Origin of the sequence: Anaerococcus sp., from assembly GCF_030825785.1 — a bacterium.
GTDB lineage: Bacteria > Bacillota > Clostridia > Tissierellales > Peptoniphilaceae > Anaerococcus.
The window spans coordinates 1-57,671 of sequence record NZ_JAPJPG010000003.1 but is presented as its reverse complement, the minus strand read 5'-3'; the positions used below and the strand labels follow the sequence as shown (position 1 = coordinate 57,671).

The window sequence follows — 57,671 nt, the reverse complement described above, 5'->3', positions numbered from 1 at the left end:
ACTTTGACTTTACCTTATTTAATGGCTTCGAGAATGAAGAGCTATTCGACCTTCTAGATAGCCTAAGAGAAAATAATGCAAGTGTTCAACATAAGGCAGGCATTACAGAAAATAACGTAAAATGGACCCTAAGGGAACTTCTCAAGGAAAACGACAGAGAAGCCAAGACCATGGGACTGATCTATAAGATCAACCAACTTATAGAAAAATCAGAAACCCTCGCCGACAAATACGGAGAAGATGAAAAAATCACTAAACTAATAGGAGAAATTAGCGACTACTTCAACGACTCTTCAATCTTTGAAATAGAAACAGCCAAAAAATACTACCTAACCCTCCTAGACGAAACTCTAAGAGTAGAGAAGGAAAATGAATAATAGATAAATTAAAAGGTAATCAGGAAAATTTCTGGATTACCTTTTTTGGTGAACAATTTCATTTATAATTTCTTTCCCGACTTTTGAAGAAGCTTATCGAATTCTTCCTTGCTTAGGCCGAACTTTCCTAGAAGGTGTTTTGCTGGGTCGTGGAAGTCAGATCCTCCTGAACCAATGAGATCATACTTTTCTGCTAGGTTTTTTGTTAGGTCAAAGTCCTCTTCTTTCATTAGTCTGTGGGATATTTCTATTCCTCTTAGGCCGAAGGATACGTATTTTCCTACTTCTGGGTAGTTTTCGTACTGGCATGGATGGGCAAGGATTGGGATTGCTCCATCGGCAAGGGCTGCCTTTATTCCATCTTCAACGTCTATATAGCCCATTTCTAGGTTCTTACTTTTATCTTTCATAGAGCCAAAAACTTCCTTGAAGGTGAAGTTTTCTTCTGGATATCTTTCATTAAGAGCCTGAAGGATATTGGACTTAAAGACTATAGAATATGGGGAGAATTTCTTGCAGGCCTTATAGTCTATATCGTAGCCCTTCTCCTGTAAGTCTTTTATTAATTTCCTGTGATTTTTATCCCTTTTTTCTAGAAATTCACCACAAAGTTTGTCTATATGAGGGGTCTTATCTGGAAGAAAGAGGGCTACTATGTGGACTTTTTTGTCTACTTGGTAATCATAAGAGCTTATCTCAACTCCTTTGACCGTCCTTATACCGATTTCTTTTGCTTTTTCCCTTATTATTTCGTATTGATCTGTCGTATCATGATCTGTTATGGCAAGGACTTTGATGTTAGCTTCTTGAGCAAGAACTAGAAGCTCTTCTATTTCCAATAGTCCATCAGAGTGATTGGTGTGGGAATGTAAGTCTGCATATATTTCTTTCATTTTTTCTCCTTTATAAATCACAAAAATAAGACCCTGTGCAATCATGCAACAAGGTCTTATATTTAATTTGCTACAAGTTTAACTGTTGATGTCAATATATCTGAATAAGTGTAAGACACTGTTCTTTCTACATCGAAATCATTGTTAACCCTAACTGTAAATACGCTTGGGAAGGCATTAACTATGACACCAGTCTTAGTCTTGATTCTTTTTCTTCCCATATCTGCTTTGAGAATAACTTCCTTACCCACATTACTTCTTACTTCATCTCTAATATCTTGAACTGATTTATGTGCCATTTAATCATCCTCTCATTCATTATGAGTACTATTATACTATGAATCATAAGTAATGTCAAATTTATAATTATACGCTCTTTAGTGACCTTGTCAAATATTTTCGTAGAAAGATTTGTAGGCCCTATAAGTCTCGTAAACATCGGCTTTGCTTACAAGTTCTAGTGGGGCGTGCATGGAGATTACTGGCGTTCCACAGTCTACTACCTGCATTCCGTATTCTGCGAGGATGTAGGCTATAGTTCCTCCACCACCTTGATCGATCTTTCCTAGCTCTCCTGTTTGCCAGATTGCTTCTCCCTTATCGAAGGCAAGTCTTACTTCTTGGAGGAACTCTGCATCTGCATCGTTTGAGCCACCCTTTCCTCTTGCTCCGGTGTATTTGGTTAGGCAGACTCCGTGGCCGAGCTTGGCAGTGTTATTTTCCTCTGTAGCTTCCAGGAAGTTTGGATCTTCTGCGAGTGTTACGTCTGCTGAGAGAACTTTGGAGTTTTTCATAGCTCTTTTAAAGCTTACTAGGTTTACTCCTCCAGCAAGGTTCATAAGTTCTACTACAGTGTTTTCGAAAAATTGAGAGCTCATTCCTGTAGCTCCTACTGATCCTATCTCTTCCTTGTCGACAAATAGTCCTACTAGGGTCTTTTTAGGATTTTCGCTTTTCAAAATGGCACGGAGGGAAGTGTAGGCACATACCTTATCGTCGTGTCCGTAGGCCATAATCATTGATGAGTCAAGACCGACAAGTCTCGCCTTATCTGCAGGGACTACTTCAAATTCTGCTGTGAGGAAGTCCTCTTCTTCTATATTATATTTATCATTTAAGATTTGTAGGATGTTTTTCTTAACTGGATTGTCTTTTTCATCTTCTAGTGGGATTGATCCAACTAAGATATTTAATTGTTCTCCTTCTATAACTTCAGCTGCCTTTTTTTGGTTTAAGTCTTTGGAAAGGTGAACTAGAAGCTCTGAGATGAAAAATACTGGCTCATCTGCTTCTTCTCCTATAGATACTTCGATTTTCTCGCCTTCCTTATTATAAACGACTCCATGAAGGGCTAGGGGAATATTGATCCAGTGGTATTTTTTGATTCCACCATAATAGTGAGTCTTAAGATACGCTATGTTTTTTGATTCGTAAAGAGGAACAGGCTTTAGGTCAAGTCTTGGGCTATCTAGGTGGCTTCCTACAATATTCATTCCAGCCTCGAAGTCTTCGCTTCCAATTACGAAAAGGGCTACGGCCTTTTGCCTATTTATAGCATAGACCTTATCACCTGCTTCAAGCTTTCCTTCTTCTATGACCTCATCTATGTTTCTAAAGCCAGCTTCTTCTGCCCTTTTTACGATTTCTTTTACTGCGAGCCTTTCTGTCTTGGACTTATTCATAAAGTCCATGTAGTCGGTAGATAGGCTTTCTAGCTCGTCTTTTTTGGCTTGGTCAATGTTTAGCCAAACATTTTTTCTTTTGTATTCCATTATTTCTCCTAAATTAATTTCCATATATTTTTGGTATAGGCTACTGGATCGTCTATTTCTAGGCCTTCCATTAGTCTTGCTTGATCTAATAAGAGATTTACAATCATCTTTGCCTTATCCTCATCCTTGTCCATATTTTCCTTTAGGATATCGAAGGCCTTGGTGGACTTGTTTATCTCAAGGACTTTATCTGCCTTGATGCCCATAGCTTGTGGTTGGTCCTTCAAGGTCTTTTCCATCTCGATTGAGACTTCTCCCCTTTGCTTGATCATTGATGGTAGGTCAGCAAGTTTGTCGGTAAATCTTACATCTACTACATCTTCTGGAGTGTTTTCCTTAACAAAGCCTGCTAGTTTAGTAAGGGCTTCGTCCTTTTCTTCGCCTTCTTTTTCTTCTTCCTGATTGATTGATTTAAAAGGAAGATCCTTGTAGTCTTTTAGCATCTTGATTAGGAATTCATCTAGCTTTTCATCTAGGAGAAGGACATCCCTATCTTCATCTACTAAAGCTAGGGCTGGAGAATTCTTGATTTTTTCTAGACTATCTCCCACTGCGTAGAGGATTTCTTCATCAGTGGACTTCATATTTTCCTTATACTCAGCTAGACTTATTAGCTTATCTTCTTTTCTTGAATTAAAGAGCAAGAGATCTTCAAGATCAGCCTTGTTTGCTCCATATGATTCATAGATTGATACCTTTAAGCTATTACCAAATTCCTTAAAGAAGGTCTCGTATTTTTCCCTATCATTTTTCATCAAATCAGCTAGGGCTTGTTTGATCTTCTTGTTGATTTGCTTAGCAATAAGTCTAACTTGTCTGTCTTGTTGGAGGGTTTCTCTTGAGATATTTAGGCTAATATCGTCACTGTCTACCACACCCTTTACAAAAGAGAAGCTATCATCTAAGAGGTCTTCTGACCTATCCATAATTTTAACTCCGTGGGAGTATAGCTCAAGGCCCTTCTTGTAATCCTTGGAGTAAAAGTCAAATGGAGCCTTCTTTGGTATATATAAGAGAGTCTTAAAGCTTACCAGACCTTCAACTGCGAAGTGTACCCAGGAAAGTGGCTCATCAAAACCATAGTGGCTTTCCCTGTAGAAGTTGATATAATCCTCATCCTTAAGGTCGCTCTTTTTCTTTTTCCAGATAGGCTCGTTGGAATTTAGGATATCATAGTCTTTGTAATCTTCATATTTAGGTTCATCTTCTGTAGAATCCTCGCTTTGTCTTGTCTTTGTTACAAGCATCTTGATAGGGTATCTGATATAGTTAGAATATTTCTCTACAAGAGACTGAATCCTATATTGGTCGAGGAAATCATCGTAGTTGTCATCTTCTGTATTTTCCTTAAAGAAAAGCTTGATGTCAGTTCCGTGACCTTCCTTATTCGCTTCCTTAATTTCGTAAGATTCTGCATTCACTGACTCCCACAAGTAAGCCTCATCCTCGCCGAACTTTTTCGTAAGGACTTCGATCTTATCTGCTACCATAAAGGCAGAGTAAAATCCTACACCGAATTGGCCTATTAGGTCCTTGATATCAGAGTCTTCAACTGATTTTCTGAAGGCTTCTGTACCAGATTTGGCAATTGTTCCGAGATTTTCTGTAAGGTCTGTCTCATTCATTCCAATTCCCGTATCTCTGATCGTTAGGCTTCTTTCGTCCTTGTTTGGGATTAGTTCTATATAATAGTCCGCCTTGTCGGTAGAATTATCGCTTTTTAAATCCTTGTAATATAATTTATCTAGTGCGTCTGAAGCATTGGATATCAACTCTCTTAGGAAGATTTCCTTGTTGGTATAGATGGAGTTGATCATAAGATCCATTACTTTTTTGGCTTCAGCTTTAAATTCTTTTTTCATTTATCCTCCTTAGCACTCTTTGTGTTTGACTGCTAATATTATACTAAGCTCTTGCGATTTTTCAATCGAAAAGCTTTGCCGACATCACTTATATAGCAAAAAGCTATTAAGAAATTATTTAGCTTAAATCTTTCCCATCCTCTCTTAATCTCTTAGTCTTTTCAAAGATCTCATGTTGGATATTTTTTCTTTTCTCAATCAAGATTTCCTTCTCTTGGCTAATTATCTTCTTAGATCTTCTCGTAAGAATAATCAAGGCTAGGGCAAATGTTATGATAAAAATCCCGATCTTTTGTCCATCACTTAATCCCATTTGTCCTCCTAGTAAAAAGACTATAAAAGAAATCACCAAAGGGAAAAGGAAAATTTTCCAAAAGGAAACTGCCTTATTTAGTCCTTCTATCTCTTCATTTATCCTAAAAAGATTCTTCCTATCTTCGCTTATATCTTCTAATAATTTTATCTTTTTGTCCATACTACCTCCTATATATATTATATAATAAATCAATCCCTAGTAAAACACTTTGAATCATTCTATTTTTGTAGTAAAATAATACTAGCAAGAAGGAGGTCTATATGGCTTTAGAAGAAAATAAAACAACTGATAAAACTAGCGAAAAGAAAATCACTCGTGATATGATAATAGGCGAGATAATTCAAATAAAACCTGAAGCTATCAACACACTTTTGATGGCAGGAATGGGATGTATCGCATGTCCATCTTCCCTCTATGAAAGCCTCGAAGAAGCTTGCATGGTACACGGAATGGATTGCGACTACCTACTTGAAGAATTGAATAAATAAAAACAAATCCACCCCGCAAGGTGGATTTGTTTTTTAAGTGCGGATTGTATCCGCTTTTTTATTTGGAAAGTTTCCCTTTTCTTCTAAGTCTTTCGGTATTTATTATAGAAGCAGTTGCATCTCCTGTGATATTTAGGGTAGTTCTTCCCATATCGAATATCCTATCGATTCCTGCTACTAGGGCGATTCCTTCTACAGGAAGACCTACTGATTGAAGGACCATGGCAAGCATTATCATTCCGCTTCCTGGAACTCCTGCTGTTCCTATAGATGCTAGAGTTGCTGTAAGGACTATATTTACCATTTGACCAATTGTTAAATCTATTCCATAACAAGAAGCAATAAATACTGCGCACACTCCCTGATAGATTGCTGTTCCGTCCATGTTTATGGTAGCTCCTAGGGGTAGGACGAAGCTTGTTACGTCATGATCTGCTCCAAGTTCTTCGCAGCATTTGATGTTGATTGGGATAGTTCCTACTGATGATGCTGATGAGAAGGCAAACATTATAGCTGGTGCCATGCCCTTGAAGAATTTTATAGGGCTCAGTTTAGCCAAGGTCTTTATGGTAAATGAGTAGACCACAAGGCCGTGTAGTAGATAGGCAAGGTAGGCTACAAGTAAGACTGATGCGAGAGATCCTATAATCATGGCACCATTTTCTGCTATTACTGGAACGAGCAAGCAAAATACACCTATTGGAGATAAGCTTAGGATTAACTCCATTGCCTTCATAAATATTTCATTTAAGACATCAACTGCCCCTATTGCCTTAGCTTGGCTTTCTTTTTTGATAAGTAGGATAGAAAATCCGACAATCATTGCTCCTACGATTATCTGGAGCATGTTGGCTTCTACCATTGGGCTTAGGAAGTTATTAGGAAAGATATTTACTAGGGTGTCCATAAAGGAGACTTTTTCCCCAACTTCATATTCCAAGTTTGTCGTAGCTATTACTGGAAATATTTTCTTAAATATATTGGCAAAGCCCAGGCCTATTACTATGGCACAGGTTGTGGTTAAGAAATAATAAATTATGGTAAAAATTCCGACTTCTCCGACCTTCTTAATATCTCTCATGGAGACAATTCCTCCAATGATTGAGAAAAATACTATCGGAGTTACTATAAACTTGATTAGATTTAGAAATATATCACCGAATGGTTTGATATACTCATTTAAAATCTCTGCCTTACTTTGTAGTAAAAGACCTAGGATAACCGCCGAAACTAAGGCGATTAGGATGTTTCTTGTAAGATTCGATTTCTTTTTCACTTTCTTTTCTGACATATATTCCTCCTTTTTCTTTCTATAAATATATCACAAAAATGCTTTTCTTTGCAATTTAAAAGAATTTTTTTGATTCCCTAGATTTCTACTACTCTTAGGTCATCATTTAGATCAAAGAGAAGCTTGATAAAGTTTTTCTTGTATCTTACAAATCTATCCCTGTCCATAAGATCCATTACTTTATCGAAGCTTGCCCACTTACAAGCCGCCACTTCTTCTTCCTGAAGAGATACTTCGCCTAGATTTATATTTTCCCTTACTAGATAGAAATCATCGAAGCCATATTTGAAGTTGGCTGTGATGATGGGTCTTGTATTTGTAAAATCTAACTTAATACCTAGCTCTTCTCTAAGCTCTCTAGCTATAGCTTCCTTGCTAGTCTCTCCAGCGCTTGCTGCTCCTCCACAAGTGATGTCCCACAAGTTTGCCATAGACTTTGTCTTTTGTCTTTTCTGGATAAGAAGATTGCCCCAATCATCAAATATCAATAGGTGAACTATGAGCCTGTAGGTATCTTCCGGCATCTTCTCCCCTCTTATGTAGGTCCCGCCTGTCTTTATCCTGTTTTCATCATATAAGTCTAATATTTCCATTTTTCCTCGCAAAAAACCTAGGCCGCTTCTCTTGTGAGAATAAGCCTAGGACGTATTTATCTATCAGCCATTACAGCTGCTGTTATTCTTGGTATTACTTGTTTCTTACGGCTTAAGACTTTTGGTGCATTGATGGTGCCCTTGTCTGTAATTTCGCCAAACTCCTCTTTTATAGAATCGAAATGCTCACCTACTACAAGAAGCTCGCTTCTCTCATTAAATATATCTGTAAGGACTAGGACGAAGGTAGATTCGTTTTTGGATTTGATTTTCTTATCCATCAAGTCTTTTAGCTCATCCATAATTGGAAGGAGCTCTTCTGGATTCATGGTCATAACTTGACCGACTCTAAAGTCTTCTCCGCCGATATTGAAGGTCTTTACATCTCCTTCTACCAAATCACTTGCAGACTTTCCCTTTAGGGAAGTCGCTGCCCTAAACATCTTATCAGCAAATTCTTCTGGGTTAAGGTCTGCAATCTTGCTCATCCTATCTAGAATTCTCCTGTCGGTATCAGTAGTTGTTGGAGATCTAAACAAAAGTGTGTCTGATATCATAGCAGCACAAAGAATCCCTGCAATTTCCTTGCTTGGTCTGATTCCACTTTCTAGATACATCTCAGAGATTATAGTTGCGGTAGATCCTACTGGCTCTGCCCTAAAGAATACTGGTCCTGTAGTTAGGATATTGGCTACCCTATGGTGGTCGATTATCTCTTGGATTTCTGCTTCTTCTATATCGTCGATTGATTGGTTTCTCTCGTTATGGTCTACCAGGATCAAATTTTTCTTATCAGATGAGATAAGATGGTATCTTGATACAGATCCTACGACTCTTTTTGTTGAGTCCACTACTGGATATGACCTAAATCTTGACTTAGCCATGGCATCTCTTACCGTATCTAGATTATCATCTTCAGTAAAATAAATTAGATTATCTGTAGTCATCACGTGGCTAACTGGAATAGTCATCGGAAGAAGCCTTGCTGTCATGAAGGAATTGTATTCTGTAGATAGGACTGTAACATCATTTTCCCTAGCAAGTTCAACCATTTGATCATTCATCTCTGCCCCATGGGTTAGGATTAGTAGGGCGATTTTCTTATTTAGGATATATTCATAATAGTCATCCCTGTTTCCTGAGATAATAATATCTCCTTCAAGGAAAACTTCATCCAAGGTCTCACCATCCTCATCATTCATGGCAAAGACAGTCATCTTTCCATCATAGGCCCTTGGATTTTCAGGAAGGTTGATTATTCTCGCAGCAAGAACATCTATGATATTATCAATTGGAGTCTTACTTCTGCCCAAAATCTTGTCATCCCAAACGTCCATATAGGCACGGGTGATGTTAGAAAGGGAGGCGATTCCTTCAATTTTCCCATTGGCGTCTACAACAGAAAGAGAGTTAGCATCTCCCTTTTGGAAGATTTCCCAAGCAGACCTTATGGCAATGGAAGGATCTATGATATTTCCCTTATCTATGTCAAGGTCTTTGACTTGAAGCTTGATCGATTCCTTAAGCTTTGGTGGCTTAAGGCCAAAATAGTCTAGGACGAACTTGCTTTCTGGATTAAGCTTGCCTAATCTAATTGGAATTGCCTTGACTTCACCGAGTCTGTTCTTAAGGTCAGCATAGGCTAGGGCACTCATTATAGAATCTGTATCAGGACTCTTGTGGCCTGTGATATAAACTACATCTCTCATAATAACTCCTTTATATAAAATTTACTTTGAGCATCTCGATTTTATATCTGTCGACTTGAAGGACTGTGATAGTCATGTTGTTAATTTTGATAGAATCTCCCTTGTTAGGAATCCTAGAAAGATTATCAATCACAAAACCTCCTATAGAGTCGTTTTTGATCTCCTCTAGATTCGTATCAAAATAGTCGTTGAAATCATTTAAGTGGATTGAAGGATTGACCAAATATTCCTTATCATTTATCTTATAAATTGTCTCATAGGCAGAATCATATTCGTCATCGATCTCTCCTACAAGCTCTTCTACTATATCTTCTATAGTTACTAGGCCGCTTGTTCCGCCGTATTCATCGATTACAATAGCAAGGGAAAGATTCTCCCCTCTCATGGTTGTAAATAGGTCAAAGATGTGCATATTATCATAGACATAATAGGCTGGCCTTATACAATCGATAAGCTTTAAGTCCTTTTCAGAAATCATGTGACTTACTAGGTCTTTCATATGAAGGATACCTAGGACATTGTCTATATTTTTGCCGTAAACTGGAATCCTAGAATGATTGGAGCCTTTAAGGAAGGCCTTAAGTTCATCAATAGGAATATCCACTGGAATAGCTTCCATATTGGTCCTTGCTGTCATGATATCTGATACGTCGGAGTTACCGAATTCGAAGACGTTATTTATCATTTCGCTTTCTTCGTTATTGATTACTCCCTGCTCTTCTGACACATCAACTATAGTCTTTAAGTCTTCTTCTGTTACCCTATCGTTATCCGTGCTATCGCTTATAAAAAGTTTTCCAATTGAATTTGTAATAAGTCCTAGGATAAAGGATAAGGGAGTAAGTATTATATTTAAAAACCTAATAGGTTTAGCAACCTTTAGGGACAATCTTTCTGAGTTTGCAGTAGCTATATTTTTGGGAGTTACTTCTCCAAAAATTAGAACAACTATTGTTAAAATTATAGGTGAAATTACAGCACCCTTAGGACCGAAAACATCTGTAAAAAATATGGTCGCTATGGTGGTCGTTACAATATTTACTATATTATTACCAATAAGGATGGTAGTCAGTACCTTGGTGATATTATCTACTAATTTTTTAAGTATATGGGAGTTTTTAACTCCGTTTTTTTCCATTTGTCTAATTTTAAATGTGTTAATACTTGTAAGGGCTGTTTCTGATGAGGAGAAAAATGCCGAAAACATCACTCCCAAAATTATAAGAATCAGCTGAATTATATTGATAGTCGTCAAAACGTCCTCCTTCTTATATTATAAGCTAGATTTTATTAAATTAAAAGGGGAAAATATGAATTTATGGGATTTAAGTATATAATAAATGTGTATCATAAATAAGGGAGGAAAAAATGGCAGAAAATTCATTTTTCGAAAAAGCTTTTAAATTAAAAAAGCATGGTACAGACACTAGAACAGAAATAATGGCAGGTATTACTACATTTATGACCATGTCATATATTCTAGCGGTAAATCCTCAGATTCTATCAGAATCCGGCATGGATTACGGGGCAGTTTTTACAGGCACTATCATCGCAAGCGTGATAGCAATGCTATTTATGGCTTTTTATGCAAATCTTCCATTTGGAATGTCAGCTGGTATGGGGCTTAATGCTTTCTTTACCTACACAGTTGTTATGCAAATGGGCAAAACTTGGCAATTCGCACTCACAGCAGTATTTTTAGAAGGCCTTATATTCTTACTTTTATCTTTCGTGGGTGTCAGAGAAGCTATCTTTAACTCAATTCCTATCAATCTCAAAAAGGCAGTTTCAGTAGGTATCGGTTTATTTATCGCAGAAATCGGTCTACTAAATGCAGGAATCCTAAAGGTCGGCGATATCTCACTATCTCTTGGAGAGTTAACTAATGCAAATGGATTTATCTTTTTCTTTGCACTTATCATAATGGTAGTACTTACTGCAAGAAATGTTAAGGGAGCCTTGTTATGGGGAATCTTAGTATCTACAATTTTATCCCTAGTCCTTGGAGTAACACATTTTCCTGACTCACACATTGTAAGCCTACCACCTTCAATTGCACCAGTATTTTTCAAGCTAGACTTTTCAAATGTCTTCTCACTTGAAATGTTCTCAGTACTCTTCTCCTTCCTCTTTGTCGATATCTTCGATACACTAGGAACACTTACAGGAGTTGCTACTAAGGCAGATATGCTCGATGAAGACGGAAACTTACCAGAAATCAAAAAGGCTCTTTTGTCAGATGCTATAGGAACTACAATAGGCTCTATGGTTGGAACAAGTACAGTAACAACTTTCGTTGAATCCTCATCAGGAGTTGCAGAAGGTGGAAGAACTGGTCTTACAGCCCTTGCTACTGCAATATGCTTTGTAATAGCAGCCTTCTTCTTTCCGGTATTTTCAATAATACCAGCTTCAGCTACGGCAGCAGCACTTGTTACAGTGGGATTATTCATGATTACTACAGTTGTGGACATTGACTTCTCAGATATATCAGAAGCCTTCCCAGCCTTCATGACAATCTTAATGATGCCACTAACATATTCTATAGCAGAAGGTATATCATTTGGAATGATCTCTTATGCGATAATAAAGCTTCTAACAGGAAAGGCTAAGGACGTTTCACCACTAATTTATGTCCTTGCACTTGTATTTATCCTAAGATATTTATTGCCACTTTTTTAGAATAGTTGACAAAAGTTTAAAATAGATTTATAATTATATCAATAATAATCGTAGATAGAAGTAGTAAGAAGATTAAAAGACCTACAGAAAGGAAATGGTTGATGAGAATTTCTGGATTTTAACTTGTGAATGGATCTATCAGATCAATGGTGAATCTAGTAGCCGGCGGGTCTTCCCACCTTACAGGGATAGGATATGTATGTATCTAAAGCGCCTTAGTAAGGCAAGAAGGATGGCACCGTGGGCCTATGCTCGCTCCTATATGGAGCGGGCTTTTTTTATTAGGAGGAAATTATGAAAACTAGAAACTTAACTATATCGGCAATATTTATGGCACTTGGACTTGTCATGCACTTTTTGGTTCCACCAATCTTTGGCGGAGTAAAACCTGACTTTCTCTTGTCCATGATGTTTATCTCCCTTATCATAGCAGGTGATATCAAGGAGGCTATCCTTATTGGAGTAGCGGGTGGGATAATGAGCGCTCTTACAACAAGCTTTCCTGGTGGACAAATTCCAAATTTTATAGAAAAAATCATAGTAGCTATTATAGTTTTTCTTCTTATCCAAAAATTTGGCAAAGGCTTAAACAAATACCAAACAGTCTTTATCTACGCCCTTGGAACCCTACTAAGCGGAGTATTATTTTTGCTTTTAGCCTTAGGGATTACTAAGCAAATGAATCTGTTTATCCCATCCCTTCCAGTAGTTCTCGTAGCTATGGTAGTTAATTCGATTTTTGGCTTGATGCTTATGAATGCTTACAAGAAAATAGAAAAAATGATTTGAAGAGAATAACGAGGTCCCAAGAAATAATCCTTAAGACCTCGTTTTACTTTGCTTACTTATCCTTAAATAGGCTATAATATTTAATTTATCTTAGTCTTATAAAATGACCTATACTTTTAAATTCTAATAGACTTAAAAAGCTCCTTGGTATAATCTGCCCTCTCTTCTTTTCCTATATCTTCTGTCTTGAAGAGATCAACCAATTTTCCATTGTAGAGGACCCCTATTCTATCTGATAGATAGGCTATTACATTAAGGTCGTGGGATATGAAAAATGTAGTAAATTGGTGAATTTCTTGAAGTTCTTTGATAAGATTTAGGATTTGGGCCTGGATACTTACATCAAGTGCGCTTACTCCCTCGTCTATTATAAGAAACTCAGGATCTATAAGAAGGGCTGCAGCTATAGCAATCCTCTGTTTCTGTCCTCCAGAAAGCTTACTAGGAAGATAGTCTAGGACGTCTACTTCCATCTCGATTTCTTCAAGTATTTCCCTAATCTTCTCCTCTCCTCCGTCCTCATAGAGGTCGTGGATTTTAAGGATTTCTCTTAGAGAAAATCCTATAGTCTTTTTGGGATTAAGGGCTTGGTAAGGATTCTGAAAAACCACTTGGACATTTTTCCTATATTCTTTGAGCTCTTCCTTGGTGAATTTGCTAATATCCTTATCCTTAAAGTAAATCGAACCACTAGTTTCTTTGACTAGCCTTAGGATAATATTTGATAGGGTTGTCTTACCAGATCCGCTTTCTCCTACAAGGCCAAAGATCTCGCCCTTCTTTACAGCAAATGTTACATCATCTAGGGCGATTTTATCTTTTTTCCTAAAAAACAGGGAGGAATCCTTGAATATTTTTGTAATATGTTCAATTTTTAAAATCTCATCCATTATTTCCTCCATAGAGATGGCAGTTTACCTCGCGGTCTTCCTTTCTCGTAGTTTCTGGGAAGCTTTCCCTACAAATATCCATAACATAATCACATCTGTCGGCGAAAGGACAGCCTGTGTTAGGCCTATTTTTAAGATCTGGAACATGGCCATTGATATTGTATAGCTTCTCTCCTCTTTTCCTAAAGTTTGGCACAGCCTTTAGGAGGGCTTTCGTATAAGGATGGAGGGGATTTGCTATTACGTCAGAGGTCTTCCCCCTTTCGACAATCCTTCCTGCATACATTATCATTACAGTCTTTGATATTCTCTCTATTAAATTAAGATCGTGGCTTATAAAAACTATAGCTCCCTTATAGATCATTGAAATTTCTTTAAAGAGATCTATGATCTGGGCTTGGACCTTGGCATCGAGGGCTGTAGTTGGCTCATCTGCAATAAGAACATTGGGATTTGCTATAAGGCTCATAGCTATTATTATCCTTTGTTGCATTCCTCCAGAAAGCTCGTGGGGATACTTATTATAGAGGCTTTCTACATCTTTTAGCCCACATTTTTCCATAGTTTCTAGGACAAGTTTTCTTCTTTTATCCTTATCAAAGTCATAGTGGATTTTTAGGACTTCTTCGATTTGCCCTCCGACCTTCATCAAGGGATTTAGGGCAGAGCCTGGCTCTTGGAAGACTGTGGCTATATTACGTGACCTGTATTTCTTCCACTCCTTATCGCTTAAGCCCAAAACCTCTATATCCCTTAGCTTAACCTCACCTGACTTAACTATAGCCGCTTGAGGTTCTATTCCTAAAATAGTTTGGGTAGCAACGGTCTTTCCGCAGCCACTTTCTCCTACAAGACCTACAAAGTCATTTTCATAAAGATCAAAGGATAGGTGATTTACTGCGTTCTTATCCCCATTTTCTGTGGGAAAGGCCACCGTAAGGTCTTTTACTTCTAATAATTTCATCTTTCTGCCTTCTCCTTTAATCTTTCATTTCTAAACTTCTCTCCATAGAGGGTAAAGCCTAAAACCAAGAGGCTTAGACAAATTCCTGTCGCTATAAAATAATAAGGGGCCTGGTTAAAGTAAATTTGGCTCTCCTTTAGCATCCTTCCCCAAGAAGGATCTGGTGGCCTAACTCCAAGACCTAGGTAGGATAAGCCACTTTCTGCAAGGATGGCTTGGGAGATGGAAAGGACTATGGCAACCATGACTTGGTTTTTGATATTAGGCATGATGTGATTTATCGCTATATAGACAGGTCCTGCTCCCTTTACTACAGCTGATTTTACGAACTGGGCGTTTTTAACTTGAAGGAATCCACTTCTTACAACTCTTGCAAAATAAGGAATAGACATGATTCCTATAGCAAAAATTGTATTGATTAGGCCTGAACCAAAGACAGATACCAGCATCATGGCAAAAAGTATTCCAGGAAAGGCCATTAGGGAATCTATAAGACGCATGAGGATCTCGTCAACCCTTCCTCCAAAATAACCTGCACAAGCTCCTATTATAGAGCCTAGGATAAGGGCAAGACCTACCGTCCCAAAGGAAAGGACTATGGCGTACTTACTTCCTTCCATAAGTCTTGATAGGATGTCTCTTCCCATATTATCAGTCCCAAAAGGATGGAGGAGGCTTGGAACCATAAGTTTTTGGCTAGTCTCTATGGCATTTGGATCATAGGGAGTCCAAAATATCGATACAAGAAAAACTAGAAAATAGAAGCCTATGATAAATTTTCCTATACTAATTGCTATTTTGTTATTCTTTATCATTTTCCACCTCTTATTCTTGGGTCAATTAGGCCGTAGGCTATGTCTATGATGAAGTTTATAAAAATTACCAAGAAGGCCACAGCTATTACGACTGACTGGATCAAAGGAAAGTCTCTCGATGAGATAGATGCTACAATCAAAGAGCCAATCCCCGGTAGGGCGAAAACATTTTCTATGATTAAAGATCCTCCAACACTTGATGTAAGACTCATTCCTATTACTGTAATTACAGGAATTAGGGCGTTCTTTAATACATGTTTGTATAAGATTTCCTTAAGGGTCATCCCCTTCATCCTCGCTGTCCTTACATAGTCCTTGTTGATTTCATCTAAGATTGCCGCCTGCATATATCTAATAATGGTTGCTATATTAGGTATGGCTATGGCAAGGGACGGCAAAAAGAAGCTCTTAAGTCTCTCAAAGAAGCCTCCCGCCATGGCATTGTAGGAGAGGGTATCAAAGATATCAAGCTTAACTGCAAATACATAAATTAGCAAAAAGGCCAACCAAAATGAAGGTATGGAAATACCAAGCTGGGTTATGGCCGTTATGATTGATGAATACCACTTATCAGACTTCAAGGTGATTTGAATTGAAAGCGGGATTGCTATTATTATCGATAGGATTAGGGAGTAAAGGGTTAAGGTTAGGGTTACTGGAAGCTTTCTTAGAAAAAGTGTGCTTACAGGCATCCTGTATTTAAGGCTTTCTCCCATATCTAATCTCAAAAGCCCTCCTATCCAGGATATATATCTTTGAAACATTGACTTATCAAGCCCAAGCTCCATTTCGAGAGCCTTTATCTGGGCTGGATCTGCCTCTGTTCCTAGTATTATTTCGGCAGGGTTACCTGGAATTATTTGAAATACTAGAAATATTAGGACAGATACAAAAAACAAAGTCAATATTATAGACAAGAGCTTTTTTACAATTGCTTTAGTCATTTTTCTTTTCTATATCCTCTAAATTTATCTTTTGTACTGGGTAGGACTTAAGTCCTGTAAGGTCCTTGTTTAGGGCTTGGTTGTTGTCAGGGTCTGTTAAGAAAACTGATCCTGCATCTTCTGCCATAAACTCTTGGGCATCTTTTACATTCTGGATTATATCTTCTTCAGCATCTGCACTTTGGGCTGCCTTTATAGCCTCGTCATAGGCTTCTGACTTGTAGTTGATGAAGTTTTTATCATTAGTTGATACATATCTATCGATTACTCTGATTGGATCAACATAGCCTATAAAACCTGAAACTGTAGCCTCATAGTCCTTATCCTTGTATACCTTGCTTAACCAAGTAGAAAACTCGATTGGATCAAGTGTTACATCGATTCCTACCTTGCCTAGTTGGGCTTGGATTAATTCTGCTGTGTCCATATGATATTTATAGTCACTTGGCACAGTTAGTTTCACAGAAAAACCGTCCTCAAGACCTGCTTCTTTTAGAAGTTCCTTGGCCTTTTCTGGATTGTAAGGATATTTTTCTTCCATATCATTGTAGTATTCCTTAAGGGCTGGGGAGAAGTTTGATACAAGCTTACTTGCCCTGCCACCTGCTGCTGTATTTATAATCTCATCCTTATCGACTGCGTAGGCTACAGCTTGTCTTACCCTCATATCATCGAAAGGTTTAACATTGTTATTAAGACCTAGGACTTGAACTAAGTTTTGTGGGAAGGAATGGATATCGCAAGTTTCTTCTATTTGGCTTAGCTCATCATTAGTAAGTCCTGTAGCAAGGTCAACGTCCTTGTTGTTTAGGGCCATGATTAGGGTTTGTCTGTCAGCGATCCTTAGAATTTCTACATCAGCAAACTTTGCAACATGGTCTTTTCTGTGATAATCGTCAAATCTTTTTAGCTTCATTCCCTCACCTGGTGTGTAGGAAACAAACTCAAAAGGACCTGTACCAACTGGTTTTGTTTGGTTGTCAGCATAGTCTTTTTGGACTATTGGTTGAGTATTTAAGAAAATAAAGGAATTGGATTTTTCCTTTAGTTTGATTTTAATTTCTGTAGGTGATACTACTTCCATTGATTCTATTTGGGCAAACTTAGAAGATTTTGGCTCTCCACTTGTGAGTCCTGCTAGGATATCATAAGTGTAGTAGACATCATCTGCAGTAAAGTCCTTATCATTGTGGAATTTGACCCCTTCTTTTAATTTGAAATCATAGGTAAGGCCATCTTCACTTATCTCGTAAGATTCACAAAGGTCAGGAACTAGATTTCCATCTTCATCCACATCGAAGAGTCCATCAAATACTTGATCCATTATTGTCTTGGTATCTCCTGCCGTAGCATTGAAAGGATCGAGCGAATCGATTTCTGTATACATGGCTACTTTAAGTGGCGCATCGCTTGTTTCGATATTTTCCTTCTTATCCTGATTGCCGCAAGAAGTTAGCAGTAAACCTGCTAGGGCAAGGCTTACGAATATGTTTCTCTTTTTCATAATTCCTCCTAGAATTCTACTGTGTTGGCAGACTCCTCTTTATAATCATATGAGCTAATCTAAGTAATAATTCATTTCTAAAGCTATAATTTCACCTAGACTTATGCATTTAATTAGAAAAATTTTACCAGCACTATCCAACATCATTTACTACTATTGTAACAAATAGTTAAATTTCTAACAAGATTTTTTCAAAAAAAGAATGGACCGCTATAGGCCCATTTCCTTACAATTTATCCTCTACTGATTTGATTTTTTGTTCCATAGATGATTTTTTATCTCTCCTATCGTCCATCTTGATTACAGAATACACCCTATCTGCCCCCTTATCAAAAACAGATTCTTGCATTTTTCTTATAACTTCAAGTGCCTTGTCGGCATCTGCCTCTATTACTGTTCCCATAGGGTTTAGTTTATATTTTACCCCTTCTGCCATTAGGATTTTCTCAGCTTCTGCTACGTATTTGCTTACTGATGTTTCCTTAGTTCCTATTGGTATTAGGCATACTTCTACTACTGCCATTTAATCCTCCTCGTAAAATCTCTTGTAAATCTTATAAGCGTCCATATGATCCTCTATTCCTCCAAGCTCTCTTATAGAATGCATGGCAAGAATTGGTTCACCGACGTCTATACTTCTTATACCCAAATTTGCTGAAGCTATTGGTCCTATGGTAGAACCACCTTGTTTGTCGTTTCTATTGTGGAAAGTTTGAAGCTTTAAGCCTAGGTCTCTTGCAATTTTAACTATCCTTGCCTTGCTAGAAATATTTGTACTATAGGCACCATTTGCAGCAATTTTTATAACAAGTCCCTCATTCATCCTAACTTCGTTAGTTGGATCAGAAAAGCCTTTGAAGTTTGGATGGATTGCGTGGGCTTGGTCGGCACTTATCAAAAATGAGTTTTCAATTGCTATCTGATAATCTTCCTCATTCCCTCCACTTAAAAGGGTAAATCTTTTTAGGCAATCTCCTAAAAATGGTGAGAAAGCACCTGTTCTTGTCCTTGAACCAATCTCCTCGTTATCATTTAAGATTAAGGCATTTGTCTTTGTAGAATCGGAATTTACAAAGGCCATAAGAGAGGCGTGGACAGATCCTAGGTTGTCAATTCTACCTATTTGATACATGTCATTTATGACCACCCCTTTTTGTCTATCGTACAAGGACAAATCATAATCTATTATGGCTTTTGGGTCAATCCCTAGATCTTCTCCTATTAGCTTTTGGATGTAGCCGTCCTTTTGGGACCTGTCTTTGATAGTAGTGATGATAGGATACAAATTGTCTTGTGGATTGTAGGAAAAGTCCTTGTTTACAGTCCTATTCATATGAATTGCAGCATTTGGTATTGTTAGAAGGTCTTTATCTATATTTATCAGACTAGATACTAGCTTGCCTTCTTTTTCATAAACTACTTTTCCAGCAAGTGATAAAGTCCTATCAAGCCATGTCGAATAAATCATCCCTCCATATACTTCAACATTTAGCTTGAGATATCCATTCTCTGCCATTTCTGGATTGGATTTTACTTTAAAAGTTGGACTTTCTGTGTGTGATCCAATTATATCAAAACCATCTCTTAAATCTTTTCCGAGATTTATGGCAAAAAGAGCAGTTCCATCACGAACTACAAAATATTTGCCCTTTTCTTTGATATCCCACTTTTCATTTTCAAAAAGTTCTTTATAGCCATTTTCCCTTAAAATCTTACGAGCATTTTCTACTGCATAATAGGAAACTGGACTATCATCAATAAATTTTATTAAATCTTTACTAAATTCTAAACTATTCATACTTATATCATACCCAAAATTATCCTTCCTTCATTTTGAAATAAGATAAGCTTGGTGATTGTGATGATTTTAATATTTAGCTAGGAAAGTTCCTATAAGATTCTTAAAGCCTTCGGGATCAGTCTTTGAAAACTCACAGTGGCCGAAGTCTTCTCCTGTATAGATTTCTTTCTTGCTTGAGTTTATAGACTCATAGACCTCCCTACCCATATGATAAGGGGTCATAATATCTATCTTTGAATTTATTACAAGGACAGGGATTGAGATATCTGCCTGTCTTGCCCACTTAGTAGAGTCTATATCTTCTAGGCCAAAGCCTAATTTCATCTTTAGGAAGGAGTTTCCCAAAAATCTCATGAAACTTTGAGGAATCTTCTCCTCCTCTTCGACTTTAGCTAAGACCTCATCTACCATTTCCCTACTATCTCCTAGAGGGCAGTCTAAGATTAGGTAGTCAATATTTGAACTATCCCTACTAGCAGCAATAAGACTAGTCGCTCCTCCATAGGATTCGCCATAAAGGATAATCTTCTCATCTGGATACTCCTTTTTTATGTAATCAATCGCATCCAAACAATCAAGAGACTCAAGGACCCCATAGGTATTGTAAGGCGCAAGATTATCCCCAGAATTTCTCTGATCGTAGATTAAAAGAGAAAAGCCCAAATCATAGAAAATCTGACCTTGGGTTGAAAGAGAATACTTAGTCCCTCCCATACCATGAACCATGAGGAAAATCCCCTTAGCTTGTGGATTTTCGATAAATACGGCAGGAATTTCATGTCCATCTTCGCTTGATTTTATCTTGATTTCTTTGATATCTTTTCCTTGAGCAAACTCATTGTAAGCTTCATTATAAGAAGCTAGGTTTTTATTGGTCTCTTCCCTACTTACATTTTCAGTCATCCCATCGAAGGTAGCCTTGCCGATAAAGATAGAAAAACCGATAAAAAGAATTATGATTATAGTTAAAGTTACACCAAGTCCAATCTTAAATTTTCTCCTCATAAAAGCCTCCAAAATACTTCTTATATATATTATAAGATATTTTGACCTAGATTAGAATATATAGGAAAACATTTTACATATTCTTTACATTGTTTAATTGATTTAGGGGCTAATTAGATTTATATATGGAAATTTAGGGTAAGAAAACATCAAACGATATTTTAAAATTTAAGGAGGGCTTAATGGTTAAAAAAATGTTAAAAGCAGCCTTGTGGCAATCTGTTGAAAAACCTGAGAAAACCGGTGATTATATATTTACAGTTATAGGTTGGTTTGTCGTAATAGTTATAGTTGCTGCAATCAATGTATTTTTAGGAACTACTAGTTTAAATAAGTATTTAGTCCTATTTCTACGAATACTTTTTATTGTAGTAATCCCTTATATATTTCCAGCCCTCCATATTTCTACAGATAAAGGTAATAAGGCGGGAAGTTGGCTATTATTTAGATTTCACAGTGTAATAGGAGCTTTGATTGCTCCTATATATGTTTACAAATATCTTTCTAGCCTTAATTAGAAATCTTATTATAGAGAAGATTTGATGATTTTCATTTCTTCTCTATTTTTTATTTTGTTTGCAAATATGGCTTAAAATTATTTAATAATAACAAGAAAAAAGAAGCTCTCATAGGATATAAAACTTCTTTTCTCACTTATTAGTCATTTTTCTTCATAAATCCTTAGCTTAGTCCAACCATATCGATAGCCATAATATCTTATATGAATATTTCAAGTATTAGAAGAGCTTGGTATTTTTTTCTAATACTATAAAAGAATTTTCTAAAAGACTTCCCTCTTCATACCTATTTGAAGTAAGGATGTTAAAATCTCCTAGGTCTATTTGTCTTGCCTCATTTAGATTAATTACAAGCTTTATTTTAGAAGATCCATAAAATCTTTCTATAATTAAAAGTCCCTCATCGCTTTTAACTCTTATCCCACCTTCTCTAATTGCATCCTTTCTTTTAAGGGCGAAGATCTCCTTGATTTTTCTTATAAGATTCTCCTTCTCGCCTATCCTATCCCAAAGGAAACTCCTCCTACAATCTGGATCGTAAGCTCCTTCAAGGCCTATTTCTGTCCCGTAATACATAGAGGTAGTTCCAATAAAGACTGTCATCAAAGCGATTCCAGAAAGAAGCTTATCTTCTGACCCGTCCACTTCTGTAAGAAATCTCAAAGTATCGTGAGTATCGAGGAAGTTTAAGTTCATCCTATTAACTTGGTCCTTATTTCTAACTAGAACCCTATTTAGCCTGAAGGCCATAGCTCTGGCCTCAATTTCTCCCTTAAAATAATCAAGACTAGCCTTGGTGAAGGAGTAATTCATAATTGAGTCAAACTGGTCTCCCATAAGAAAGCTTGACCCATCGTGCCAATTTTCTCCAATAATTACTGCATCCTTCTTTAGACCCTTAATTTCTTTCCTAAAGGCCCTCCAGAAATCATGACTAATCTCATCAGATACATCTAGTCTCCATCCATCAATATCGAACTTTTCTATCCAATATTTTCCAACATCGATCAAATATTTTTGGACCTTTTTGTTGGAAGTATTAATCTTTGGCATAGCTGTGACTTTCGCAAAAGTTTCATAAGTCTTATCCTCATTTATATAAAACCAGTCGAAGTAGTCTGAGTCCTTTTGCTTGGCCAAAACATCTTGAAAAATTGGATTGTCCTTACTCATATGGTTGAAAACACCATCAAGAACTAGCTTCATATCCCTAGTATGAAGATTTTCTACAAGCTTTCTAAAGTCATCCTCATCACCAAAATGAGGATCAATTTTAAAATAATCTATTATATCATACTTATGGTTTGAATTTGACCTGAAAATCGGGGTCAGATATATAGCACTTACCCCCAGGTCCTTGAGATAGTCAAGTTTATCAACTATGCCCAAAAGGTCGCCTCCAGCAAAGCTTACTGGACTTGGCTTATCCTCCCAGACCATGTTGATATAGGAATCATCCTTGCTAAAGTTAGCCCTAGCGAACCTATCGACAAATATCTGATAGAAAACAGCCTCCTTCATCCAAGCCACTGTCGGAAAGAGGTCAGCTTCATTAATGTAAGGCATCTGGAAAAAATTATAATAGGCATCAGCTAAGTCATAATTTTCGCTAAGTCCATCTTCACTAAAATAATAATCGTTATGGCCATCATTAATCTTAAACACATAGCAAAGCCTTCTATCATCGAGCCTTATTCTTGTTTCATAGTAATAAAAAAGCTCATCTTCATAGGCCACTTCCATCTTAATCTCATTCCAAACGATTGGAAGATCAAACTGCCATCCATAAACTAGGTAGACCTCAAGCTTTTCCTTGGCTGTCCTTAATCTAATAATAATTTCATCAACATCAATAGGATTTGCCCATTGGCTCTCCATCATATGAAAAACTGCTTCTTTATTCACCTTAACTCCTTATTTTAGCTAATCGGCAAAGGATAATTGTAAGAGACAAGTATGCTTATATGTCTTAATAAAAGATAAGTCTTTGCCGAGTTTCAATTTTTTTCATTATATCAAGTGGATAGACTTTAGTCAAAATATCTATTTTTCCAAACAAAAAGACTCAAATACGCTTAAACATACTTGAGTCATAAAATTATTTTTACTAAGCTTTTTTCTTCATAAATCCGTAGATTAATCCACCTACTATAGATCCAACTAGGACTGCTCCTAGGAAGAACCCTGCTTGACTTAGGCTTGACATAGCTGGCAATACAAAGACTCCTCCGTGTGGGGCTGGGGCTGATATGTTAAAGCCTCCTACGATTGCTCCTGCTATGGCTGATCCAATAACACTTGCTGGGATTACCTTAGTTGGTTCCGCAGCTGCGAAAGGAATTGCTCCTTCTGTGATAAAGCTTAGTCCTAGGATGTAGTTGGTAATTGTAGTCTTCTTTTGATCTTCTGTAAATTTATCTTTGAAAAATGTTGTTGCTATTGCTATTGCAATTGGTGGAACCATTCCTCCAACCATTACAGCTGCCATAAAGGTTCCTATTCCTGTATCTGTGAAGGCTCCGATTGCAAAGGCGTAAGCTGCCTTGTTGATAGGACCACCCATATCTATTGCCATCATGCCTGCAAGGATTGCTCCAAGTAACAGCATATTAGCTCCTGATAGGCTCATTAGCCAATTGTTAATGAAGGTATTGATTCCGGTAAATATTGGGTCTATGATAAAGAACATCAAGGCTCCAACGATTAGAAGACCAAATACTGGATAGATTAGCATTGGCTTTAGGCCTTCGACTGATTTTGGAAGATTTCTGAAGGCTTTCTTTAGTAAATTAACTACATAACCTGCAAGAAAACCTCCGATTAGTCCACCGATAAAGCCTGCTCCACGACTTGCCATAAGACCTGCAACCATACCAGGCATTAGGGCTGGTCTATCACCAATTGACATGGCAATAAAGCCTGCAAGGATTGGTATTAAAAAGCTAAAGGCATCCCCTCCAAGACCATTTAGGAAAGTGAAGGCAAGAGATTCATCTCCTGCGAATCTTTCTACTAGGAAGGAGATTGCCATAAGGATTCCACCACCGATTACAAATGGTAGCATGTGGCTAATTCCGTTCATTAGGTCTCCGTAAATCTTTTGCCAGAAGCTTTGACCTTCGCCTTCGCCTTCGCCATCGTCATCACTTCCCTTACTTGCTCCTTCTTCTGCAGTAAAGATTCTTCCTTCTCCCTTGATGGCTTTTTCGATTAATTCATCGCTTTTTCTGATTCCATCAGATACTGGTCTTTGGATAAGTCTTTTGCCATCGAACCTGTTTGTTTCGACTTTCTTGTCAGCTGTAATTATTATTGCATCAGCTTCTTCGATTTCCTTAGCGCTAAGTCTATTTTTTATTCCATCAGACCCATTTGTCTCGACCTTGATTGAAACTCCTGCCTTTTTAGCTGCCTTTTCTAGGGATTCTTGGGCCATGTAGGTGTGGGCTATACCGTTTGGGCAAGCTGTTACTGCTAGTAGTTTGATATCGCTATTTGTTGCTTCTTCTTCAACTACTGGGGCCTTCTTTTTCTCAGTGTTTTTGTCGATTACTCCGTAGACTTCTTCTTCACTAGAGCATTTTTTAAGATCATCGATGAATCCTTCTTTCATTATCATTTTTGAAAGCTCGGCTAGGGTTTCTACATGGAGGTTGTTTTCTCCAGCAGGTGCCCCTATAGCGAAAAATATTTCTGTCGCCTCTCCGTCAAGTGCCTCGTAGTCAAGTCCTCCTACTTTTCTTGCAAATAAAACTGCAGGTTCTTTGACAGTTTCGTTTTTGGTGTGAGGGATAGCTACTGACTCACCTAGGGCAGTTGATCCTTCTTCTTCTCTTGCTATTAGGCCATTTTTGAAGTCTTCTTTGTCTTTTACATAGCCTTTTTCGAAAAACTTTGAGGCTATTTCATCGATTGCACTTTTTTTATCATTTGCCTGAAGGTCAAAAATCATCAGTTCAGGCTTGAGTAAGTCTCTAATTTCCACTTTCCTTTACCTCCACTTTTTCTAAAATCTCATCAATTTTTTCCTTACTTCCTATATCAGGGCTAAAGGCTGTCGCTGTTCCTGAAGCAACCGCAAGCTTATAGGCGTCCTCCTTAGATAAGTCATGGCTTAGGCCGTAGACAAAGCCTGCCACCATGGAGTCCCCTGCTCCTACAGAATTTACAAGCTTGCCTTCGATTGGGCCCGCCTTAAGGACCCTGCCCTTATCTACAAAGATTGAACCTTCGCCTCCTAGAGATACGATTACATTTTCTGCTCCAAGCTCATTTAACTTTCTGGCATAGGCGATTATGTCCTCATCTGTCTCTATCTTAGTTTCAAAAATCTTTCCAAGCTCTTCTTTGTTTGGTTTTACAAGAACTGGCTTATATTTTAGATAGTCTAGGACTTCCTTGTTTGCTATGTCTATAGTAAACTTACAAGGAATTTTTCCTATTACTTCCTTATAGAAGTCCTTATCGAGACTTTTGGGTAGAGATCCTGAGATTACTAAAAGATCATCTTCCTTGAGTGCCTTAAGACTAGCAAAAAACTTCTCTACTTCTTTCTCTTCTATATGAGGTCCTTCTGCATTGATTTCTGTCTCGTCTTGGTATTTTAGCTTTACATTAATCCTAGAAGCTCCCTTAATTTCTGTAAAGTTTTCCTTGATCCCTAGCTTTACGATTTCTTCTCTTATGAAATCTCCCGTAAAGCCACCGAGAAAGCCAATATTTACCGGATCATCTCCCAGATTTTTAAGTAGCTTTGAGACCATGATTCCCTTACCGCCTGGATACATAACGCTCGCCTTGCTACGAAGGGTCGCCCCATGGTTAAATTCATCTATCCTCATTACATAATCTATTGATGGATTCGTTGTTAATGTATAAATCATCTGTTCTCCTCAATTAGTTCTACGTCTCTTCTTTTTATAATCTTCGCATGATATATCTCTTGCTCTTTGGAAGAATCTGCTAGGATGTAGGCCTTATTGGAAAGCTCAATAGCCTTTCTCTTTATGAGAGCCTCGTTGATATCAGCAGTATAAAAATACTCATCATCAAAGCCATTTGCTCCAATAAAGGCTATGTCGAAATTAAAATTACAAAGCTCATTCATGGCAATCACTCCAGTAGTTACCCTAGTTCTTGCCTTAAGCCTTCCTCCGATAATTATCGTATCAAATCCTTTCTCTATTAGTTTTGTAACATGCATTAGACCATTTGTCACGATCCTTATATCCTTGGCCTCTATGAAATCGATCATAACATTTGTTGTAGATCCCGCATCTAGGAAAATTAGACTATTGTCGGTAATTTCTCTTGCAGCTTTCTTTCCTATAGACTTCTTCTCTTCTAACATGCTTTGCTCATTATCAGTGAAACTTCTCTCGTCTGTCTTTATATTTAATACAGCTCCCCCGTGGACCCTCCTTATCTTTCCAGCTTCCTCCAAAATATCGAGGTCGCGTCTTAGGGTTGACTCACTGACATGTAGCTTCTTAGTCAAATATCTGTTGGATATCTTCTTTTCCTTAAAAAGCACATCCAATATCATATCGAGTCTTTCTTCTACTATCATGATGATATTATATCATCATTTTCATTCAAAATCAATCATATTCTTTCAAAATCCTTCTATCTTATCTGAATTTGACTAATTTCTTAAAAACACTATAATTATTAAAAGCATATTAATTCTACATAAGGAGTGAACATGAAAGAACTTGAAGAAAAAATATTAGAAGAAGGAATCGTTATTGGACCAAATATCCTAAAGGTAGACTCCTTCCTCAACCAACAAATAGACTGTAAGCTTATCCAACAAATGGGCAAGGAATTTGCTGAGCATTTCAAAGATCAAAAGATAGATAAGGTTCTAACAGTAGAATCATCAGGTATCGCCCCAGCCCTTGCCACAGCCCTAGAGCTTGGAGTAAAATGTGTATTCGCAAGAAAACAACAATCCCTTACAACAGGAGATGATGTTTATCATTCAAGCGTCTACTCCTTCACCAAACAAGTTACAAATGAGCTTATAGTTTCCAAAAACTTCATCAAAGAAGACGAAAACGTCCTAATGATAGATGACTTCTTGGCAAATGGCCAAGCAGCCAAGGGCATGGTTGCTCTAGTAAGACAAGCAGGCGCCAACCCAATAGGCTTTGGTATAGTAATAGAAAAATCCTTCTCTGAAGGTCGTAGCGTAATCGAGGACGAAATGGGACTAGAAGTATACTCCTTAGCAAGAATTGCAAAACTAGAAGACGGCAAGATTACTTTTGTTGAAGAATAGAACAAACTAAAAGGAGCCATGAGCTCCTTTTTAATTTAAACTGTTTTATCTTTAAATCCTCTTTACATCTTCTAATTTTAAGATAATTTCTCAATTGTTTCTTTAGCCTTTTCTATAAGCTTCCTATCACTAAAGCTTATATCTTGATAGAGCGCCTCTCCTTTAAGATAGACCATATCTGTCTTTCTTTTGTTTCTAGCCGACATATGGAAGTTTTCGATTCCACTTTTCCTATAGATTTCTTCTATATTTGAATAGTTTACTCCAGATCCTGCCATAATTTCGATCCTGTCCTTGTATTTGTGATTAATCCTTGATAAAATCTCAATTCCTTCTATGGCTGTGGGGCTTTTCCCTGAAGTAAGGATTCTCTTGATCCCAATTTCTATCAAATCATCTATCACTTCTTCCCCATCCTTGGAGTAATCAAAGGCCCTATGAAAGCAAACTTTCTTTGGTCTAGAAAGCTCGACTAGCTTTCTTGTCCTATCTAGATCAATTTTCCCATCCTTTTTAAGAAGACCAAAGACAAATCCATCTATATCGAAGTCTTTGTAGATTCTTATCTCTTCTTTCATAATCTCAAATTCCTCATCATTATAGAAAAAATCGTAGGGTCTTGGTCTAATCATAACAAACTTCTCTATATTTTTTTCCTTGGAAATTTTACTAACGAGCCCTACAGACGGACTTATCCCATCAAGATCTAGGGCAGAGCATATTTCTACTCGATTAGCACAAGCTTTTTTCGCATTTATAAAAGATTCATAGGAATCTATACATATTTCAAGCTTCACATCTTTTCCTTTCTTTATCTTGATTTTTGAAAATGTCTATTACGCTTTTTCATCTTAATCTATACCCGAGAAATAAAAAAGAAGCCAGATTTCTCTGACCCCTTAATTTTTATATTATTTTCCAGCGTGTTTAGCTGCATTTTCTCCTGCTATTCTTCCGTAAACTGTGATGTCAGCCATAGCTACAGAACCAAGTCTGTTTTTGCCGTGGATTCCACCGGTTACTTCTCCTGCTGCGTAAAGTCCATCGATTGTTTTTCCATCTTTTGTTTGAACTTCTGCGTTAGTGTTGATTACTAATCCACCCATTGTGTGGTGAACTGCTGGAGCTGCCTTTAGCATGTAGTAAGGACCTTCATCGATTGTCCAACCTAGCATTCTAAGGTTGAATTCTGGATCTTCTCCATTTTTAGAGTTTTCGTTAAAGGTATTTACTGTTTCTACTAATTGATCTTTATCAATTTCGAAGTGGTCTGCAAGCTCTTCTATTGTGTCAGCCTTGTATAGAAGGCCTCTATCAAATAGGCTCTTAGCTTCTTCTGGGTTAGATTTCATTGTACCAGTTTTTTCGTTTGATTTTTCATCCCAAATTAGATAACCAACATAGTCTGTTTGATCTTTGATAGCCATTGAGATAGCACGTCTTGTATCAAGCTCTTCTACGAATCTCTTACCTTCTTTGTTTACTAGAAGCGCTCCACCTACTAGTCTTGTATCTCCAACATATAGAAGCTTACCTGTTTCTACATCACAGATTGGGTAAAGTTGGATCTTGTCCATATCTACAGTATCAGCACCAAGAGCTTGTGCCATTACGATACCATCTCCTGTCGCTCCTGGAGAGTTAGTTGATAGGACGTGTTCGTCGATTTCATGGTCGTTCTCATAAGTCATCTCATCATTTGCACCAAATCCACCTGTAGCAAGAACTACTGACTTAGCGTTGATTTCGTAGTTTTTATCGCTTCCTTCTGCCCTAACTCCACTAACAACTCCGTCTTTTGTAAGGACTTCCTTAACGTCTGTGTTTGTCATTAGGTCAATTCCTAGCTCTTCTGCTTTTGCCTTATATTTAGAAATTAATTCATTTCCTGTGTGGTTTTTAGGAATGTAAGATCTCTTAACTGAGTGTCCACCGAAGAACATCAAGCTATCTAGCCATTCTACTCCGATGTCATCTCTTAGCCAGTGGGCACCATCTGTTGCCTTGTCAGCTAATACTTCGATTAATTCTTTCTTTCCGCCTGCTTCTTCAACATCTTTTGCGAATAGTTCTTTACTATCTTCGATTCCTTCTTTTTCTTGAAGTTCGTTAGCTGGAGCTGCGTATTCTCCACCAGAAATTAGGGTATTACCACCAACTTGACCAAGTTTTTCAAGAAGTAGTACATCGGCACCTGATTCTTTGGCACTTACTGCAGCAGCAAATCCTGCTCCACCACCACCTACAACTACTACATCGTAATCCTTAGTTTCTGTTTCCTTATTATTAGCTTCGTCACTTTCCTTTTCATAAAGCTTAAGGTCACGACCACTTTCTTCAATGGCAGCCTTAACTGCTTCGATTAGGACAGTTGATGTAACTGTAGCTCCTGAAACAGTATCTACATTTATAGATTGTTTATCTACTATTTCTTTTACGATTTTATCAGCTGCTTGATCTCCTAGACCTTCTGTTTCCTTATGTACTAGATCAATTGAAGCTATCTTATCTCCCTCAAAATTAACAGTAGCTTCTATGTCTCCGTTGTGTCCTGCTTCTGTTACCTTAACGCTTTCTGCCTTAGCTCCATCCTTATTATCAGCTGTATTGTTACCACATGCTGTAAAAAGCATAGCTGCTGATAAAAGAATTGGCAAAATTTTATTCTTCTTCATATTTCCTCCCTTTTTTCTACTGCTTATAAATGATAACAAATTATGGAAATGTTTGCAAGTTCTTAGGATATCAGGTTAAAGTACTTTTTATAAATATTTATCAAACATGTATATTACAGGGATTAGTCCAATTTTTATTATAAATTTTACATATTATTACAATAAAATTTCCTCCTATTTTCCTATAGTTATAATACTAAAAATCAAAATCAGAAATAAATTTTTCCAAAGAAAATCCCCTCCACCTATTTCTAGATTTTGGGGTTGACTTTAATAATTAATTATCACATCGACTTGTTCTTCTAGGACATCCTTGTTGTGTTTGGTCTCTGAAGAGTAGGCAAAGATTAAGCCTTCGTCGTCGATTTCTAGCTTTTTCATGATTTGTTTGATATGTTTTTGGATCTGGCTTTTCTTGATTTTATCAAACTTAGTTGCAATTACAAAGCCTGTAAAGCCAGTTTCTCTTATCCAATCATACATCTGCTTGTCTAGGCTAGTTGGCTCATGTCTAATATCAACTAGGAGGAAGACTTCTTTTAGGGCTTCTCTTTGGTGGAGATATTCATTAATTAGCTTATCCCACTTGGCCTTCTCCTTCTTGCTGACCTTGGCATAGCCGTAGCCTGGAAGGTCTACGAGTCTAAACTTATCATTTATCCTATAGAAGTTGATGGTCCTAGTCTTGCCTGGGACTGAGGAAGTCTTGGCAAGCTTTTTTCTACCTAGGAAGGAATTGATAAATGAGCTCTTGCCTACGTTACTTCTGCCTACAAAGGCAAGCTCAGGAAGATCCTCACTTGGCCATTGTTCCCTAAATCCTGCAACTTGTTCGAGTTCAATACTTTTTATCTTCATATTAAGGCCTTTTCTATGACTTCAGCTACCTTGGAGACTGTGATGAAGTTAATCTTATCTCTAATCTCTTTTGGAATATCTTCAGTATCTCTTTCATTTTCTTTTGGAATTATGACGTTTTTGATTCCGTAAGAGTAGGCTGCTAGGGCCTTTTCCTTAAGGCCTCCTATAGGGAGGACATTACCACGAATTGTAACTTCTCCAGTCATAGCTATATCACTTCTTACTTTTTTACCTGTTAGGGCTGATACCATGGCACAGGTCATAGTAATTCCTGCAGAAGGACCGTCTTTTGGTGTTGCTCCTTCTGGGAAGTGGACATGAATGTCCTTATTTTCGTAGAACTTCCCACGGATTCCTAATTCACTTTGCTTTGATCTAATATAGGCCATGGCTACTTGGCCGGATTCTTTCATTACATCTCCTAAGGACCCTGTCATTTCTACATTGCCCTTACCTTCCATGACATTTGCCTCAACAGACAGCATGGTTCCACCAACAGAGGTCCAAGCGAGTCCATTTACAAGGCCTACTTGGTCCTCTTTTTCGATAGCATCGTCGAGGAATCTCTCCCTACCTAGGTATTTTGTGTAATTTTGCATAGAAACACGAACCTTATCCTTGCCAGCAAGTATTTCTTTGACAGCCCTTCTACAAATCTTGGCAATTAGTCTTTCAAGTTCTCTAACACCTGCTTCTCTAGTGTAGTTTTTGATGATTTTTTCAATTACTGCATCTGATATAGTAATTTCATCTTCCTTAAGACCATTGTTTTCCATCTCTTTAGCTACTAGGTATTTCCTCGCGATAGATTCCTTCTCGTTTATTGTATATCCTGATAGCTCTATTACTTCTAGCCTATCGTAGAGGGCATCAGGGATTTCATTCATGTCATTTGCTGTTGTGATGAAGAAGACATCTGATAGGTCGAAAGGAATATCTAGGTATCTATCGATAAACTTATCGTTTTGTTCTGGGTCAAGGACTTCTAGGAGGGCACTTGATGGATCTCCCCTAAAATCTGACCCTAATTTGTCGATCTCATCTAGGAGAAAGACTGGGTTTTTGACATTGATCCTGTCGATATTGGCAAGAACCCTTCCTGCCATAGCTCCGACATAGGTTCTCCTATGACCTCTGATTTCTGATTCATCGGTTACTCCACCGAGCCTCATAGAGACAAATTTCCTATCAAGAGCTCGGGCTATGGATTTAGCTATAGAAGTCTTTCCTACACCAGGAGGTCCTACTAGGCAAATCACGCTTCCCTTTGAGTTCTTGTTTTTTTGTCGAACTGCGATAGATTCTAGGATTCTTTCCTTTACATCTCTTAGGCCGTAGTGGTCTTCGTCTAGGATTTTCTCTGCCCTAGCTATATCTATTACATCCTTACTTAATTTATTCCAAGGAAGAGATACTACAAAGTCCAAATAAGCAGACAAAACTCCATAGTCAGGGCTCATCTCTGGTAGGGAGTCGATTCTTTCGATATCTTTTTCTAGAGACTTCTTGCTTTCCTTATCAAGCTTTATAGACTTTATTTTCTTCCTATAATAGTCAGCCTCGCTCTTGGCCTCTCCGTTATTTTCATTGATTTCTTTCTTTAAGACTTCCATCTTCTCTCTAAGATAGTAGTCCTTTTGGCTCTTGTTGATATTATCTTGAACCTGTTTTTCTATCTGTTTGGATAGCTTCTTAAGGCTTATTTCCTTACTTAGTATCTCGTGGAGAGCGAGCATCCTCTTTTCTGTATCTATGGTCTCGAGTATTTGGTAATACTCTTTTGGAGCAAGCTCTAGGTGGAAGGTTATCACATCAACTAGCCTGTGGAAGTTATCTATCTCTATCAGACTGTAGGCTATTTCATCAAGGGCATTGTTATCAAGACTAATATATTCCTTGAAGTCATCTATCAAGATTTTCTTTAGGGATAGGAGATTTTCCTTATCTTTTTCCTCTTCTTCCCTGTAGTGATATTCTGTTACAGCAGCTTTTAGAAAGCCTTCGGATACTGTTAGATCATCAAGTCTTGCCACTCCTATTGGATCTACAAAAACTCTAGTAACACCATTTGGAAGCTCGAAGGTATCTTTTATGCTTGCTACTATACCAAATTCGTATAGGCCTTCCTTTTTTGGATTGTCATCAAAGACATCCCTCTGGTTTACCAAAAACAGATTAGTATTTCTAAGCCTTGCATCTTCAACTGCATTTACCGAAATACTTCTTTTGGCATCGAAACTTAGGAAGGTAGTTGGCATTGGCCAGTAGCCCCTTAGGGCTACAAGAGGATATTTATTTTCAACTTTTTCATAAACATCTGTCATCTTTTACCTCGCTATAAAATGGGGCTGTTGCAAATTTATGAATACTATCGTCATTCATTAAGCATAATCTTTCATTAATAGAGATTAGTTAATGATATCAGAACGATTGTTCATTCGGCAACAACCCCATCTTTCTATCTTTTCTTATAAACTAATTTTTCCTTATCATCTATAGACTCTTTTGTGACAATTACTTCTTCTAGATCATCTATTGAAGGTATTTCAAACATGAGATCTAGGAGGAGATTTTCCATTATAGTCCTTAGTCCTCTGGCACCAGTTTTTTGATTGTAGGCTTTTTCTGCAATCTTTTCTAGAGCCTCATCTTCAAATGTAAGCTTTACACCATCTAGCTCAAAGAGCTTTTGGTATTGTCTTACGAAGGAGTTTTTTGGCTCCTTTAAGATTTTAACTAGAGAGTCAACTTCAAGGGAATCAAGGCTTACAACTATAGGTACCCTTCCTATAAATTCTGGGATGAGTCCGTACTTAAGGAGGTCTTCAGTGTTTACTTCCTTAAGGCTTGCACTAGCATTTTTTGTAACACTTGCCCCAAAACCTATGCTCTTTTCAGAAAGTCTCCTATTTATTATATCTTCAATTCCATCGAAGGCTCCTCCTAGGATAAAGAGGATATTTGTAGTATCTACTTGAATATACTCTTGGCTAGGATGCTTCCTTCCTCCTTGAGGAGGGACATTTGCTTCTGTTCCCTCAATTAGTTTAAGGAGGGCTTGTTGGACACCTTCACCTGATACATCACGGGTTATAGATGGATTTTCGCTTTTTCTTGTGATCTTATCTATCTCATCCACATAGATAATTCCACGCTCTGCTATGTCGATATCGTAATCTGCGGCTTGGACGAGTTTTAGGATAATATTTTCCACATCCTCACCTACATAACCTGCCTCTGTAAGGCTTGTCGCATCTGCTATAGCAAAAGGTACATTTAGCTTGCGAGCAAGGGTTTGGGCAAGGAGTGTCTTTCCTGAACCAGTTGGACCTAGCATTAATATATTTGATTTTTGTAGCTCTATGTCGCTATCTTCTTCATTGCTATTAATTCTTTTGTAGTGGTTATATACTGCAACAGAAAGGGTCTTTTTGGCATCATCTTGACCTACAACATAAGAGTCTAGGAAGTCCTTGATCTCCTTTGGTGTTGATAGGTCGATATCAGCCGAAAACTCACTTGATGTGTTAGTCTCTTGGGCTATAATCTCGTGACATAAGTCGACACATTCGTTGCAAATATAAGCATTAGGACCAGCTATAATTCTTTTAACTTGTGAGCTATCCTTGCCACAAAAAGAACATCTTATTTCTTTTTGTTCGTAATCAGACATTTATTCCTACTTACTTTCAATTACTTTATCGATTAGACCATACTCTTTCGCTTCAGCTGCTGTCATAGCAAAGTCCCTATCGGTATCTTTTTCTATCTTCTTTAGACTTTGTCCTGTATTATCAGAAAGGATATTGTTTAGTCTTTCTTTAATCTTAATTATTTGTTCAGCTTGTATCACAATATCGCTAGCTTGACCTTGGGCTCCACCAGAAGGTTGATGGATCATGATATTTGAGCTAGGTAGGGAGTATCTTTTCCCCTTAGCCCCTGATGATAGAAGGACTGCCGCCATTGATGCAGCTTGACCTATACAGATTGTGGATACATCTGGTTTGATGTAGTTCATTGTATCGTATATAGCAAGTCCGCTTGTTACAACTCCGCCAGGAGAGTTGATGTAAAATTGGATGTCCTTATCAGGATCTTCGCTTTCTAGAAATAGTAGTTGGGCTATGATTATATCTGATATTTCATCACGAACTTCACCTGATAGGAAGATTATCCTGTCTTTTAGAAGTCTTGAATATATATCATAGGCTCTCTCGCCTCTATTTGTTTGTTCTACAACTGTTGGTACTAAATAATTTTTAGGAATCATTTTATCTCCTTATCTAAATGGAGCTTATTTGTCTTCGCCTTCCTCGTGGTCGTGGTCTTCTTCGCCAACTGCCTTGTGGTATTCTTCGTGAGGAAGAGCTTTAGCGTTTTCTGTAAGAAGTTCAACTGCTTTTCTTCTCATGATGTTCTCTTCTAGAGTCTTATCAGAGATGTTTTTAGCGAAAAGTTCTTTGAATTTCTCAAGATCATCTACTCCATAACTTTCTGCTGCTTCTTTGATTTCGTTTTCTTTTTCTTCTTCTGTAACTTCTATGCCTTCTTTAAGAGCAACTTCGTCTATAACGAGATTTGCCTTAACTCTAGCTTCTGCTTGAGCTCTGTATTGGTCACGGATTTGGTTGATATCCATCTTTGTCATCTCGATATATTGAGCTAGGGTGATACCCATTTGTTGAAGTCTTTGGTCTAGGTTTTGTAGTTCGTAGTCGATTTCAGCATCAACCATTGGTCTTGGTGCGCTTACTTCAGACTTATTAACTAGAGCTTCAATTGCTTGGTTTTGGATTAGGTTTTTAGCGTAATCCTTCTTTTCTTCAGCAAGTTTTTCTCTTAGGTTGTTCTTTAACTCATCAAGTGTGTCGAATTCAGAGATGTCTTTTGCGAACTCATCATCTAGTTCTGGAAGTTCTTTTCTTGTAATTAAGTTGATTTCAACTTCGAACTTAGCATCTTTTCCTTGGAATTCTTTCGCTTGGTAATCTTCTGGGAAGGTTACGTTAACGTCAAACTTATCTCCAACCTTGTGGCCTTCTACTTGTCCTTCAAAGCCTTCGATAAAGGTGTTTGATCCAAGAACTAGGTCGTAATCTTCTGCCTTACCACCTTCGAATCTTTCTCCATCAAGGAAACCATCAAAGTCGATATTTACTGTATCGCCTTCTTTAGCTTCGCCATCTTCAACTGGAACTAGTCTTGCGTTTTCGTCTTGTTGTTTCTTAAGTTCTGCGTCAACATCTCCGTCTGTTACTTCGCTAGATACTTCTTCAACGATTAGTTCTGAATAGTCCCCTAGTTCTGGGTGTGGTTTTGTTTCAACTTCAACCTTAAATGTGATATCTTTTCCTTTTTCGATATCGTCTAGGTCTACTGATGGTTGGTCGATTACTTCAAGGCCAAGTTCTTCTACAGCTTTTTCGTATGGTGTAGGGAAAACTATCTTGATTGCTTCATCGTAGAAGATTTCTGGTCCGTACATTTTCTCAAGTACTTTTCTAGAAACGTGACCTGGTCTAAAGCCATCTACCCTATATCTAGATTTGTTTCTTTTATATACAGTATCAGTTGCCTTTTTGAACTCATCATAAGGCACGTCGAATTCGAATTTTGCTATATTATTTTCGTGTGATTTTAATTCTGTCATTTTTTCCTCCTGGTGTTCTTACTCATTGAAATAATATACTACTTCTTTGTCAAGCTATCAAGATTTTTACCCATTCTCGTCAAAAAGTCCTCGATTGCTTTTTTATTATTTTCTAAATTTTCTTCTAGTATTTCTTCTTCAATTATTCTTAAAAGATCTCCAATAATCTTTCCTTGAGGATAGCCCATCCTTATTAGGTCATTTCCATCAACGGCAAGGTCTGATCTTTTCTTAGGTATATCATCCGCCAAGACTTCAGCAAGGATCTCTTCTCCAAGGTCTATATTACTGGGATCAGGGTGGTTGGTTGAAAGGATGTCCGCTCTTTGTAGGTCGAATAAGCGCCTAAGATTTTCTTCGCCTAGTCGTCTAAGAAGCTTTCTGATAGACTTTTTTGTGTAAATATTGGAACAGTCCATATGCCTTTTGACAAGGATTGTAGCATCACTTATGAATTTATTTGAAAACTTTAGCTCCTTAAGCCTTTTCCTTAACATCTCTTCCGAAAGATTTTGATGGCCGAAGAATCTCCCCTCTCCTCTCTCATCTAGGAAAAATGTATCGACCTTGCCAACATCGTGGTAGAGAGCAGCAAATCTTACGGTAAGGTCTGCTGAGCTTTTATCAAGCACCTTTTGGCTATGATTGTAGACATCATCTGCATGATAGGTCGAATGTTGGTCAAAGCCTACCGTTCTTTTTACTTCAGGGAAAATTTCAGCTAAGAGCCCTACTTCATCCATAAGCCTTATCCCCCTGGAAGGAGTAGCTGAAGTGAGGATTTCACTTAATTCACTGGCTATCCTCTCCTGGGATATGGAATTAATCTTATTGGCATTTTCCCTAATAGCTTCCTTGAGGGATTCTTCTATGGTAAAGCCCAAGCGGTTTGCAAAGCGCACCGCCCTAAGACTTCTTAGGAGATCTTCGTCTATTCTTTCTCTAGGATCTCCCACAGCCCTTATAACTTTTCTAGAAAGATCCGCACCTCCTTCAAAGGGGTCAATTATCTTACCCCTATCAAAGGCCATAGCGTTTATGGTAAAGTCTCTTCTTTCTAGGTCATCTATCAGATTATCAGAAAAGCTAACTTCTGTAGGATGTCTCCCGTCCCTATAGGCGCTTTCTTTTCTGAAAGTCGTAATTTCAAAGGCTTCTCCTTCTATTATGACTTTGATTGTCCCAAATCTCTTTCCAATATCTATAAGCTTAAAGTCTCTGAAGACTTCCTCGATCTCTTCTGGCCTTGCATCAGTTGTGATATCTATATCAGAAACTTCTCTAGAAAGAAGGCTGTCTCTAACAGCTCCTCCCACAGGAAAAGACTTAAAGCCAGCCTCTTTTAATCTATCTATTATATTTTCATAATTAATCTTTGTATTAAGTCTCATTACTTTTCTTTTCTTCCTACTTCTATCTTGTAGGATACTGGATCTTTTCCATCATAAAGGCTTACTCCGTCAGGAATATTAAGCTTGATCTCGCCATTCTTATCAGATTTAAGCTCAGCAACATTTACAGGATAAGTTTCGATTTGATCTACCGACTTTAGAGACCCGCTATCGCCCTTTATGACGCATTCCTTCTGAGATAGACTTATATTTTTAATCTCGTAGCCATAAGCTGGCTCACCATAATAACTTATTTTTATGGGAACTCTCTTAGTTTCCTCTGCCCTAAAGGAAATATTTATATCATCATTTGACTTCTCGATGCCAGTAACTTCCTTGCCGTCCTTATCCAAAATATGGATATCTAGATTATGGATTTTGCCATCTAGATAGCTTTCCTCGTCAATATTTACTTCAACTCTATCGATCTTATTTATTTGAGATACAGGTCCCTTGACTGTGACTTCCTTGATAGACTGCTCGTTAATTTCAACAGACCTTCCATCTTTTAGGCTATCCTTGATTATGATATTGATCGGGAGGGACTTTTCTACCTTCTTTTGAACATTGATATTGATTGAAGGAGGATCTACCATGGAAATCCCAACCCCGCTTGGTGTATCTACCTTAACCCCAACAGATTGGATTCCTTCCTTTACATCCTTAACGTCAATACTTGCTTGGATGTCGTTTTGCTTGATTCCGACAATCTTATCCCTAGTGCCCTCAACTCTGATATTGACATTACTTGCCTCATCGAGACCTATAATTGTATAGCCCCTTTCTTCTAAGGCGTCCTTGTTTTGGACAAGGATTGGAACATTTCTGAAAGTCCTATTTACAGAAGGGTTAGTCGAAGTAACTACAAAAGCCCACATGACAATAGCAAGAATAATCGATAGGACTATCAATTGCACATCATTTTTCTTTTTCATTTACCTCTCCCTTCTTTTCTTTCTTCAAGACCTCACTTACATTATCAGTATTTACAAGCTCGTTTTTAAGTCTAATCTTCAGGCTTTCCTCATCAAAATATCTATTAATCTTGCCATTTTCTGCAACAGAAATATTTCCTGTCTCTTCTGATACAATAACCACAAGACAATCGCTCTTTTCAGAAATCCCAATAGCTGCTCTATGCCTTGTCCCAAGCTCCTTGGCTATAGTATTTGAAGAAGACAAAGGCAAGTAGCAAGCTGCTGCAGCGATAGTATTTTTCCTAATAATCACAGCCCCATCGTGAAGAGGAGTGTTGGGAATAAAGATATTTATAAGAAGCTCTGAAGAGATATCACTATCAAGCTTGGTCCCACTTTCTATAATATCAGAAAGACCAACTTCCCTTTCCAAAACCACAAGAGCTCCAATCTTTTGCCTAGAAAGAGAGCTCATAGCAGAAACTAGCTCATCTATACTTCTCTCATCCCTCTGGATCTTTTCACTAGAAAACAAACTCCTACCCCTACCAAGCCTTTCAAGAGCGCTCCTAAGCTCTGGTTGAAAGACAACTATGATAAAGACTAGGGCAACTGTCAAGAATTGATTCATCACCCAAGAGACTGTATTAAGATTTAGAATATCCGCAATAGATGCGAAAAACAAAACAAAAATCAGTCCCTTAAGTACCTGTTCGGCCCTGGTGTTTCTTAGAAGTGAGAAAAGTTTATAAATAACAAAGGCAATAATTGCAATATCAATAATATCTGTCACCCTAATCAACATCAAAGACGTAATAATATTTTCCAAAAAATTCATACTTCCTCCTTCTATTAATGTACTATTTAACAAGCTTATTGGTAGGAAGAAGATAAATTATTTTCCCCCTTTGCTATTAGATAAGCCCAACAAAATTCCAAAAACAGACCCCAGGCAAATTCCTAGAGCAAGTTTATCAAAAAGTCCTCCAAAAATCATCCCAAACAAGGCTCCTAAAGAAAGCCAGTAAGAAAGTTTCTTAGTATTATTTCCCATGTCTACCTCCTTCGCATTTAACTTTATTCTACATCAATGATTTACTTAGTAAATACATTCATCTTCTCATAAAACAAGCCCTCCTAAAATTTCCCTCCCTTAAAAACCAAGATAGTCTTATCTTATTCTTTCTCCTCTTTGAAAGAGTTGGGATGTTTTTTATTGCTTTGATAATCAGATCTTCTCCATAATCATCCAATAACTTTGAAATAGCTTCGCAATAGCTGGGGTTAGATATAATATCTTCATCAGAAAAAGTCCCTCGTTGAGATTTCCAAAGCCTATCTAACTTTGAAAGGAGGCTTTTGTCTACTAAGTTATTTGTATTATAAGTTTTTGTTATATTAGTATTTAGTAGCCTTTTATTTTCTACTTCTTGATTTTCTACAAGTAAATCTCCTATACCTTGATTTTCTCCTAATATTATTTCATCTTTCTTATCCAGATTAGCTATTTCCTCCTCTTTACTAGGATTATGCTTCTGATCGCTATTTTCATCATCTTTATCAAGGTATTGATCTTCTACTTCTAGATTTTCTCCAAGTGGACTATTTAAATTGATTTCAATACTTTCATTAATCTCAGTCTCCCAGCGGATTATCACTCCATCTTCCTTTATAGGATATCTTTTAAGATAGCCCTTATCTATCAGCTCAGAAAGTCCTGTCCTAAAAGAAGATATCCCATCTTTTGACTTTGTAACAATATGCTCTATATGAACAACCCAATCATCAGGTAGGCTCAAAAGATAAGTAAGAATCCCATTGGCCTTAAAGGAAATGTCTTCATCATTTAAGTAGCCATTATCTATTGTAGTAAAATTTCCTATCTTTTCCACACGATTTACAATCATAATCTCTCCTTTATATAAATACTTCTACTTATATATAGAAATTAAAGGAAATTCTTCCCGAAAAAAGCTAGAAAAGAATTCTCTCTCCTAGCTTTACTAAATTAATATATATTTAATTCTCCTTTATATTTTTCTTTATAGAAGTTCAAGAAGAATCGGATTAATAAACATCCGCAAGTTTTTTCTAAACCTTCAGCAGGCTGACTCCTACAAGATAAATAAGCAAATCCTAACCATAAGCCTAAAGCATCTCAATAAAGGCGGCCATTCTTGTGTTTAGTTGGCCTATGTCTGCTTGGCCGAAGTCGGTTTCTAAGTAGGTGTATGGGATTTTTTTCTCTTCTTGGACGAATCTTTTGATTTTTTCTCTTTCTACATTGTAGGTATGGCAGGCTACAAGATCCATTTCTACTACTCCGTCTGCCTGGTATTCGTCTATTAGTCTTCCTAAAAGCTCAAATCTATTGGTATCTGGACTCATTACAGAGCAACCTATGTCTATATATCTATCGGCTAGGGCCTTTACTATGTCCTCTTGATCGAGATCTACATTTCTATCGAAGTTTTTCTCCCCCGAACAGTTTTCAAAACTTACTATAACGCCTCCGTTATCTTCTATAGCCTTGATTACCTTTTCTGTAGCCCCTCCCATCGGGCAGCCTGTTACTACTATCCTTGGCTTTTTCTCTCTCGAATCAGGATCGTATTCGTCGATTATTCTTTTGGCAAGGGCGTTGATCTCTCCTGGTATCTTTTCCTTGTCCATATTAAATTGGCTACCATAAGTTACATGAAAGAGGTCGAGTCCTGACATTGGAGTTGGGTCAAGTTTCATAGTTTTGGCTATGTTTTTTTGGGCATCTCTTATGTCATTTCCAAGCTTTACTGCTTTTCTTAACTTCTCTTCTGTAATTTCTGTTTCAAATTTTTCTTCCATGTATTCCTTGAATTCATAAACTTCCTCCGCCCAGTATCTTTTGGCCTTTTCGTCTTGCCTATTTGGTAGGTTCATCATGTAAACAGGCTTTATTTCATCCATCAATTCGTACATTTTCTTCTTCCCATCACAGGTTGTCTCTCCTACTATGACATCTGAAAAATAGAAAAATGGGCATTTGTCGGTTTTGGCAAAGCCGTAGGATGACTTGATAAGTGGGCAGAGATTGGCCGGGAGGTCCTTTTCTGCTTCTGCCATGGTTTCATCACTTGTTGAGCATAGACCAACCGTGCTTGCTCCCGCAGCCCAGGCTACTTCTTCAGGAAAATATGTACAATAGGCTCCTACTAGGGGAATATTTTTATCCTTTAGGTCCTTCACACCTAGGAAGGCATTTTTTCTTGCGTCGGCGAACTCTTCAAATATTTCTGGTAAGTCTTTAATTAGGTCTGTCATCTTTTTTTCTTCTCCTTAGATAGATAGGCTCCTCCGATTGAGCCTGCAAATTGTCCGTTCTTTAGATTTATAACTTGGCATCCTATTGTTTCGGATAAGATTTCGGCAAAGTAAGATACATTGCTTAAACCACCCGTAAGGATTACTTTCTCACTATCTCCTATTTTGTTATACATCTGGCTTACTTTCTGAGCGACTGAGTTTACGATTCCTGCCGCTATATCCTCTTTCTTTCTTCCTTCTCCCACATAGGAGGTGATCTCTGTTTCTGCAAAGACCGTACACATTGACGATATGGAGATGGCCTCTCCTTTCTTGGCTAGGTCAAAGAGTTCAGTAATCGTTAGTCCGAGCTTGTTGGCCATGACTTCGATAAATTTTCCCGTGCCCGCTGAGCACTTATCATTCATTTGAAATTCAGATACTAGTTTATCTTCTATAAGGATAGCCTTGGTATCCTGACCTCCTACATCTATGACTGAAAGATCATCAAGGCCAGATAGGGCCCTCGCTCCTCGTGCGTGGCAGGTGATTTCTGTTATGACAAAGTCAGCGAAATCGACGCTTATTCTACCGTAACCTGTCGCTGTGACCCTGGTATTATCGCTATCTACGTCGACTCCTTTTTCGAGGAGCTTGTTTTTGATATCATTTGCGACTTCCTTAGACGACCAGCCAGTAGGAGTTACGAAGTTTATCTTCCTATCTCCAATTACAGATACCTTGCTTGCAGTTGATCCTATATCGATTCCTACATAGTTCATTTGTCTACTCCAAGCTTATGGATTTTCTCATAGGATATTGAGTTTTCCTCTAGTGTCTTTGTAATTTTTTCTAAATCTTTCCCCTCTAGCTTAAAGGCAAGGCCACAGCCTGCGGATATTTCATTTGGTAGGGGGATAATCTTTCCAGCAAGTTTATTTTCCTTAGCGAATGCCTCCATCATCATGGCATCTGTAGTCGTATCAAATGTTATTACTATCATAATTATCTCCTAGTATTTCCTTTAGGGCATATATTGTTTTATCGATCTCTTCCTTTTTTGTGAAGTAGGAGAGGGAGAAGCGTACGAGTCCATCTTCTTCTGTCCTTAAAGCTCTGTGGCAAAGAGGGGCGCAATGGGCTCCAGCCCTGGTGGCTATGTCGTATTTTTCGGCAAGGATTTGGGCTAGGTTATTAGAGGGGACTTTGGTGGAATTAATCGCAAGTATTCCAACCCTCTTATCTAAATCCTTGGATCCATAAATTGTAAGAGTAGGTATTTGCCTTAGCCTGTCCTCAAAATATATAAGTAGGTCTTTTTCCTTTTTTCTAATATTAGCTAGGCCAATTTGATTTATAAAATCAAGGCTTGCATTTAAGGAAAGAATACCGTAAGCATTGATAGTCCCTGCCTCTAGGGCTTCTGGCATGGTATAAGGATGGTCTTTGTCAAATGAATTGATCCCACTTCCTCCGACCTTTAGGGCATGCGGATTTAGCCCATCTCTTATGTAAATTCCACCAGTACCCGTTAGGCCATATAGGGCCTTGTGACCTGTAAAGCAAAGGACGTCTATCCCGTATTTTTCGACATCTATATCGATAAGTCCAGCACTTTGGGCAGCATCTACTATAAGTAAGAGCCTATGCTTTTTGCAAAAGTCAGAAACTTTCGAAAGATCGGTAATATTTCCCGTAACATTTGAAGCATGGCTTATAACCAAAGCCTTAGTGTTTTCTCTTACAAGCCCTTCCATCATTTCATAATCGAGTATCCCTTCCTTTTCATCCTTAAGCCCTACAAAGGAAAGCTCAGCTCCTTCCTTTTCCTTAAGATAGAGAGGACGGAGGACGGAATTGTGCTCGATAAGAGACGTTATTACATGATCGTCTCTTCCTATAAATGAAGAAATAGCGATGTTTAAAGCCTCCGTGGCATTTGTGCAAAATGCAAGTCTTCTTGGATCTTTGGTATTAAAAAGCCTCGCAAGCTTGATTCTAGTAGCAAGGACCATCCTTCCTGTATCTAGGGAGATTTCATTGAAGCCTCTCGAAGGATTTCCTATCTTATCAAAATTTTCTATCAATCTTTCCTTGACCAGGTCAGGCTTGACCAAAGTCGTTGCAGCATTGTCTAAATAAATCATAGCGAACCTCTTTTAAAAATATATCGACCTCGCCCCTATTATCTAATATATTACTTTCCTTGTCAAAACTTTTTCATACTTCTAAGCCTCTTAATGATTTGGAGAAGGGATAGTATTAAGTAACTTCTTTAGCAATAACTCTAGGTCTTTTTAATTAATCTGTGAAGGTATACTAAAATTTACGAAAACCTTTCTTGATGTATTTTTGAAAAATATTCGGTAGAATATTAGAAGGAGGTCCTATGAAGAACTTAGAAGTATGCGGCGGTTGCAATGCCAAGATTGCCGCAGGTAATTTGGATAAATTATTAAAGGATATTATCCCCTACAGAAGGCACGATGTCCTAGTAGGATTTGACAAGAAGGACGATGCTTCAATTATCGACATCGATGGCGAAACTTGCGTGATCCAGACCCTAGATTTCTTCCCTACTATGGTAGAAGATCCTTATCTTTTCGGTCAAATCGCTGCCGCCAACGCCCTAAGCGATGTCTACGCTATGGGAGGAGAGGTCATCTCTGCCCTTAATATCGTGACATTTCCCCTAGAAGAGGACTTTGCTATCCTCAAAGAAATCCTCCGTGGAGGTAATGATAAGGTAAGTGAGGCCAGGGCAAGCCTTACTGGTGGGCATTCGATCCATGATAAGACCATAAAGTACGGCCTTTCTGTTACTGGCAAGGTCAAAAAGAAAGAAATTTGGGAAAATAACACGCCAGAAGATGGCGATGTAATATTGCTTACGAAAAAAATCGGAACAGGGCTTGTTACTGCCAACTACGCCCAGGGACTAGTTAGCGAAGAGGACTTTAAAGCTTGTACAAGGCAGATGGCAACTCTCAATAAATACGCCAGGGATATCTTCACCAAATATCAAATTCATGCAGCGACGGATATCACAGGCTTCGGCCTTTTGGGCCATCTTTCAGAAATGGCAGGAGATGATTTTACTATAATCCTTGAAAGCGCCAAGGTCCCAGTCCTATCCCCTGCTAAAAAGCTTACCGCTGAGTTTCTCTATACTTCTGGTGGACAAAATAACAGAAACTATCTCGAAGGCGATGTAGAATTTATGATAGATGATTTCGCTATGGAGGAAGTCCTCTTTGACCCACAAACATCAGGCGGCTTGTGTATTTCGGTAAGTCCAGAGGAAGCAGATAAGATAATCACAGACTTTAGGGAAAATAATTTGGAAATCTATCAAATAGGTCAGGTTAAAAGGAAAAGATCTTACAAGATAATCGTAAAATAAAGGAGCTATTATGAAAAAAATTGATTGTTTAGGAAAAGTTTGCCCAATACCAGTAATCGAAACAAAGAAGTTAATCAAGGAAAACCCAGAAGAAGTAGACTTCGAAATCCTAGTAGATAACGAAGTAGCAACTCAAAATCTCGCCAAGATGGCCAAGGAACTTAAAATAGAATCATCTTCTGAGAAAATCGAAGACGGAGTCTACAAAGTAAGTCTTAAGAAAAACGCTCAAAGCAAAGAAGAAGTATCAGAAGAAGGAAATAAAATCGATACATCTTCCTATGTTGTAGTAATCTCTGACGATAGGATGGGTAAGGGCGATGAGGACTTCTCAAAAAGCCTACTTGAAGGTTTCATCTATGCTCTTACAGAACAAGATAAGCTTCCAGAAAAGGTGATTTTCTACAATAGAGGAGTCTTCCTTACAGCAGCAAATGAAAAGACCATAGAAGACCTCAAGGTCCTTGAAGAAAAAGGCGTAGAGATCTTATCTTGTGGCCTTTGCCTGGGAAATTACAAACTTAAGGAAAAACTTGCAGTAGGAGAGATTACAAATATGTATAAGATTGTCGAAATCCTAAGAAGCTACCACACAGTTAGTCCATGCTAGGAGAAAATTTCGTCCTTTTCTCCTTCGAGAAGTTCGAAGACCCGGCAGCTGCCCTCGATAAGCTAAAGAATTTCGATAAGGCAAGGCTAATCCCCTTGCCTCCAGAAATTGATGCTGGCTGTGGCTATGCTTTAAGGATAAGAGAAAAAGATTTGACTAAGGCCCTAGCCATCCTAGAGGAAAGTGATTATAATGGGATTTTCCTTATGGAGCGAGATAAAAATGGGAGGAGGATAATATCCAGATATGTATTTTGATAACGCTGCTACGACTATCCACAAGCCCAAGGCTGTGATAGATAGGCTTTCTTATGTAATCTCTTCTGGAAATTACGGCAATCCATCAAGGTCAGGCCACATGCTTAGTCAAAACTCTATGATGGCGATTTTTGATACGAAAAAGTCTCTGGCTAGGATTTGCCATATAGAAAATCCCTCAGATATCCTCCTTACAGCAAACGCCACCTTCGCCCTAAACTTTGCCATCAAGTCTTTGGTAAAAAGAGATGACCACATCATCACCTCGACTACAGAACATAACTCTATCCTCCGCCCCCTCTATCAAACGGGCGCTGATATTTCCTTCGTGGACTTCGATAAGAATTACAAACTTAATTACCAAGATCTCCCCAAACTTTTAAGAAAAAATACCAAATATCTAATAATAAATTCCGCCTCAAATCTTTTAGGAGATGTCAAGGACCTAGATAGGGTCTATGATTTTGCCAGAGAAAACGAGCTAATAATGCTAGTAGATTGCGCCCAAAGCCTGGGCCTTATAGATATCGATATGGGAAAATACAGAAATTGCCTCTTCGCATTTACAGGACACAAGTCCCTTTACGGGCCAAGTGGGACAGGCGGACTAATTAAAAACGGCAACTTTCTCTTCAATCAAGTATTTGCCGGAGGTAGCGGGATAGATTCTTTCAGGGAGACCATGCCCCCTTCCTTTCCCCAAATATTTGAAGCAGGAACGGCCAACTTCTTGGGTCAAATCGCCCTAAAGGCAGGAGCCGACTTTATCCTAGATGAGGGCATTGATAAGATAAATAAAAAAGTAAGTAACCTTGCGAAAAGATTTTACCGAGGGATCGAAGAAATACCTGGGCTTAAGTTCTACTCCAAGGACCCAGACGAGCTTAAAACAGGCCTAGTTTCCTTTAATATTGGAAATATCCCCTCAGATGAAATCTCCCTCATTCTAGATGAGGACTACGATATTCAAACAAGACCCGGTTCCCATTGCTCTCCCCTAATCCATAGGCATTTTGCTACAGAAAGACAGGGCATAGTGAGATTTTCCTTTTCTTACTTCAACACAAATGAGGAAGTCGATAGGGCAATCCTTGCCCTAAGAGAAATTTCCCAAATATACAAATAGGGCCAGCCGATTTAATCCGCTAGCCCCTTTTACTTGCAAGTTTTAATATTTATTTTTTCTCGATAATTTCAATCTTGTATCCATCTGGATCTGTTACGAAAAAGTACTTATCTGAATTGTCGCTTAGGCCTCTAAGTTCTGTAACCTCATAGCCCTTATCGCTTAGCTCTTTTCTAAAAGACTTGATATCTGGGTTAGAGATTGCTATATGGCCGTAGCCATTTCCTAAATCATAAGCTTCTTCTTGGTCGTAATTGTAAGTTAGTTCCAATTCATAATCAGGTGAAGCAGGAAGCTTTAGGTAAACAAGGTCGAATTTCTTGTCTGGAAATTCCTTTCTTCTGCTTTCAACAAAACCCAACTCTTCTGTATAAAACTTATAGGACTTGTCAAGGTCCTTAACTCTAATCATCGTGTGTAAAAATTTCATATATCCTCCTAGTCTATTTATAACCAAAAGCGAAATTATTATTCACTTAGCTTTTTAGACTTACTTCTTCTGTAAGCCCGCAATAAATTCTTCTAGTTTTTTTATGTCTTTCTTATTAAAATATTCGACAAAATAACTTCCCTTTGCCTTGATAGTAAGCTTAATTTCTGATTTCTTTTCCTCTAAGCTTATATCCTTGACATCCCTTATCTTAATAAGAAGCAGAAGGGGACTGGCTCCATTCATTACGACAAAGCCATCTTTTCTTACTCCTCGGCTTAGGATATTACTTAGGAGAAAAATGATTGTCGATAGGGCTAGGATGAATCCAAATAAACTTCCATCCTTTTTCCCAGCCATTATAAGGATAAAAAGAGAATAGGCTCCTATAATTATTAGAAAAGTTGCCTTGATTTTAATTCTAATTTCATTCGAATATCCCAAACTAAAATTATAAAAACTTCCTATAAGGAAGGCTATTAGCATTATTATCTTTAGCATTTTAATGGAGTTTCTGGATTTCACCAGTCTTTTTATTTTTAATCATTAGAATCTCTGCCATGATTGAAATTGCAATCTCTTCTACGGAGCCATTGTCCACATCAAGACCTATAGGAGTGTAGATTTTCTCTAAATCTTCTCTCTTGTAGCCTTCTTCTTCAAGTTCCTTAAAGACTCTTACGACCTTGGCCTTTGAGGCAATCATACCTAGATAGTGGAAATCTTTATCTATTATTTTCCTAAGGGTCTGGGAATCGTAGGCGTGACCTCTGTTACAAAGGACTATATAGGTTTTATCATTATCAAAGTCGATTTTACCTACTGCTTCCTCGACTGGAGCTTCTATATATTCCTTGATTTCACTAAAGTCGTGACTTTCCCTAAACTCGCCTCTATCATCTATTACCGTAACTTCGAAGTTGGTCTTTGCCCCTATCCTTGCAAGCTTTTGGGAAATGTGACCTGCGCCAAAGATTACAAGGCGATTAGCTGCCTTGAAGTATTTTACAAATCCTCTAGAATTTCCCCCGCAGCTCATCTTAAGCTCCCCGTTTTGGGATAGATTGTAGTCAAACTCGAAGGATTCTCCCTTAGGAAAGCCTTCCATACATCTTCTTATGATATCAGCCTCAATTTTGCCTCCGCCAACTGTACCAAAGGACTTTCCATCTGATGTAACAGCCATTAGGGAGTTATCTTCTCCAGGAGTAGAGCCCTTGTTTTCTATCAAAAATACCAGGGCTGCATCCCTTCCCTTTTTGTTTTCTTCATAAATTTTCTCTAAAATATCTGCCTTCATAGACCCTTCCTTCTTTTCATTATGAGAAGTCCCTCAAGACTCCCTCCACCGATTAGCCTAGCCTTATCAGAAATCGTCCCCACATTACGAGGAATCACTCTTGGGTCGACATCTCCGACCTTCATCCCCTTAGTCACTTGGCTTCCTTCATTGATCATACCACGAACCATTCCGTCAAGTCCTGCGTAGATTTCCTTACCATCTACTAGGGCAACAGGCTCGCCCTCTTTTACAACTGAGCCTAAATCTTTTAGGATATGGAGCTTACCATCTCCTGTAGATCTTAGGATTCTTTCTGTCGTAAAGCCATTGATATTACCAGGATTACCGGTGTTTGGGGCGGCAGGTCCCTCAAATATTAGTCTGCCCAAATCGTGGCCCCTGTTGGTTTCTATTACTAAATCCACGTCTTCACCTGCGATAAAACCAGGTCCAAGTCCTATGGTTATAGGAGCCATGTCCTTCTTAGTCCCGAGGTTTTTCTTGGCAAGAATCCCATCTATAACACAGATAGGCTCCATCTCTTCTATGAATTTTCCCTTAGGATCAATTGTTACAGCAATCTTATCTTCTGCAAAGGCTTTTTCTATTTGAGACCTATCTTTGCAGTAAATTGCTTCTATATCTTCGATTTGGATTTCTCCCTCAAAGATCGCTTGAGCTACTGCGACATTTCTTCTGATACAGGTTGGTCTTTCGATTTCTAGGACCAATACGTCAAATCCTACTCTCTTAAGCTTCTGAATAGTCCCTGTTGCGACATCTCCTCCGCCTCTTACTATTACGAGATTCTTATTCATGATCACTCCTTAAATTCTCGTAGGCTTCAATGGTATCAATATCCAATAGCTCGTCTTCGTTTTCTATTGGGACCTTGTTAGTCTTTCCGTCTTTGGCAAAGATCATTCCTCCTTGGTCATCTTCAAGACTTAAAAGCTTATCCCTGTAGCTAGCAGGAAAGATTACTGGCGCTCCCCTTCTCATCCCTACGACAGGATAGGTCATAAGATTATTTTCCTTAAAGGATTCGATTAGTTTCTCGCAAGTTTCTTTCCTAAGAAGGGGCTGGTCTGCCACAAAAAACATCATATTAGTGTCTTCATCGGTCTCCCTTACACCAAGCTTGATTGATGAAGATTTGCCGATCTCATTGTCGGTATTACAAATAGCCACAAAGCCCCTAGACCTTGCATCTTCTAGGATTTCCTCATAGGAGGAGGCGACTATAACCTCATCAAATCCTACTTCCTCCAAGAGATCTAGAGTATGCTCGTAGATTTTCTTTCCCTTAAATTCTAGCATCAGTTTGTTCTCTCCCATCCTTTTAGATAGGCCTGAGGCCATTAATATAGCATTAATTTTCATAAAACTTTCCCTCCTTGATCGATCCGTAGGACAATTTAATATCAGAAAAATCAAAATCCTCCCTGATCTTACGGACATTTGCAAAGTCCTTCTCGCTTTCTACCTGGTTTAGGAATAGATATTTCCCTCCATCAAATCCCTTGTAGAAGCCCTTATCATAAGCGATTAATCTTCTTATCATCTTAGAATCTATGATACCAGTCCCTATATTTTTTGAAAAGCCTTCATAATTATAAGTAAAATCTTCCTTAAGCTCACGTCCTATGATCTTAATAGGCAAAACCCCTATAACTTTTGTCGTAAAATCATAAATTACAGGCTCGTAATCATACCAAAACTTAAGGGGTAGATTCCTACAACCGTCTGCTTCTATCAAGACATAATCAAAATCATCAAGAACTTCCTTAAGATTATCATATCCCACACTTTTTAGCTTCGCCTTTCCTGAAACTTCCTCTCCCAAACATACTATCCTCTCTGACTTATCATCCACATAAGAATCAAAGGAATTATAGGTCGGATAGGATGAATCTTTGGGAAGGGCGATTTTAGTCGAAGTCGTCATAAGGACCCTGCCCTTTTTGGACAAGCTAAGGGCAAGATAAGTCATAAGACTCGTCTTGCCCCCAGATCCTGTTATTGAAATTATATCATTTTTTTGTATATCAAATATTTCTTCTATTTTAAGCATCGAATTTCTTCCTCGGTTTGCTATAAGCCGTATCAGCCATTGGGAAATCACGTCTTAAGATTCCGTCAAGCTTGTAATAGGCTCCTTGAGCTGCTGGAGCAATTGGAATTGTCGCTATCTCTCCTACTCCCTTGGCACCAAAGGCCCTATCTAACAATTCATCGTCAGGCTTACTTACAAAGACAGTTTCGATTTCAGGAATCATTGGCGCTCTCCAAAGCCCAAGTGTTCCGTATTTGGCCTTGACCTTGGATTTATCTAGCTTAAAGTTTTCTGTAAGGGCGTAGCCTAGACCCATTACAATTCCTCCCTCAAGCTGGCCTTCGATTGCCTTAGGATTTATGACCTTGCCGGCATCGGTTGCGGCAAAGACTTTTCTAATAGTCCCGTCATCATTTAATATTACCACATTTGTAGAAAAACCGTAAGCTATGTGGCTTACTGGATTTTCCTTTTCTGAGCCCAGTGGATCGGTAGGATCGAAATATTCGTGGAAGTATTCCTTGCCATTAAGCTCATTTATATCATTAGCCTCGTCTAAGTCCTTCTTAAACTTTTCAGAAACTTTCTTTATGGCCTCACCAGAGATCAAGGTCTGACGAGATCCTGATGATGTACCAGAATCTGGTGAGTTGGCTGAGTTTGGATGGATTATCTCAACTTGATCTGGACGTAGACATAATATATCTAGGACCATTTGCTTAAAGACAGTTTGCGCTCCTTGACCCAAATCACTTGCAGCACAATATACTCTCACCACTCCATCTTCTACGACAATCTTTGCCCTACCCTTATCAGGTAGACCTACACCGACACCTGCATTTTTCATAGCGCAGGCAATACCAGCTCTGTCTTCGTTTTCTTCAAATATTTCCTTAACCGCCTCTAGAGTTTCGACAAGGGCAGTAGAAGAGTCTGCGATCTGTCCATTAAGAAGGACCTCGCCAGGTCTAATGGCGTTTTTGTATCTTATTTCCCAAGGAGAAATCCCGACCTTTTCTGCCAAGAGATTGATGTTACTCTCGAAGGCAAAGTTCGATTGGCAAACTCCAAAGCCTCTGAAGGCTCCTGCTGGTGGATTGTTCGTATAATATCCATAGCCATCGATTTCTGTATTCTCGTAATGGTAAGGTCCTACAGAGTGGGTACAAGCTCGCTCAAGAACTGGCCCACAAAGGGATGCGTAGGCTCCTGTGTCCATCTTGATCGTAGCCTTCATAGCTAGGAAATTGCCCTCTTCGTCACAGCCTAGCTTGAAAGTCCCAACCATTGGGTGTCTTTTCGGATGGAATTTCAAGGATTCGTCACGGCTAAACTTAATCTTGATTCTTTCCTTAAATTTGTAAGCTGCAAGAGCTGCAAGGTGCTGGCAAGATACGTCTTCCTTGCCACCAAATCCTCCTCCTATTAGCTTATTTTCTACCACAACTCTTTCTGGCTGATCTTCCCAGCCAAACATTATAAGGGTCTCTTTTCTAGTATCATAGACAGATTGGTCAGTGGTATAGATCTTTACCCCATCTCCCAAAGGCTCAGCAATTGCACATTCTGGCTCGAGAAAGGCATGCTCGGTAAAAGGAGTCGTGTAGGTCTCTTCTACTATATACTTACACTTCTTGAAGGCTTCTTCCGCATTACCACGGCTGACGTGTCTTTCTTGGCAGATATTACCTGTAGGATGGATGAAAGGAGCTTCTGGATCTTCTGCTTCTTCGATAGAAGAAATTGGCTCTAGCTCTTCGTATTCTATTTCAACTAACTTCTTTGCCTCAGCAAGAACCTTGTCATTTTCTGCTACTACAAGACAAATTGCATCTCCCTCATATCTTGTGATATCCCCCTCGCGAATGAAAACATCCCAGTCTTGGGAGATATGGCCGACCTTGTTGTTTGGAACATCTTTGGCAGTTAGGACTCCTATTACTCCAGGAAGGGTCTCCGCCTTAGTCGTATCAATCTTAAGGACCTTGGCTCTTGGGAACTTGCTCCTAATAGCAGATCCTACTTTCATATCATCAAAGATCATATCATCGACATATTCGCCTATGCCTAGGACCTTGTCGTGGGCATCGATTCTTATAAATTCATCTCCAACCTTGACCCTATCCTTTTCGTCACTAGTAATTTCAATATTGCCATTTATGATTTCAGAAGCAAGCTTGATTCCTTCGATGATTTTTACATAACCTGTACATCTACATATATTTTGCTTGATACCTGCCTTTATTTCATCCTTGCTAGGATTTGGATTATTTCTAATAATAGCAGCCCCGCTCATGACCATCCCTGGTGTACAAAAACCGCATTGGACTGCTCCTGCCTTAGAGAAGGCATGGACGAAAGCCTTCTTCTCAAGTTCTGTAAGTCCCTCTATGGTAAGGATTTCCTCATCCTTAAGCTTAGAAAGCTTCTGGGTACAAGAAAGCTTCTTGCTATCTCCAACAAGGACAGTACAAGTTCCGCAAGCACCTTGGGAACAACCGTCCTTTACTGATGTAATATGTAAGTCATCACGCAAGAACCTAAGAAGAGTCTTATCCTCATAGGTCTCGTATTTTTTGCCATTTATCTTAACAATTATAGGATCAGTATCCTTAATCCTATCTCCTACCAATATATTTGTCATAAATCACCTAAATAAACTTCCTATCTATAAATTTCCCTCGGCCCTTCTCGCCGTAGTTCTTATCATCTTCCAAAATCACTTGACCCCTTGCTATTACAAGCTTAGTCTTTAAGTCAGACTCAAAGCCCTCATAGGTCGTATAATCACAGGCAGAGTGCCTATTTTCTTCGCTAATCGTGTAAGTCTTCTCATCAAATACAACAAGGTCCGCATCCTTACCGACTTCGATACTTCCTTTCTTATAAGAAAGACCGAAAATCTCACTAGGATTAGTGCATAATAGATCCACTAGTCTTCCTAGATCAATTCCCCTTTGGATTCCCTCTGTAAGGACAACTTCCATCCTCTCCTCGATTCCTGGAATTCCTCCAGGAGCATTTAAGAAATCATCCTTGTAAGGAAGCTTCTCACTCTCATAGTAGAAAGGACAGTGATCAGTTGCTATTACATCAACAGTCCCATCAGCTACTCCCTCCCACAAGGCTTCTACGTCCTCGTCTTTCCTGAGAGGGGGAGCACAAATGTACTTGACTCCTTCGCTTGCGCCACCTTGTTCATACTTTTCGTCCGTATAGGTCAAATATTGGGTGCAAGTCTCACAGTAGAGGTTCTTCACCCCACGTTTTCTCGCATTTCTAATCTCTTCAAGACCTAGCTTTGAAGAAGTGTGGACTATATAAAGCTTAGGAAAACCCGCAAGTTCGCTCAAATAAATAAGCCTATTAATAGCTTCAGCTTCTGCCTCGGCTGGTCTTGTCCTCGCATGGAAAATAGGAGCTAGATTCCTAGCCTCTTCCGCCTCTTTCCTAAGCTCAGCAATCATGCCATCGTTTTCACAATGAACACAAACTACTGTTCCAGTCTCCTTGGCCTTTCTAAGAACCTTAAGCATCTTAGAATCATCGAGCTTGCCTCCATAAGTCGTATAAATCTTAGTAGAAACAATCCCTTGACCAAAAAGCTCTTCCATCTCATCAAGAATGGCATCACTTACCTTTTGTATAGCCCCATGGAAGGAATAATCTATCACAGCGGATCCCTCGGCCATCTTGTGATACTTGTCAATCATCTCTCCGACAAGAGAGTCTCTCGGACCAAAAGCTATATGATCTACAATAGACGTAGTCCCGCCGAAGCTTGCAGCTCTAGTTCCTGTATAGAAATCGTCAATCGAAACAAATTTGCCCAAATCCAGAGACAAATGCGTATGGACATCCACCCCACCAGGCAAAGTAAGAAGCTTCTTACAATCAATCACCCTATCGGCACTTCGATTAATCTCGTCACTAATCTCACTTATATTCTCATCATCTATATAAATATCACGAAGGACGTACTCTCCTTCTTCTACAATCTTTGCATTTTTAAGTAAAATACTCATACTAACTCCTAAAGTTATAACATGTAACATATCACGTTTATAGTTAATCTACAAGTTAACGTTTACACTCACTTATATTCTAACATAAAATTAAAATAAATATAAGAGGAGATGGGAAAAATTTGGATTATTCTAAAATTTTATAGAAAATATCCTTATCTCTTCTTACTTAAAATCAAAAGAAAAAATGCTAATAAATAAATCTACGAAATCCCAAAGAGATGTCTCGACTACGCTCGACATTAGGGAGGTGAAAGAAAACAAAGTTTTCTCTAGAATTATTAGAATACCATTCGGCATTCTTTTAACTTTTGTTCCTAAGTAACAAAATTCACTACACTATTTGTCTATCAGACAAACAGTGGCCCAACAGGAGGGCAACCTTGCTTCGAAGTAAGCCCGTCCGGCTCGTGGAGGACAGCCCGTCCGGCTAATAGAGGACTGTAGAAGCCTCCCACACTTACCGATATTAAAACAACAAGGTATATACCTTTAGATAATCTCAAACATATGTTACGCCATCTCGAAGGAGGAACGACTGAGAGATCTACAGTAGGTGATGACATGTGTATAAAAAAGTTTAAGTTATCTACGAAAATACATAACTAACAAAATCTAAGATTAAACACGTCCCAAAGTTCTGTAGACCTCTCACGTAGTCCTCTCAGAGCCGGACGGCCTTTTTTCGAGCTGGCGGAAAGAGGAATTTTTAATAAAAATTTAGTATATGAGAAGAGATGTCTCGACTACGCTCGACATAAGGGGTAAGAAAACAAAGTTTTCTCTAGAATAATTAGAACGCCATTCGGCGTTCTTTTGACCTTTGTTCCAAAGAAACAAAAGTCACTACACTATTTGTCTTTCAGACAAACAGTGGCCCAACAGGAGGGCAACCTTGCTTCGACCGAACGTAGTGAGTGGATAAGCCTCCCTAGAAATAGTAAAAGTATAATTCTTTTAAGCCTAGAATTATAGCAATTCATACAATTCCCGCCATCTCGAACGCATGTGAGAGATCTACAGTCTACGATGACATTTGGATATAAAAGTTTAAGTTATCTACGTAAAAAACTAAATAACGAAAACTCAAATCATACAAGTCCCAAATTCCTGTAGACCTCTCACGTAGTCCTCTCAGAGCCGGACGGGCTTTTTTCGAGCTGGCGGAAAGAGGAATCTTTAATAAAATAAAGTATATGGTATGAGATGTCTCGACTACGCTCGACATAAGGGTATCGATGGAAAGCTTGCTTTCCTACCCCATTCCCTTGTTTCGACCGAAGCGGAGAAACCTCACCAGAAATAGTAAAAGTATAATTCTTTTAAGCCTAGAATTATAGCAATTCACACAATTACCGCCATCTCTAATGGAATTGTCATAGTGAGTATAGCGAATTAATGAAATTCCTTAATCGAGGCTTTGCGAGATGAAGTCCTCCTAGAGCCGGACGGGCTTGCCTCTGAATCCGCAAACTACCGTCGAAGGAGGAACGACTGAGAGATCTACAGTCCATGGAGACAAATAGATATAAAAGTTCAACTTATCTACGTAAATAACTAAATAATAGCCAATTATAAAAATCAGTCCTAATATAACTAAGACTGATTCTTATAAAAACTTAAAAAACATTTATATACTTATCTCTTAAACTTATGCTCCATTGAGTTTGCAACTCTTACTAAAAATAGCATTACTGGTACTTCTACCAAAACTCCTACCACAGTTGCAAGGGTTGCGCCAGATGATAGGCCAAATAGTGAGATAGCAACAGCTACAGCTAGTTCGAAGAAGTTAGATGCTCCTATCATCCCACATGGAGCTGCTATAGAGTAAGGCAATTTTGCAAGGTATGCCATGCCAAAGGTTATAGCAAATATAAGGAAGGTTTGAAGTATAAGTGGTACTGCTATAAGAGCTATATTCAGAGGTTGGTCGATAATCTTCATCCCTTGGAATGAGAATATAATTATCAAAGTTAGTAATAATCCAACCATAGTATACTTATCAAATGATGGGATAAATTCATTATTTAAGTAATCTTCACCCTTATTTTTTATCACATAGTTTCTAGTAATCATACTTAGGATAAGGGGAACTACTATAAATAGTACGATTGATAAAAGTAGGGTCCCCCAAGGTATATTGATATTTCCCCTCTTTAGTAAAAAGCTTACTATTGGAATATAGGCCAATAGCAAAATTAAAT

The 57,671-nt window shown here is 38.3% G+C and carries 56 protein-coding genes (1 of these 56 running past the window's edge); 10 read left to right on the top strand and 46 right to left on the bottom strand.

The features are described from left to right. A protein-coding gene (locus RCH56_RS00970; RefSeq protein ID WP_306483125.1) for a DUF3783 domain-containing protein crosses the window boundary here: on the top strand, window positions 1–377 show its 3' portion. 193 nt of this gene lie to the left of the window's left edge; only the last 377 of its 570 coding nucleotides appear in the window; its start codon lies beyond the left edge, outside the window; the stop codon is at window positions 375–377. 62 nt (window positions 378–439) lie between these two features. Here RCH56_RS00970 and RCH56_RS00965 read toward each other — a convergent pair whose 3' ends face one another. The 5 genes from RCH56_RS00965 to RCH56_RS00945 all read right to left on the bottom strand — a co-directional run bounded on the left by RCH56_RS00965 (window position 440) and on the right by RCH56_RS00945 (window position 5,379). Continuing rightward, complete coding sequence (locus RCH56_RS00965; protein ID WP_306483124.1) at window positions 440–1,270, bottom strand: PHP domain-containing protein; 831 nt, start codon at window positions 1,268–1,270, stop codon at window positions 440–442. Window positions 1,271–1,332: 62 nt separating this feature from the next. After that, window positions 1,333–1,569: a Veg family protein gene (locus RCH56_RS00960; RefSeq protein ID WP_105301789.1), complete on the bottom strand. Its 237-nt coding sequence runs from the start codon at window positions 1,567–1,569 to the stop codon at window positions 1,333–1,335. Between the two features lie 90 nt (window positions 1,570–1,659). Further along, a complete protein-coding gene (locus RCH56_RS00955; RefSeq protein WP_306483123.1) occupies window positions 1,660–3,042 on the bottom strand; it encodes an aminopeptidase in 1,383 nt (460 codons plus the stop codon). An 8-nt stretch (window positions 3,043–3,050) separates the two neighbouring features. Beyond that, complete coding sequence (htpG, locus tag RCH56_RS00950; RefSeq protein WP_306483121.1) at window positions 3,051–4,904, bottom strand: molecular chaperone HtpG; 1,854 nt, start codon at window positions 4,902–4,904, stop codon at window positions 3,051–3,053. Window positions 4,905–5,022: 118 nt separating this feature from the next. Then, window positions 5,023–5,379 (bottom strand): hypothetical protein, encoded by a 357-nt coding sequence (locus RCH56_RS00945; RefSeq protein ID WP_306483120.1) that lies wholly within the window; start codon window positions 5,377–5,379, stop codon window positions 5,023–5,025. 101 nt (window positions 5,380–5,480) lie between these two features. Between RCH56_RS00945 and RCH56_RS00940 the strand changes: the two genes are divergently transcribed. Further along, complete coding sequence (locus RCH56_RS00940; protein ID WP_105301785.1) at window positions 5,481–5,708, top strand: DUF1858 domain-containing protein; 228 nt, start codon at window positions 5,481–5,483, stop codon at window positions 5,706–5,708. Between the two features lie 58 nt (window positions 5,709–5,766). Here the strand turns inward: RCH56_RS00940 and RCH56_RS00935 are convergent, their stop codons facing one another. The 4 genes from RCH56_RS00935 to RCH56_RS00920 all read right to left on the bottom strand — a co-directional run bounded on the left by RCH56_RS00935 (window position 5,767) and on the right by RCH56_RS00920 (window position 10,556). Continuing rightward, window positions 5,767–6,999: a dicarboxylate/amino acid:cation symporter gene (locus tag RCH56_RS00935; protein WP_306483119.1), complete on the bottom strand. Its 1,233-nt coding sequence runs from the start codon at window positions 6,997–6,999 to the stop codon at window positions 5,767–5,769. Window positions 7,000–7,076: 77 nt separating this feature from the next. Next, complete coding sequence (locus RCH56_RS00930) at window positions 7,077–7,592, bottom strand: NUDIX domain-containing protein (RefSeq protein WP_306483118.1); 516 nt, start codon at window positions 7,590–7,592, stop codon at window positions 7,077–7,079. Between the two features lie 56 nt (window positions 7,593–7,648). Next, complete coding sequence (locus RCH56_RS00925) at window positions 7,649–9,301, bottom strand: putative manganese-dependent inorganic diphosphatase (protein WP_306483117.1); 1,653 nt, start codon at window positions 9,299–9,301, stop codon at window positions 7,649–7,651. A 10-nt stretch (window positions 9,302–9,311) separates the two neighbouring features. Beyond that, window positions 9,312–10,556, bottom strand: coding sequence for a hemolysin family protein (locus RCH56_RS00920; protein WP_306483115.1), 1,245 nt, complete (start codon window positions 10,554–10,556; stop codon window positions 9,312–9,314). 113 nt (window positions 10,557–10,669) lie between these two features. Here RCH56_RS00920 and RCH56_RS00915 point away from each other — a divergent pair, with 113 nt between their 5' ends. Both RCH56_RS00915 and RCH56_RS00910 read left to right on the top strand, forming a co-directional pair. Beyond that, the gene (locus RCH56_RS00915; RefSeq protein ID WP_306483114.1) at window positions 10,670–11,983 is read left to right on the top strand and encodes an NCS2 family permease; all 1,314 of its coding nucleotides are present in this window, start codon (window positions 10,670–10,672) and stop codon (window positions 11,981–11,983) included. Between the two features lie 294 nt (window positions 11,984–12,277). Next, a complete protein-coding gene (locus RCH56_RS00910; RefSeq protein ID WP_306483113.1) occupies window positions 12,278–12,772 on the top strand; it encodes a tryptophan transporter in 495 nt (164 codons plus the stop codon). Between the two features lie 116 nt (window positions 12,773–12,888). On the opposite strand, the gene RCH56_RS00905 is transcribed toward RCH56_RS00910, so the two are convergent. The 8 genes from RCH56_RS00905 to RCH56_RS00870 form a co-directional block, all read right to left on the bottom strand. Continuing rightward, window positions 12,889–13,662, bottom strand: a complete 774-nt coding sequence (locus RCH56_RS00905; RefSeq protein WP_306483112.1) for an ABC transporter ATP-binding protein — start codon at window positions 13,660–13,662, stop codon at window positions 12,889–12,891. Beyond that, entirely contained in the window at window positions 13,655–14,626 is a 972-nt protein-coding gene (locus RCH56_RS00900) for an ABC transporter ATP-binding protein (protein WP_306483111.1), read from the bottom strand. The genes RCH56_RS00905 and RCH56_RS00900 overlap by 8 nt, the downstream gene beginning before the upstream one ends. After that, window positions 14,623–15,441: an ABC transporter permease gene (locus RCH56_RS00895; protein ID WP_306483110.1), complete on the bottom strand. Its 819-nt coding sequence runs from the start codon at window positions 15,439–15,441 to the stop codon at window positions 14,623–14,625. The genes RCH56_RS00900 and RCH56_RS00895 overlap by 4 nt, the downstream gene beginning before the upstream one ends. After that, a complete protein-coding gene (locus RCH56_RS00890; protein ID WP_306483109.1) occupies window positions 15,438–16,385 on the bottom strand; it encodes an ABC transporter permease in 948 nt (315 codons plus the stop codon). The genes RCH56_RS00895 and RCH56_RS00890 overlap by 4 nt, the downstream gene beginning before the upstream one ends. Next, window positions 16,378–17,889 carry an ABC transporter substrate-binding protein gene (locus RCH56_RS00885; RefSeq protein ID WP_306483108.1) on the bottom strand — a complete coding sequence of 504 codons (1,512 nt, stop codon included), beginning with the start codon at window positions 17,887–17,889 and terminating at the stop codon, window positions 16,378–16,380. Before RCH56_RS00885 ends, RCH56_RS00890 begins: the two co-directional genes overlap by 8 nt. A gap of 226 nt (window positions 17,890–18,115) precedes the next feature. Next, a complete protein-coding gene (locus RCH56_RS00880; RefSeq protein WP_306483107.1) occupies window positions 18,116–18,412 on the bottom strand; it encodes an MTH1187 family thiamine-binding protein in 297 nt (98 codons plus the stop codon). Beyond that, complete coding sequence (locus RCH56_RS00875) at window positions 18,413–19,687, bottom strand: M18 family aminopeptidase (protein ID WP_306483106.1); 1,275 nt, start codon at window positions 19,685–19,687, stop codon at window positions 18,413–18,415. 69 nt (window positions 19,688–19,756) lie between these two features. Next, window positions 19,757–20,695 (bottom strand): alpha/beta hydrolase, encoded by a 939-nt coding sequence (locus tag RCH56_RS00870; RefSeq protein WP_306483105.1) that lies wholly within the window; start codon window positions 20,693–20,695, stop codon window positions 19,757–19,759. 182 nt (window positions 20,696–20,877) lie between these two features. On the opposite strand from RCH56_RS00870, the gene RCH56_RS00865 reads away from it, so the two are divergent. Then, the gene (locus tag RCH56_RS00865; protein WP_306483104.1) at window positions 20,878–21,213 is read left to right on the top strand and encodes a hypothetical protein; all 336 of its coding nucleotides are present in this window, start codon (window positions 20,878–20,880) and stop codon (window positions 21,211–21,213) included. A 219-nt stretch (window positions 21,214–21,432) separates the two neighbouring features. On the opposite strand, the gene RCH56_RS00860 is transcribed toward RCH56_RS00865, so the two are convergent. The 4 genes from RCH56_RS00860 to RCH56_RS00845 all read right to left on the bottom strand — a co-directional run bounded on the left by RCH56_RS00860 (window position 21,433) and on the right by RCH56_RS00845 (window position 26,782). Further along, a complete protein-coding gene (locus RCH56_RS00860; protein WP_306483103.1) occupies window positions 21,433–23,118 on the bottom strand; it encodes a glycoside hydrolase family 13 protein in 1,686 nt (561 codons plus the stop codon). A gap of 202 nt (window positions 23,119–23,320) precedes the next feature. Continuing rightward, window positions 23,321–25,198, bottom strand: coding sequence for a fructose-specific PTS transporter subunit EIIC (locus RCH56_RS00855; protein ID WP_306483102.1), 1,878 nt, complete (start codon window positions 25,196–25,198; stop codon window positions 23,321–23,323). Continuing rightward, complete coding sequence (gene pfkB, locus RCH56_RS00850; protein WP_306483101.1) at window positions 25,188–26,096, bottom strand: 1-phosphofructokinase; 909 nt, start codon at window positions 26,094–26,096, stop codon at window positions 25,188–25,190. The genes RCH56_RS00855 and pfkB overlap by 11 nt, the downstream gene beginning before the upstream one ends. Next, complete coding sequence (locus tag RCH56_RS00845) at window positions 26,093–26,782, bottom strand: DeoR/GlpR family DNA-binding transcription regulator (protein WP_306483100.1); 690 nt, start codon at window positions 26,780–26,782, stop codon at window positions 26,093–26,095. Before RCH56_RS00845 ends, pfkB begins: the two co-directional genes overlap by 4 nt. A gap of 135 nt (window positions 26,783–26,917) precedes the next feature. Here RCH56_RS00845 and RCH56_RS00840 point away from each other — a divergent pair, with 135 nt between their 5' ends. Continuing rightward, window positions 26,918–27,496: a xanthine phosphoribosyltransferase gene (locus tag RCH56_RS00840; protein ID WP_306483099.1), complete on the top strand. Its 579-nt coding sequence runs from the start codon at window positions 26,918–26,920 to the stop codon at window positions 27,494–27,496. 77 nt (window positions 27,497–27,573) lie between these two features. Here RCH56_RS00840 and RCH56_RS00835 read toward each other — a convergent pair whose 3' ends face one another. From RCH56_RS00835 to RCH56_RS00760, 16 genes are all read right to left on the bottom strand, one after another. Next, window positions 27,574–28,293 carry a copper homeostasis protein CutC gene (locus RCH56_RS00835; protein ID WP_306483098.1) on the bottom strand — a complete coding sequence of 240 codons (720 nt, stop codon included), beginning with the start codon at window positions 28,291–28,293 and terminating at the stop codon, window positions 27,574–27,576. A gap of 114 nt (window positions 28,294–28,407) precedes the next feature. Beyond that, window positions 28,408–30,171: a flavocytochrome c gene (locus RCH56_RS00830; RefSeq protein WP_306483097.1), complete on the bottom strand. Its 1,764-nt coding sequence runs from the start codon at window positions 30,169–30,171 to the stop codon at window positions 28,408–28,410. A 270-nt stretch (window positions 30,172–30,441) separates the two neighbouring features. Further along, window positions 30,442–31,029: a ribosome biogenesis GTP-binding protein YihA/YsxC gene (gene yihA / locus RCH56_RS00825; protein ID WP_306483096.1), complete on the bottom strand. Its 588-nt coding sequence runs from the start codon at window positions 31,027–31,029 to the stop codon at window positions 30,442–30,444. After that, window positions 31,026–33,356, bottom strand: a complete 2,331-nt coding sequence (gene lon, locus RCH56_RS00820) for an endopeptidase La (RefSeq protein WP_306483095.1) — start codon at window positions 33,354–33,356, stop codon at window positions 31,026–31,028. Before lon ends, yihA begins: the two co-directional genes overlap by 4 nt. A 134-nt stretch (window positions 33,357–33,490) precedes the next feature. Next, window positions 33,491–34,705 (bottom strand): ATP-dependent Clp protease ATP-binding subunit ClpX, encoded by a 1,215-nt coding sequence (clpX, locus tag RCH56_RS00815; protein WP_306483094.1) that lies wholly within the window; start codon window positions 34,703–34,705, stop codon window positions 33,491–33,493. 6 nt (window positions 34,706–34,711) lie between these two features. Further along, window positions 34,712–35,305 carry an ATP-dependent Clp endopeptidase proteolytic subunit ClpP gene (clpP, locus tag RCH56_RS00810; RefSeq protein WP_306483092.1) on the bottom strand — a complete coding sequence of 198 codons (594 nt, stop codon included), beginning with the start codon at window positions 35,303–35,305 and terminating at the stop codon, window positions 34,712–34,714. Window positions 35,306–35,329: 24 nt separating this feature from the next. Beyond that, on the bottom strand, window positions 35,330–36,685 hold the full coding sequence (gene tig, locus RCH56_RS00805; protein WP_306483091.1) for a trigger factor: 1,356 nt from the start codon (window positions 36,683–36,685) through the stop codon (window positions 35,330–35,332). A gap of 38 nt (window positions 36,686–36,723) precedes the next feature. After that, window positions 36,724–38,076, bottom strand: coding sequence for a CCA tRNA nucleotidyltransferase (locus tag RCH56_RS00800; protein WP_306483090.1), 1,353 nt, complete (start codon window positions 38,074–38,076; stop codon window positions 36,724–36,726). Beyond that, window positions 38,076–39,011 carry a YbbR-like domain-containing protein gene (locus RCH56_RS00795; protein ID WP_306483089.1) on the bottom strand — a complete coding sequence of 312 codons (936 nt, stop codon included), beginning with the start codon at window positions 39,009–39,011 and terminating at the stop codon, window positions 38,076–38,078. The genes RCH56_RS00800 and RCH56_RS00795 overlap by 1 nt, the downstream gene beginning before the upstream one ends. Beyond that, window positions 38,995–39,831: a diadenylate cyclase CdaA gene (gene cdaA / locus RCH56_RS00790; protein WP_306483088.1), complete on the bottom strand. Its 837-nt coding sequence runs from the start codon at window positions 39,829–39,831 to the stop codon at window positions 38,995–38,997. Before cdaA ends, RCH56_RS00795 begins: the two co-directional genes overlap by 17 nt. A gap of 57 nt (window positions 39,832–39,888) precedes the next feature. Next, a complete protein-coding gene (locus RCH56_RS00785; RefSeq protein ID WP_306483087.1) occupies window positions 39,889–40,047 on the bottom strand; it encodes a hypothetical protein in 159 nt (52 codons plus the stop codon). A 58-nt stretch (window positions 40,048–40,105) separates the two neighbouring features. Beyond that, window positions 40,106–40,900 carry a hypothetical protein gene (locus RCH56_RS00780; RefSeq protein ID WP_306483086.1) on the bottom strand — a complete coding sequence of 265 codons (795 nt, stop codon included), beginning with the start codon at window positions 40,898–40,900 and terminating at the stop codon, window positions 40,106–40,108. 241 nt (window positions 40,901–41,141) lie between these two features. Continuing rightward, complete coding sequence (locus tag RCH56_RS00775; RefSeq protein ID WP_306483085.1) at window positions 41,142–42,293, bottom strand: double-cubane-cluster-containing anaerobic reductase; 1,152 nt, start codon at window positions 42,291–42,293, stop codon at window positions 41,142–41,144. Continuing rightward, window positions 42,290–43,057 carry an acyl-CoA dehydratase activase gene (locus RCH56_RS00770; RefSeq protein ID WP_306483084.1) on the bottom strand — a complete coding sequence of 256 codons (768 nt, stop codon included), beginning with the start codon at window positions 43,055–43,057 and terminating at the stop codon, window positions 42,290–42,292. The genes RCH56_RS00775 and RCH56_RS00770 overlap by 4 nt, the downstream gene beginning before the upstream one ends. Further along, window positions 43,054–43,278: a DUF3343 domain-containing protein gene (locus RCH56_RS00765; protein ID WP_306483083.1), complete on the bottom strand. Its 225-nt coding sequence runs from the start codon at window positions 43,276–43,278 to the stop codon at window positions 43,054–43,056. Before RCH56_RS00765 ends, RCH56_RS00770 begins: the two co-directional genes overlap by 4 nt. Further along, window positions 43,259–44,422, bottom strand: a complete 1,164-nt coding sequence (locus tag RCH56_RS00760) for an aminotransferase class V-fold PLP-dependent enzyme (protein WP_306483082.1) — start codon at window positions 44,420–44,422, stop codon at window positions 43,259–43,261. Before RCH56_RS00760 ends, RCH56_RS00765 begins: the two co-directional genes overlap by 20 nt. 242 nt (window positions 44,423–44,664) lie before the next feature. On the opposite strand from RCH56_RS00760, the gene selD reads away from it, so the two are divergent. From selD to RCH56_RS00740, 4 genes are read left to right on the top strand one after another with little or no spacing between them, the layout of a single operon-like run. Then, a complete protein-coding gene (selD, locus tag RCH56_RS00755) occupies window positions 44,665–45,678 on the top strand; it encodes a selenide, water dikinase SelD (RefSeq protein WP_306483081.1) in 1,014 nt (337 codons plus the stop codon). Window positions 45,679–45,688: 10 nt separating this feature from the next. Beyond that, on the top strand, window positions 45,689–46,288 hold the full coding sequence (yedF, locus tag RCH56_RS00750; RefSeq protein ID WP_306483080.1) for a sulfurtransferase-like selenium metabolism protein YedF: 600 nt from the start codon (window positions 45,689–45,691) through the stop codon (window positions 46,286–46,288). Next, window positions 46,282–46,545: a DUF3343 domain-containing protein gene (locus RCH56_RS00745; RefSeq protein ID WP_306483078.1), complete on the top strand. Its 264-nt coding sequence runs from the start codon at window positions 46,282–46,284 to the stop codon at window positions 46,543–46,545. The genes yedF and RCH56_RS00745 overlap by 7 nt, the downstream gene beginning before the upstream one ends. Next, the gene (locus tag RCH56_RS00740) at window positions 46,535–47,671 is read left to right on the top strand and encodes an aminotransferase class V-fold PLP-dependent enzyme (protein ID WP_306483077.1); all 1,137 of its coding nucleotides are present in this window, start codon (window positions 46,535–46,537) and stop codon (window positions 47,669–47,671) included. Before RCH56_RS00745 ends, RCH56_RS00740 begins: the two co-directional genes overlap by 11 nt. Before the next feature lie 49 nt (window positions 47,672–47,720). Here the strand turns inward: RCH56_RS00740 and RCH56_RS00735 are convergent, their stop codons facing one another. The 9 genes from RCH56_RS00735 to RCH56_RS00695 all read right to left on the bottom strand — a co-directional run. Continuing rightward, the gene (locus tag RCH56_RS00735; protein ID WP_105301740.1) at window positions 47,721–48,101 is read right to left on the bottom strand and encodes a VOC family protein; all 381 of its coding nucleotides are present in this window, start codon (window positions 48,099–48,101) and stop codon (window positions 47,721–47,723) included. A 60-nt stretch (window positions 48,102–48,161) separates the two neighbouring features. After that, a complete protein-coding gene (locus RCH56_RS00730; RefSeq protein WP_306483076.1) occupies window positions 48,162–48,602 on the bottom strand; it encodes a hypothetical protein in 441 nt (146 codons plus the stop codon). Between the two features lies 1 nt (window position 48,603). Next, a complete protein-coding gene (locus tag RCH56_RS00725; RefSeq protein ID WP_306483075.1) occupies window positions 48,604–49,401 on the bottom strand; it encodes an XdhC family protein in 798 nt (265 codons plus the stop codon). Next, entirely contained in the window at window positions 49,398–50,201 is an 804-nt protein-coding gene (gene yqeB, locus RCH56_RS00720; RefSeq protein WP_306483074.1) for a selenium-dependent molybdenum cofactor biosynthesis protein YqeB, read from the bottom strand. Before yqeB ends, RCH56_RS00725 begins: the two co-directional genes overlap by 4 nt. Continuing rightward, complete coding sequence (locus RCH56_RS00715; protein WP_306483073.1) at window positions 50,194–50,766, bottom strand: nucleotidyltransferase family protein; 573 nt, start codon at window positions 50,764–50,766, stop codon at window positions 50,194–50,196. Before RCH56_RS00715 ends, yqeB begins: the two co-directional genes overlap by 8 nt. Further along, window positions 50,756–51,457 carry a selenium cofactor biosynthesis protein YqeC gene (gene yqeC, locus RCH56_RS00710; RefSeq protein WP_306483072.1) on the bottom strand — a complete coding sequence of 234 codons (702 nt, stop codon included), beginning with the start codon at window positions 51,455–51,457 and terminating at the stop codon, window positions 50,756–50,758. The genes RCH56_RS00715 and yqeC overlap by 11 nt, the downstream gene beginning before the upstream one ends. Next, window positions 51,450–54,083, bottom strand: a complete 2,634-nt coding sequence (gene xdh / locus RCH56_RS00705; protein WP_306483070.1) for a selenium-dependent xanthine dehydrogenase — start codon at window positions 54,081–54,083, stop codon at window positions 51,450–51,452. Before xdh ends, yqeC begins: the two co-directional genes overlap by 8 nt. A gap of 7 nt (window positions 54,084–54,090) precedes the next feature. Beyond that, window positions 54,091–55,464, bottom strand: a complete 1,374-nt coding sequence (gene hydA / locus RCH56_RS00700; RefSeq protein WP_306483069.1) for a dihydropyrimidinase — start codon at window positions 55,462–55,464, stop codon at window positions 54,091–54,093. A gap of 1,638 nt (window positions 55,465–57,102) precedes the next feature. Further along, a partial coding sequence (locus RCH56_RS00695) for an arsenic resistance protein (protein ID WP_373690230.1) occupies window positions 57,103–57,671 on the bottom strand: 569 nt, incomplete at its 5' end.

What these genes read in the sequence shown, in the direction of transcription:
- tig (WP_306483091.1), bottom strand. Translation starts at nt 36,685, where the DNA reads ATGACAGAATTAAAATCACACGAAAATAATATAGCAAAATTCGAATTC.
- xdh (WP_306483070.1), bottom strand. Translation starts at nt 54,083, where the DNA reads ATGACAAATATATTGGTAGGAGATAGGATTAAGGATACTGATCCTATA.
- RCH56_RS00960 (WP_105301789.1), bottom strand. Translation starts at nt 1,569, where the DNA reads ATGGCACATAAATCAGTTCAAGATATTAGAGATGAAGTAAGAAGTAAT.
- RCH56_RS00940 (WP_105301785.1), top strand. Translation starts at nt 5,481, where the DNA reads ATGGCTTTAGAAGAAAATAAAACAACTGATAAAACTAGCGAAAAGAAA.
- RCH56_RS00840 (WP_306483099.1), top strand. Translation starts at nt 26,918, where the DNA reads ATGAAAGAACTTGAAGAAAAAATATTAGAAGAAGGAATCGTTATTGGA.
- RCH56_RS00865 (WP_306483104.1), top strand. Translation starts at nt 20,878, where the DNA reads ATGGTTAAAAAAATGTTAAAAGCAGCCTTGTGGCAATCTGTTGAAAAA.
- RCH56_RS00930 (WP_306483118.1), bottom strand. Translation starts at nt 7,592, where the DNA reads ATGGAAATATTAGACTTATATGATGAAAACAGGATAAAGACAGGCGGG.
- cdaA (WP_306483088.1), bottom strand. Translation starts at nt 39,831, where the DNA reads ATGAATTTTTTGGAAAATATTATTACGTCTTTGATGTTGATTAGGGTG.
- RCH56_RS00955 (WP_306483123.1), bottom strand. Translation starts at nt 3,042, where the DNA reads ATGGAATACAAAAGAAAAAATGTTTGGCTAAACATTGACCAAGCCAAA.
- yqeB (WP_306483074.1), bottom strand. Translation starts at nt 50,201, where the DNA reads ATGAATAAGAATCTCGTAATAGTAAGAGGCGGAGGAGATGTCGCAACA.
- clpP (WP_306483092.1), bottom strand. Translation starts at nt 35,305, where the DNA reads ATGATTCCTAAAAATTATTTAGTACCAACAGTTGTAGAACAAACAAAT.
- RCH56_RS00730 (WP_306483076.1), bottom strand. Translation starts at nt 48,602, where the DNA reads ATGCTAAAGATAATAATGCTAATAGCCTTCCTTATAGGAAGTTTTTAT.
- RCH56_RS00935 (WP_306483119.1), bottom strand. Translation starts at nt 6,999, where the DNA reads ATGTCAGAAAAGAAAGTGAAAAAGAAATCGAATCTTACAAGAAACATC.
- RCH56_RS00875 (WP_306483106.1), bottom strand. Translation starts at nt 19,687, where the DNA reads ATGAATAGTTTAGAATTTAGTAAAGATTTAATAAAATTTATTGATGAT.
- yihA (WP_306483096.1), bottom strand. Translation starts at nt 31,029, where the DNA reads ATGAAGATAAAAAGTATTGAACTCGAACAAGTTGCAGGATTTAGGGAA.
- RCH56_RS00845 (WP_306483100.1), bottom strand. Translation starts at nt 26,782, where the DNA reads ATGATAGTAGAAGAAAGACTCGATATGATATTGGATGTGCTTTTTAAG.
- RCH56_RS00830 (WP_306483097.1), bottom strand. Translation starts at nt 30,171, where the DNA reads ATGAAGAAGAATAAAATTTTGCCAATTCTTTTATCAGCAGCTATGCTT.
- htpG (WP_306483121.1), bottom strand. Translation starts at nt 4,904, where the DNA reads ATGAAAAAAGAATTTAAAGCTGAAGCCAAAAAAGTAATGGATCTTATG.
- RCH56_RS00780 (WP_306483086.1), bottom strand. Translation starts at nt 40,900, where the DNA reads ATGATTGTAAATCGTGTGGAAAAGATAGGAAATTTTACTACAATAGAT.
- RCH56_RS00895 (WP_306483110.1), bottom strand. Translation starts at nt 15,441, where the DNA reads ATGATAAAGAATAACAAAATAGCAATTAGTATAGGAAAATTTATCATA.
- selD (WP_306483081.1), top strand. Translation starts at nt 44,665, where the DNA reads ATGAAGAACTTAGAAGTATGCGGCGGTTGCAATGCCAAGATTGCCGCA.
- RCH56_RS00775 (WP_306483085.1), bottom strand. Translation starts at nt 42,293, where the DNA reads ATGACAGACCTAATTAAAGACTTACCAGAAATATTTGAAGAGTTCGCC.
- RCH56_RS00745 (WP_306483078.1), top strand. Translation starts at nt 46,282, where the DNA reads ATGCTAGGAGAAAATTTCGTCCTTTTCTCCTTCGAGAAGTTCGAAGAC.
- RCH56_RS00785 (WP_306483087.1), bottom strand. Translation starts at nt 40,047, where the DNA reads ATGGGAAATAATACTAAGAAACTTTCTTACTGGCTTTCTTTAGGAGCC.
- RCH56_RS00725 (WP_306483075.1), bottom strand. Translation starts at nt 49,401, where the DNA reads ATGAAGGCAGATATTTTAGAGAAAATTTATGAAGAAAACAAAAAGGGA.
- RCH56_RS00760 (WP_306483082.1), bottom strand. Translation starts at nt 44,422, where the DNA reads ATGATTTATTTAGACAATGCTGCAACGACTTTGGTCAAGCCTGACCTG.
- RCH56_RS00905 (WP_306483112.1), bottom strand. Translation starts at nt 13,662, where the DNA reads ATGGATGAGATTTTAAAAATTGAACATATTACAAAAATATTCAAGGAT.
- RCH56_RS00880 (WP_306483107.1), bottom strand. Translation starts at nt 18,412, where the DNA reads ATGGCAGTAGTAGAAGTATGCCTAATACCAATAGGAACTAAGGAAACA.
- RCH56_RS00765 (WP_306483083.1), bottom strand. Translation starts at nt 43,278, where the DNA reads ATGATAGTAATAACATTTGATACGACTACAGATGCCATGATGATGGAG.
- RCH56_RS00740 (WP_306483077.1), top strand. Translation starts at nt 46,535, where the DNA reads ATGTATTTTGATAACGCTGCTACGACTATCCACAAGCCCAAGGCTGTG.
- RCH56_RS00885 (WP_306483108.1), bottom strand. Translation starts at nt 17,889, where the DNA reads ATGAAAAAGAGAAACATATTCGTAAGCCTTGCCCTAGCAGGTTTACTG.
- RCH56_RS00945 (WP_306483120.1), bottom strand. Translation starts at nt 5,379, where the DNA reads ATGGACAAAAAGATAAAATTATTAGAAGATATAAGCGAAGATAGGAAG.
- yqeC (WP_306483072.1), bottom strand. Translation starts at nt 51,457, where the DNA reads ATGCTTAAAATAGAAGAAATATTTGATATACAAAAAAATGATATAATT.
- hydA (WP_306483069.1), bottom strand. Translation starts at nt 55,464, where the DNA reads ATGAGTATTTTACTTAAAAATGCAAAGATTGTAGAAGAAGGAGAGTAC.
- clpX (WP_306483094.1), bottom strand. Translation starts at nt 34,705, where the DNA reads ATGTCTGATTACGAACAAAAAGAAATAAGATGTTCTTTTTGTGGCAAG.
- RCH56_RS00890 (WP_306483109.1), bottom strand. Translation starts at nt 16,385, where the DNA reads ATGACTAAAGCAATTGTAAAAAAGCTCTTGTCTATAATATTGACTTTG.
- RCH56_RS00770 (WP_306483084.1), bottom strand. Translation starts at nt 43,057, where the DNA reads ATGAACTATGTAGGAATCGATATAGGATCAACTGCAAGCAAGGTATCT.
- RCH56_RS00965 (WP_306483124.1), bottom strand. Translation starts at nt 1,270, where the DNA reads ATGAAAGAAATATATGCAGACTTACATTCCCACACCAATCACTCTGAT.
- RCH56_RS00715 (WP_306483073.1), bottom strand. Translation starts at nt 50,766, where the DNA reads ATGAAAATTAATGCTATATTAATGGCCTCAGGCCTATCTAAAAGGATG.
- RCH56_RS00915 (WP_306483114.1), top strand. Translation starts at nt 10,670, where the DNA reads ATGGCAGAAAATTCATTTTTCGAAAAAGCTTTTAAATTAAAAAAGCAT.
- RCH56_RS00900 (WP_306483111.1), bottom strand. Translation starts at nt 14,626, where the DNA reads ATGAAATTATTAGAAGTAAAAGACCTTACGGTGGCCTTTCCCACAGAA.
- lon (WP_306483095.1), bottom strand. Translation starts at nt 33,356, where the DNA reads ATGACAGATGTTTATGAAAAAGTTGAAAATAAATATCCTCTTGTAGCC.
- RCH56_RS00735 (WP_105301740.1), bottom strand. Translation starts at nt 48,101, where the DNA reads ATGAAATTTTTACACACGATGATTAGAGTTAAGGACCTTGACAAGTCC.
- RCH56_RS00800 (WP_306483090.1), bottom strand. Translation starts at nt 38,076, where the DNA reads ATGAGACTTAATACAAAGATTAATTATGAAAATATAATAGATAGATTA.
- pfkB (WP_306483101.1), bottom strand. Translation starts at nt 26,096, where the DNA reads ATGATTTATACATTAACAACGAATCCATCAATAGATTATGTAATGAGG.
- yedF (WP_306483080.1), top strand. Translation starts at nt 45,689, where the DNA reads ATGAAAAAAATTGATTGTTTAGGAAAAGTTTGCCCAATACCAGTAATC.
- RCH56_RS00870 (WP_306483105.1), bottom strand. Translation starts at nt 20,695, where the DNA reads ATGAGGAGAAAATTTAAGATTGGACTTGGTGTAACTTTAACTATAATC.
- RCH56_RS00910 (WP_306483113.1), top strand. Translation starts at nt 12,278, where the DNA reads ATGAAAACTAGAAACTTAACTATATCGGCAATATTTATGGCACTTGGA.
- RCH56_RS00925 (WP_306483117.1), bottom strand. Translation starts at nt 9,301, where the DNA reads ATGAGAGATGTAGTTTATATCACAGGCCACAAGAGTCCTGATACAGAT.
- RCH56_RS00795 (WP_306483089.1), bottom strand. Translation starts at nt 39,011, where the DNA reads ATGAAAAAGAAAAATGATGTGCAATTGATAGTCCTATCGATTATTCTT.